52 protein-coding genes (1 of these 52 cut by a window edge) are annotated in these 57145 nt (G+C 58.6%); 25 read left to right on the forward strand and 27 right to left on the reverse strand.

Going from position 1 to position 57145, the window contains the following annotated elements:
- Positions 1-188 (reverse strand): hypothetical protein (locus PMI24_RS25730; RefSeq protein ID WP_007959315.1); only part of this gene is annotated, 188 nt, incomplete at its 3' end.
- Between the two features lie 79 nt (positions 189-267).
- Between PMI24_RS25730 and PMI24_RS25735 the strand changes: the two genes are divergently transcribed.
- The 7 genes from PMI24_RS25735 (at position 268) to PMI24_RS25765 (ending at position 4094) form a co-directional block, all read left to right on the forward strand.
- Positions 268-954 carry a spermidine synthase gene (locus tag PMI24_RS25735; RefSeq protein WP_007959316.1) on the forward strand — a complete coding sequence of 229 codons (687 nt, stop codon included), beginning with the start codon at positions 268-270 and terminating at the stop codon, positions 952-954.
- 49 nt (positions 955-1003) lie between these two features.
- Positions 1004-1375, forward strand: coding sequence for a YajD family HNH nuclease (locus tag PMI24_RS25740; protein WP_007944009.1), 372 nt, complete (start codon positions 1004-1006; stop codon positions 1373-1375).
- Positions 1376-1555: 180 nt separating this feature from the next.
- Entirely contained in the window at positions 1556-1864 is a 309-nt protein-coding gene (locus tag PMI24_RS25745; protein ID WP_045121903.1) for a DUF5629 family protein, read from the forward strand.
- Positions 1861-3036 (forward strand): lactonase family protein, encoded by a 1176-nt coding sequence (locus tag PMI24_RS25750; RefSeq protein WP_007959318.1) that lies wholly within the window; start codon positions 1861-1863, stop codon positions 3034-3036. Before PMI24_RS25745 ends, PMI24_RS25750 begins: the two co-directional genes overlap by 4 nt.
- A gap of 156 nt (positions 3037-3192) precedes the next feature.
- Positions 3193-3372: a hypothetical protein gene (locus PMI24_RS25755; protein WP_007941320.1), complete on the forward strand. Its 180-nt coding sequence runs from the start codon at positions 3193-3195 to the stop codon at positions 3370-3372.
- 255 nt (positions 3373-3627) lie between these two features.
- Positions 3628-3840: a hypothetical protein gene (locus tag PMI24_RS25760; protein WP_007959321.1), complete on the forward strand. Its 213-nt coding sequence runs from the start codon at positions 3628-3630 to the stop codon at positions 3838-3840.
- The gene (locus tag PMI24_RS25765; RefSeq protein WP_007959323.1) at positions 3837-4094 is read left to right on the forward strand and encodes a hypothetical protein; all 258 of its coding nucleotides are present in this window, start codon (positions 3837-3839) and stop codon (positions 4092-4094) included. Before PMI24_RS25760 ends, PMI24_RS25765 begins: the two co-directional genes overlap by 4 nt.
- Positions 4095-4099: 5 nt before the next feature.
- Here the strand turns inward: PMI24_RS25765 and PMI24_RS25770 are convergent, their stop codons facing one another.
- The 10 genes from PMI24_RS25770 to PMI24_RS25815 all read right to left on the reverse strand — a co-directional run bounded on the left by PMI24_RS25770 (position 4100) and on the right by PMI24_RS25815 (position 17138).
- Positions 4100-4684: a glutathione S-transferase gene (locus PMI24_RS25770; protein WP_007959325.1), complete on the reverse strand. Its 585-nt coding sequence runs from the start codon at positions 4682-4684 to the stop codon at positions 4100-4102.
- A complete protein-coding gene (locus PMI24_RS25775) occupies positions 4681-8322 on the reverse strand; it encodes an AAA family ATPase (protein WP_007959326.1) in 3642 nt (1213 codons plus the stop codon). Before PMI24_RS25775 ends, PMI24_RS25770 begins: the two co-directional genes overlap by 4 nt.
- Positions 8319-9563, reverse strand: coding sequence for an exonuclease SbcCD subunit D C-terminal domain-containing protein (locus tag PMI24_RS25780; protein ID WP_007959327.1), 1245 nt, complete (start codon positions 9561-9563; stop codon positions 8319-8321). The genes PMI24_RS25775 and PMI24_RS25780 overlap by 4 nt, the downstream gene beginning before the upstream one ends.
- A gap of 95 nt (positions 9564-9658) precedes the next feature.
- Positions 9659-11299, reverse strand: a complete 1641-nt coding sequence (locus PMI24_RS25785; RefSeq protein ID WP_007959328.1) for a BatD family protein — start codon at positions 11297-11299, stop codon at positions 9659-9661.
- Positions 11296-13032 carry a vWA domain-containing protein gene (locus tag PMI24_RS25790; RefSeq protein WP_007959329.1) on the reverse strand — a complete coding sequence of 579 codons (1737 nt, stop codon included), beginning with the start codon at positions 13030-13032 and terminating at the stop codon, positions 11296-11298. Before PMI24_RS25790 ends, PMI24_RS25785 begins: the two co-directional genes overlap by 4 nt.
- Complete coding sequence (locus tag PMI24_RS25795; protein ID WP_007959330.1) at positions 13029-14108, reverse strand: vWA domain-containing protein; 1080 nt, start codon at positions 14106-14108, stop codon at positions 13029-13031. The genes PMI24_RS25790 and PMI24_RS25795 overlap by 4 nt, the downstream gene beginning before the upstream one ends.
- On the reverse strand, positions 14101-14598 hold the full coding sequence (locus PMI24_RS25800) for a DUF4381 domain-containing protein (RefSeq protein ID WP_007959331.1): 498 nt from the start codon (positions 14596-14598) through the stop codon (positions 14101-14103). Before PMI24_RS25800 ends, PMI24_RS25795 begins: the two co-directional genes overlap by 8 nt.
- The gene (locus tag PMI24_RS25805; protein WP_007959332.1) at positions 14595-15539 is read right to left on the reverse strand and encodes a DUF58 domain-containing protein; all 945 of its coding nucleotides are present in this window, start codon (positions 15537-15539) and stop codon (positions 14595-14597) included. Before PMI24_RS25805 ends, PMI24_RS25800 begins: the two co-directional genes overlap by 4 nt.
- Positions 15540-15544: 5 nt before the next feature.
- Complete coding sequence (locus PMI24_RS25810) at positions 15545-16504, reverse strand: AAA family ATPase (RefSeq protein ID WP_007913915.1); 960 nt, start codon at positions 16502-16504, stop codon at positions 15545-15547.
- Between the two features lie 280 nt (positions 16505-16784).
- On the reverse strand, positions 16785-17138 hold the full coding sequence (locus PMI24_RS25815) for a hypothetical protein (RefSeq protein WP_007959333.1): 354 nt from the start codon (positions 17136-17138) through the stop codon (positions 16785-16787).
- Between the two features lie 516 nt (positions 17139-17654).
- Here PMI24_RS25815 and PMI24_RS25820 point away from each other — a divergent pair.
- Positions 17655-22541, forward strand: a complete 4887-nt coding sequence (locus PMI24_RS25820; protein ID WP_007959334.1) for an NAD-glutamate dehydrogenase — start codon at positions 17655-17657, stop codon at positions 22539-22541.
- Between the two features lie 84 nt (positions 22542-22625).
- On the opposite strand, the gene PMI24_RS25825 is transcribed toward PMI24_RS25820, so the two are convergent.
- From PMI24_RS25825 to pdxR, 5 genes are all read right to left on the reverse strand, one after another.
- Positions 22626-23171: a hypothetical protein gene (locus tag PMI24_RS25825; protein WP_007959335.1), complete on the reverse strand. Its 546-nt coding sequence runs from the start codon at positions 23169-23171 to the stop codon at positions 22626-22628.
- A 244-nt stretch (positions 23172-23415) separates the two neighbouring features.
- Positions 23416-24129, reverse strand: coding sequence for a hypothetical protein (locus tag PMI24_RS25830; protein ID WP_007959336.1), 714 nt, complete (start codon positions 24127-24129; stop codon positions 23416-23418).
- Positions 24130-24357: 228 nt separating this feature from the next.
- The gene (locus PMI24_RS25835) at positions 24358-24777 is read right to left on the reverse strand and encodes a cupin domain-containing protein (protein ID WP_007959337.1); all 420 of its coding nucleotides are present in this window, start codon (positions 24775-24777) and stop codon (positions 24358-24360) included.
- A gap of 204 nt (positions 24778-24981) precedes the next feature.
- Positions 24982-25275: a putative quinol monooxygenase gene (locus PMI24_RS25840; RefSeq protein WP_007959339.1), complete on the reverse strand. Its 294-nt coding sequence runs from the start codon at positions 25273-25275 to the stop codon at positions 24982-24984.
- 120 nt (positions 25276-25395) lie between these two features.
- A complete protein-coding gene (gene pdxR, locus PMI24_RS25845) occupies positions 25396-26832 on the reverse strand; it encodes a MocR-like pyridoxine biosynthesis transcription factor PdxR (RefSeq protein ID WP_007959340.1) in 1437 nt (478 codons plus the stop codon).
- A 250-nt stretch (positions 26833-27082) separates the two neighbouring features.
- On the opposite strand from pdxR, the gene PMI24_RS25850 reads away from it, so the two are divergent.
- Positions 27083-27523 (forward strand): carboxymuconolactone decarboxylase family protein, encoded by a 441-nt coding sequence (locus tag PMI24_RS25850; protein WP_007959341.1) that lies wholly within the window; start codon positions 27083-27085, stop codon positions 27521-27523.
- Here PMI24_RS25850 and PMI24_RS25855 read toward each other — a convergent pair whose 3' ends face one another.
- Complete coding sequence (locus PMI24_RS25855) at positions 27524-27868, reverse strand: hypothetical protein (RefSeq protein ID WP_007959342.1); 345 nt, start codon at positions 27866-27868, stop codon at positions 27524-27526.
- A 123-nt stretch (positions 27869-27991) separates the two neighbouring features.
- Between PMI24_RS25855 and PMI24_RS25860 the strand changes: the two genes are divergently transcribed.
- The 5 genes from PMI24_RS25860 to PMI24_RS25885 all read left to right on the forward strand — a co-directional run bounded on the left by PMI24_RS25860 (position 27992) and on the right by PMI24_RS25885 (position 34178).
- Positions 27992-28738, forward strand: coding sequence for an STN domain-containing protein (locus tag PMI24_RS25860; protein WP_443200803.1), 747 nt, complete (start codon positions 27992-27994; stop codon positions 28736-28738).
- Positions 28735-29286 carry an RNA polymerase sigma factor gene (locus PMI24_RS25865; protein ID WP_007959344.1) on the forward strand — a complete coding sequence of 184 codons (552 nt, stop codon included), beginning with the start codon at positions 28735-28737 and terminating at the stop codon, positions 29284-29286. Before PMI24_RS25860 ends, PMI24_RS25865 begins: the two co-directional genes overlap by 4 nt.
- A gap of 33 nt (positions 29287-29319) precedes the next feature.
- Positions 29320-30258, forward strand: a complete 939-nt coding sequence (locus tag PMI24_RS25870) for a FecR family protein (RefSeq protein WP_007959345.1) — start codon at positions 29320-29322, stop codon at positions 30256-30258.
- A 1051-nt stretch (positions 30259-31309) separates the two neighbouring features.
- Positions 31310-32893 (forward strand): TOPRIM nucleotidyl transferase/hydrolase domain-containing protein, encoded by a 1584-nt coding sequence (locus tag PMI24_RS29450; RefSeq protein WP_007959348.1) that lies wholly within the window; start codon positions 31310-31312, stop codon positions 32891-32893.
- A 226-nt stretch (positions 32894-33119) separates the two neighbouring features.
- Positions 33120-34178, forward strand: a complete 1059-nt coding sequence (locus PMI24_RS25885) for a hypothetical protein (protein ID WP_007959349.1) — start codon at positions 33120-33122, stop codon at positions 34176-34178.
- Positions 34179-34309: 131 nt separating this feature from the next.
- Here the strand turns inward: PMI24_RS25885 and PMI24_RS25890 are convergent, their stop codons facing one another.
- Both PMI24_RS25890 and gspH read right to left on the reverse strand, forming a co-directional pair.
- On the reverse strand, positions 34310-34918 hold the full coding sequence (locus PMI24_RS25890; RefSeq protein WP_007959351.1) for a prepilin-type N-terminal cleavage/methylation domain-containing protein: 609 nt from the start codon (positions 34916-34918) through the stop codon (positions 34310-34312).
- Positions 34915-35367, reverse strand: coding sequence for a type II secretion system minor pseudopilin GspH (gene gspH, locus PMI24_RS25895; protein WP_007959352.1), 453 nt, complete (start codon positions 35365-35367; stop codon positions 34915-34917). Before gspH ends, PMI24_RS25890 begins: the two co-directional genes overlap by 4 nt.
- Before the next feature lie 133 nt (positions 35368-35500).
- Between gspH and PMI24_RS25900 the strand changes: the two genes are divergently transcribed.
- Positions 35501-35932, forward strand: a complete 432-nt coding sequence (locus tag PMI24_RS25900) for a type II secretion system protein N (RefSeq protein ID WP_007959353.1) — start codon at positions 35501-35503, stop codon at positions 35930-35932.
- Between the two features lie 144 nt (positions 35933-36076).
- On the opposite strand, the gene PMI24_RS25905 is transcribed toward PMI24_RS25900, so the two are convergent.
- The 4 genes from PMI24_RS25905 to PMI24_RS29075 all read right to left on the reverse strand — a co-directional run bounded on the left by PMI24_RS25905 (position 36077) and on the right by PMI24_RS29075 (position 42118).
- Positions 36077-37207 carry a hypothetical protein gene (locus PMI24_RS25905; RefSeq protein ID WP_238553899.1) on the reverse strand — a complete coding sequence of 377 codons (1131 nt, stop codon included), beginning with the start codon at positions 37205-37207 and terminating at the stop codon, positions 36077-36079.
- Positions 37208-37292: 85 nt separating this feature from the next.
- A complete protein-coding gene (locus tag PMI24_RS25910; protein WP_007959355.1) occupies positions 37293-38045 on the reverse strand; it encodes a DUF2971 domain-containing protein in 753 nt (250 codons plus the stop codon).
- 282 nt (positions 38046-38327) lie between these two features.
- Positions 38328-40649, reverse strand: a complete 2322-nt coding sequence (locus tag PMI24_RS25915; RefSeq protein ID WP_007959358.1) for an ATP-binding protein — start codon at positions 40647-40649, stop codon at positions 38328-38330.
- A complete protein-coding gene (locus PMI24_RS29075; protein ID WP_007959360.1) occupies positions 40646-42118 on the reverse strand; it encodes a metallophosphoesterase family protein in 1473 nt (490 codons plus the stop codon). Before PMI24_RS29075 ends, PMI24_RS25915 begins: the two co-directional genes overlap by 4 nt.
- 478 nt (positions 42119-42596) lie before the next feature.
- Between PMI24_RS29075 and PMI24_RS29280 the strand changes: the two genes are divergently transcribed.
- The gene (locus tag PMI24_RS29280) at positions 42597-42899 is read left to right on the forward strand and encodes a hypothetical protein (protein ID WP_157222961.1); all 303 of its coding nucleotides are present in this window, start codon (positions 42597-42599) and stop codon (positions 42897-42899) included.
- Between the two features lie 339 nt (positions 42900-43238).
- Positions 43239-43598 (forward strand): DUF6124 family protein, encoded by a 360-nt coding sequence (locus PMI24_RS25925; protein ID WP_007959362.1) that lies wholly within the window; start codon positions 43239-43241, stop codon positions 43596-43598.
- A 176-nt stretch (positions 43599-43774) separates the two neighbouring features.
- On the opposite strand, the gene PMI24_RS25930 is transcribed toward PMI24_RS25925, so the two are convergent.
- From PMI24_RS25930 to PMI24_RS25940, 3 genes are all read right to left on the reverse strand, one after another.
- Complete coding sequence (locus tag PMI24_RS25930) at positions 43775-44344, reverse strand: LemA family protein (RefSeq protein ID WP_007959364.1); 570 nt, start codon at positions 44342-44344, stop codon at positions 43775-43777.
- Between the two features lie 3 nt (positions 44345-44347).
- Positions 44348-45457, reverse strand: a complete 1110-nt coding sequence (locus tag PMI24_RS25935; RefSeq protein ID WP_007959366.1) for a hypothetical protein — start codon at positions 45455-45457, stop codon at positions 44348-44350.
- 876 nt (positions 45458-46333) lie between these two features.
- Positions 46334-46696: a DUF6124 family protein gene (locus PMI24_RS25940; protein ID WP_007959368.1), complete on the reverse strand. Its 363-nt coding sequence runs from the start codon at positions 46694-46696 to the stop codon at positions 46334-46336.
- 770 nt (positions 46697-47466) lie between these two features.
- On the opposite strand from PMI24_RS25940, the gene PMI24_RS25945 reads away from it, so the two are divergent.
- A complete protein-coding gene (locus tag PMI24_RS25945; RefSeq protein WP_007959369.1) occupies positions 47467-48786 on the forward strand; it encodes a hypothetical protein in 1320 nt (439 codons plus the stop codon).
- A 54-nt stretch (positions 48787-48840) separates the two neighbouring features.
- On the opposite strand, the gene gspI is transcribed toward PMI24_RS25945, so the two are convergent.
- Entirely contained in the window at positions 48841-49218 is a 378-nt protein-coding gene (gene gspI / locus PMI24_RS25950) for a type II secretion system minor pseudopilin GspI (protein WP_007959370.1), read from the reverse strand.
- Positions 49219-49364: 146 nt separating this feature from the next.
- Here gspI and gspG point away from each other — a divergent pair, with 146 nt between their 5' ends.
- The 7 genes in view from gspG to gspF are tightly spaced (at most 8 nt apart) and all read left to right on the forward strand, a layout consistent with a single transcriptional unit that may run on beyond the window.
- Positions 49365-49823, forward strand: coding sequence for a type II secretion system major pseudopilin GspG (gspG, locus tag PMI24_RS25955; RefSeq protein WP_007959380.1), 459 nt, complete (start codon positions 49365-49367; stop codon positions 49821-49823).
- 8 nt (positions 49824-49831) lie between these two features.
- On the forward strand, positions 49832-50785 hold the full coding sequence (gspK, locus tag PMI24_RS25960) for a type II secretion system minor pseudopilin GspK (RefSeq protein WP_007959381.1): 954 nt from the start codon (positions 49832-49834) through the stop codon (positions 50783-50785).
- Positions 50782-51927 carry a type II secretion system protein GspL gene (gspL, locus tag PMI24_RS25965; protein ID WP_007959382.1) on the forward strand — a complete coding sequence of 382 codons (1146 nt, stop codon included), beginning with the start codon at positions 50782-50784 and terminating at the stop codon, positions 51925-51927. Before gspK ends, gspL begins: the two co-directional genes overlap by 4 nt.
- Positions 51920-52465 carry a type II secretion system protein GspM gene (gene gspM, locus PMI24_RS25970; RefSeq protein WP_007959383.1) on the forward strand — a complete coding sequence of 182 codons (546 nt, stop codon included), beginning with the start codon at positions 51920-51922 and terminating at the stop codon, positions 52463-52465. The genes gspL and gspM overlap by 8 nt, the downstream gene beginning before the upstream one ends.
- Positions 52462-54813 (forward strand): type II secretion system secretin GspD, encoded by a 2352-nt coding sequence (gspD, locus tag PMI24_RS25975; protein WP_007959384.1) that lies wholly within the window; start codon positions 52462-52464, stop codon positions 54811-54813. Before gspM ends, gspD begins: the two co-directional genes overlap by 4 nt.
- Positions 54810-56216 carry a type II secretion system ATPase GspE gene (gspE, locus tag PMI24_RS25980; RefSeq protein ID WP_007959393.1) on the forward strand — a complete coding sequence of 469 codons (1407 nt, stop codon included), beginning with the start codon at positions 54810-54812 and terminating at the stop codon, positions 56214-56216. The genes gspD and gspE overlap by 4 nt, the downstream gene beginning before the upstream one ends.
- Positions 56216-57145, forward strand: partial view of a type II secretion system inner membrane protein GspF gene (gene gspF, locus PMI24_RS25985; protein WP_007959395.1) — the 5' portion only. It continues 282 nt past the right edge of the window; only the first 930 of its 1212 coding nucleotides appear in the window; the start codon lies at positions 56216-56218; its stop codon lies off the right edge, out of view. Before gspE ends, gspF begins: the two co-directional genes overlap by 1 nt.

Consider the following 57145-nt stretch of genomic DNA (forward strand, 5'->3'; position numbering starts at 1 on the left):
GGCGGGCCGCCACTGCCGGGGCCGGCCTTGGGAATCGGCACCGGGCTGATCTGCGGATACGGGGTTGGCGTCGCCGTACCGGGCGAGCCCGGTTGCGGTGTCGGGCTGACGGGAATCGTCTGTTGCGCCTGTACGGCAGTTATCGAGAGCGCGGCCAGGGTAATGACCGTTAGAATGGTGCGCTTCATCAAGGGCTCCGTTGGCCTGAAGTCTGCCTTCAGGCTACTCCCAACGCGCCGGCTTGCCTTCCCCCCTGTAGAGATTTCCATGAAACGTTTCGTTCTGCTCGACACCACGCCGATCCCTGACAACGGCGGCGCCCTGTGCCTGTTCGAGTATGGCGAGGATTTCGTCATCAAGATCCAGGGCGGCGACGGCGGCCAATTGATGAACACCCGCATGCACGGTTCCGAAGACGCGCTGGCCGAGATTCCGTGCCGCAAGGTCGCCGGCCGGCCGAACTCGCGCGTGCTGATCGGCGGTCTGGGCATGGGCTTCACCCTCGCCTCCGCGCTCAAGCATCTGGGCCAGAGCGCCGAAGTGGTGGTCGCCGAACTGGTGCCCGGCGTGGTCGAGTGGAACCGCGGCCCGCTCGGTGAAAAATCCGGGCGCCCGCTGCTCGATCCGCGCACGGTGATCCGTCAGGAAGACGTGGCCAAGGTGCTGCAGAGCGAGCCCAACGGCTTCGACGCGATCATGCTCGACGTCGACAATGGCCCCGAAGGCCTGACCCAGAAGGCCAACAGCTGGCTGTATTCCGCCGCAGGCCTGGCCGCGTGCGCCAAGGCGATGCGCCCCAAAGGCGTGCTGGCGGTGTGGTCGGCCAGCGCCGACCGGCAGTTTTCCGACAAATTGAAGAAGGCCGGTTTCAAGGCCGAGGAAGTCCAGGTCTTCGCCCACGGCAACAAGGGCACGCGCCACACGATCTGGATTGCCGAGAAGCTCAAGGGCTGAGCTAAACTTGCCTCATAACCGTCATTAGTCTTTTTACAAAGGTGAACCCATGAGTTCGTCCACCCCGACCAACACTTCGAAGCTGGATCGCATCCTCGCCGACAACCAGCGCGACAAGGAAATGGGCTACCGCGACAAGGCCCTGAAGATGTACCCGCACGTGTGTGGCCGCTGCGCCCGTGAGTTTTCCGGCAAGCGCCTGAGCGAACTGACCGTGCACCACCGCGACCACAACCACGACAACAACCCGCAGGACGGTTCCAACTGGGAACTGCTGTGCCTGTACTGCCACGACAACGAACACTCGCGCTACACCGACCAGCAGTACTTCGGCGAAGGCTCGCTGAGCACGCCGAAAATCGCCAAGGCCACGCACAACCCGTTTGCTGCCCTGGCCGGCCTCATGAAAAAAGAAGACTGATCCCCCCACTCTGATCGTTCCCACGCTCTGCGTGGGAATGCCTCAAGGGACGCTCCGCGTTCCAGCTCTCGAATGGGACGCAGAGCGTCCCGGGCTGCATTCCCACGCGGAGCGTGGGAACGATCAAGAGCGGGGCTTTGAGCTATCATTGGCCCTTTCCCCCTGAAAGACATGATTGCCATGACTGCCGTAACCGACACCCTTCTCAACGCCCTCGAACACTGCGGTATGGTCGAAATCGACGGCCTGCACGCTTTCGAATTCGCCCTCGACGAAGACGACAACCTGCACATCGAATGCATCGATGGCCGGGCAGCCAAGCATTGGGAGTTCACCCCGGCGCAAGTCGCAGCGGCGACGTTTGATGAATATCTGCAGAGCTGGCTGATCGTCGGTTTTTCCAGCGACACCAAAACCGTTGGCGAACACCGTCTGGTGTGCCTCGGCGATGTACTCAGCAGCGCCGACGACGAGGATGAAACCGAATGAATATGCGTAAATTCTGGCCATTGCTGATGGCCGGCAGCGTCGGCGCGATGGGCCTTTCCAGTGCCTCGGCCGAAAGCTTCCAGTTGCTGGTCGGCTCCTACACCGCCGGCACCAGCGAAGGCATTTACCGGATGAACTTCGACAGCGCCACCGGCCAGATCGACGCCAAACCGCTGCAAGTGATCAAGAGCGAAAACCCGTCGTGGCTGACCCTGTCCAAGGATCAGCACCGGGTGTTCGTGGTCAACGAAAACGGCCCTGGCCAGAAAGATCCGGTCGGTCGTGTGAGCAGCTATTCCATCGATCCGAAGACCCACGCGCTGACCCTGATCAATCAGGTCCAGAGCCTGGGCAACGAGCCGACCCATTCGAGCCTCAGCGGCGACGCGAGCCATCTGTTCGTCAGCAACTACTCGGTGGTTGAAGACCCGGGCGGCACCCTCGCGGTATTGCCGGTCGGCAGTGACGGCAAGCTCAAACCGGTGGTGCAGATGAGCGCGCACCCGGCGAGCCGGGTCAATCCCGAGCGTCAGGCCTCGAACCACGTGCACTCGACGGTGTCCTCGCCGGACGGTCGTTATGTGTTCTCCAATGACCTGGGTGCGGACAAGGTCTTCATCTACCAGTTCGACCCGAAAGCCAACCCGGATCTGCCGCTGACCCCGGCGAAAACCGCGTCGGTGCAACTGCCAGCCGGCAGCGGCCCGCGTCATCTGCTGTTCAGCGCTGACGGCAAACGTGCCTGGCTGACCATGGAAATGAGCGCGCAGGTTGTAGTGTTCGACTACAAGGACGGCGTACTGACCCAGACGCAAATGGTCGATCTGGCTGCCGGCCAGCCGACGTCGGACAAAGCTGCCGCCGCATTGCACGCGTCCGCCGATGGCAAATTCCTCTACGTCAGCAACCGTGGCACCGCCAATCAGCTGCTGGTGTTCGCAATCGACCCGGCCAGCGGCCAGCTCAAGGAGCTGCAACGACGTTCGGTGGAAGGCGATCACCCGCGTGAGTTCAGCCTCGATCCAAGCGGCAAATTCCTGTTGATCGCCAACCAGAATAGCAACCAGATTGTCGTGGTCGAGCGCGACGGCAAGACCGGTCTGCTGGGCAAAACCGTGCAAAAACTGCCGATGGACGCCCCGAGCGACCTCAAGTTTATCGTGCGTCAATAAGCCGCAGGCCCCGGTCTACGGGGCCTGAAGCTTTGTATTAATCCTGCTGATAACAGGTAATGTTGCAAAGCATTTCAAGCGATCAACCCTCGAGCGTTAAGTTTGCTTCACGGCCCAACCGGGCAAGCAAGCCAACTGAACACGAGGGTTACCGCCATGAACTTCAATCTCTTCTCCGTGATTGCCGCTTCCGCCATCTCCGCCACCGTGGCTCTGCCAGCCAGTGCCAACGTTGAAATCAGCGACAAAAAATCCCACACCCAGAGCTACACCCAGAAATACCTGCAACAAAGCGCCAACTTCTACGCCGCGCTGGATCACAAAGCTCAACACTGAAATTTCCGTCACACCCTGGAACTGCCCAAGGCTGCGATCCTTTGATCTTGTTTATCAAAAAGCAAAATCAAAAGATCGCAGCCTTGGGCAGTTTTTTGCCTGCGTAATGACCGGCGATAGCTATTTTCAAACGGCGAGATAGACCGGCTAAATAATCAACGGAGCTGATGGTTACTATGGAAAACCCTGAGTGGTTACCCCGGCTTTTTTGATCGATTCTGTGGACCTCGAAACATTGTCCACGGAGCACACATCATGGCCAGTTCAATCATCACTTCCGCCAAACGCGGCGCCTACGTGGCCATCGGTCTGTACCTGGTCATGGTGCTGTTTGTCAGTCTGGCGTCGCAGTCGCAACACAGCTTCGAAGCACCGATCGACGTCGCCCATCCCGGCATCCAGTTCGAACTCCGTTCGCAAAACGCGGCGGTGGATTCAGCTGAACTCGCGGGAGTCGGCGGAGCATGAAAGGCTACAGACTCTGGGTCATCGCCGGACTGGCGTTCATGACCAATGGCTCATCCCTGTTGGGATTCGGCCAGGGCTCGGTCGGCGGACTGGCCCGGGCCATAGAGGCCAACCACAGCATCGCTCACAACATTGAACGGGCCAATGCGCTGGGGCTGCTGGCCGGCAATCCGCCGGTGAAAACCCCCAGCGGTTTTCTCGGCCCGTTCGAAGTGGATTGCTCGGCCATCGGCATGTGTGAAGTGCTGGCGTAACGCGCCTACTTTTTCATGATGCCGGTGAACAGCTCCGACTCAAGAAACCGCTGCAACCAGGCCTGCAAACGCACGTAAGGCGTCTGCGCAAACCAATCACGATCGACATGGGCGAACTGGCGAACGAACGGCAACAGCGCGATATCGGCCAGGCTCGGATGATTGGCCAGCAAGTAATCGCGACCCTCAAGCAATTCATCCAGTTTCTGCAAGAACAGAGCACCTTCGGCGCGATAAACCTCCATCGGCTGTTCCGGATAACGCTCGGCGTACTTGTAGCGATTCAAGTGAACCTTGAACACTTGGTCGTTGACTTCGATCAACTCGGCGATCCTTGAATCGCCACCCAGAAACCAGTCATCCGGATCATTCTGCGCCAGCGCCCAGCGCATGATCTCCAGGCTTTCATCGATCACCTGACCGCCCGCATCCAGCACCGGCACCGTGCCCTTGGGCGAGATCGCCAGCATCTCCGCCGGTTTGGCTTTCAGGCTGACTTCGACGATCTCCACCGGCACACCCGAATAACGCAGGGCCATCCGCGCCCGCATCGCGTACGGGCAGCGGCGGAAGGAATACAGCGTGTTCATTTCACCTCCAGTGTGCTCAAACCGTTGCCTTGGCGCTGTACCTGAATCTGCACCGGAATCCGCTCGTGCATTTCCTGCACGTGGGAAATCACCGCGACCTTGCGGCCCTGAGCCTGCAAGCCGTCGAGGGCGTCCATGGCCAGTTGCAGGGATTCCGGATCAAGGCTGCCGAAGCCTTCGTCGATGAACAGCGATTCGATCTTCAGCGTGCTCGACGCCATCGAGGCCAGACCCAGCGCGAGAGCCAGCGACACGAGGAAGGTTTCGCCACCGGACAGCGAATGCACCGAACGCAGTTCGTCGCCCATTTCGGTGTCCATCACCAACAGCCCGAGCATGCTGCCGCCACGCTTGAGGCGATAGCGCTTGACCAGTTGCCGCAGCTGCACGTTGGCGTGATGCACCAGCAGGTCGAGGTTGTAGGCCTGGGCGATCTTGCGGAAGGTGTCGCCGGTGGCCGAGCCGATCAGCGTATTGAGTCGCGCCCAGCGCAGATATTCGGCATAGGCGTCGGCGATCTGCTGCGCGAGCGCCTGATTGGCGTTCTGGCGGCGCTGGTCTTCGGCCTGCTCGGCGCGCAGTTCGGCGCATTGTTGTTCGCTGGCCGTGCACTGGTTTTGCAGGTCGGCGAGGGCGCCGGCGAGTTGTTCGGCATCCAGGTTGCCGTTGTGTTGGGCCTGATGGTCGAGCAGGCGCTGATCGCGTTCCTGCAACAACACCTTGGCCTGCTCGACGGCTTTTTCGTTGCGCTGCAAGCGTTGGCGCAGTTCATCGACTTGCGCGTCATCGACTCGCAGCAGGTCTTCGAGGCCGCCGTCATCCAGCTCCGGATGACGAGCGCGCCAGTCGGCGATCTTGCCGGCCAGATCGCGGTCTTCGCTTTCCAGCGCTTGCAGACGTTCCTGCTGCGCTTTCAACTCGGCGGCGATTTGCACCAGCTGCGTACGCGCTTCCTGCAGCGCCTGAGTCGTCGTGGATTCGGCGTTGCGCGCCTGTTCCACGGCCTGTTCCAGTTGCTGCTGCCAATGTTCGGCGCAGTTGTGATTGCCGAGTAATTGCGCCAGTTTTTCCTGGCTGGCCTGTTGTTGCCCGGTCAGCGCGTTGAGCTGCTGCTCAGCGTTTTGCAGCTGCTGCATACGGCCCTGTTGGCGATCCTGTTCTTTCTCGAGTGTCTGCTGGCGTTGTTGCTGTTCGGCCAGCTCTTCCTTCTGCTGATCGACTTGCGCCAGACGTTCGGCAATCTGCCGGTCAAGCTGCATGAAGGTCGCGGCCGGCTCGGCGCGCAAGGCGTCGAGGGTGTCGCTCGGTAGCAGTGTGGCGAAGGCCGCCAGTTCTTCGTCCAGACGCTGGCGGTCAGCGCTCAGCTCGCGCTGCTGATTGCTCAGGTGCTGCGACGCTTGCTGGTGCGCTGTCTCGGCCTGACGCAATTGCTGGGTCAGCCGCGCCGCATCCTGTTGCAGCGTGAGCAGGTCGGTCTGGCGCTGTTCGTCCTGAGTGATGCTCTGGTTCAGTTGTTCATTCTGGCGGGTGAGCCACGCAGCGCGTTTGTCACTGTCCTGATTCAGCAACGATGCCGCCAGCGGATGCGCCTCGATGCTTGGCGTCAGCGTTTGCTGTTGTGACGCCAGTTGTTCCTGCTGTTGCAGCAACTCTTTCTGTTGGGCAATCACGCCGCCGACACTGGCACGCAGCTCGGTCAGTTTTTCTTTCAACTGATCGACCGCTTGCTGCGCGCTGGCCTGCTCGCTTTCATCGTGACGGCCGAGGCTTTGCAGCAGCGCTTCCGGCTGGTGGTACGGGTGCTCGTTGCTGCCGCAGACCGGGCACGGCTGGTCGTCCTGCAATTGCGCGCGCAGTTCTTCGACACTGGCACTGCGGGCCAGACGCTGACGTTCGAGCAGTTCACGGGTGACGTTGAGGGTCTGCTCGGCGACAGTCAGCTCGGACTTGGTTTTCACCCCGTCCTGGGTCAGGCGCTCGCGCTCCTGTTGCGCATCGAGCTGACGCTGTTGCAGTTCGGCACTGCGCTTGTCCAGATCCTGCTGACTGGCCCACAGGCGCGTCATGTCTTCGATGGCGCGCAGTTGCTTGCGGTTGTCCTGCAACAGAGTGCCGAGGATGCCGATCTGCTCGGCGACGGCATCCGGCTCGGCGCCAGCCTCTTTGAACAATACTTCCAGCTGCTGCTTTTGCGTGGCGAGCGCTTCGCTGGCGCGAGCGGCGTTTTCTTCGAGGGAAGCGAGTTCGCCTTGGCCCTTGTTCAACCGATTGCCGATCAGCATCAGTTGCTGCAAGCGGTCGCGGTAAGCATTCCACGCTTCGCTCAACGGTGCCAGATGAGCGCTTTGCTCAAGATCGGCGGCAATGCGCTGCAAGCGATCGGCGACCTGTTTTTGCTGATCGAGCAGGGCCTGGATCGTGCTCTGGCCCTGAGTGCAGGCTTGCTCAGCGGCTTGCTTCGCTTCGGTGCCGGACGCGACATCCTTGGCGAGGCGGGCGAGGGTGCTTTGCTCCTCGAACGCCTGACGCAACAGCGGCGCGCTTTCGCTTTGCTGCGTTTGCGCCTGGGTCAGGGCGATCTGCGCTGTGGCGAGATCCTGTTCCAGTCGCGTCTGGCGCTCAGCCAGTTCGCCTTGTTGCCGGGTGTGCGCATTGATCTGTTCCGCCAGCGGCGTCAGCTGTGCATCCAGTTCGGTTTTGCGGGCGAACTGGTGCCGTTGCGGGGCGAGTTGTTCCAGGCGGGTGAGCTTCAGGCGCTCACGAGCCAGCGACTCCCGTTCGAGATCGGCGCTGCGCAATTGTTCGGCGGCGGCCTGTTGCGAGTCTTGCAGCCGCAGCAGTTCCTTGAGCCAGTCGTGCTGCTGCTCGATTTGCTTGAGCTGCGCCTGCTGCAACTTCAGTTGTTGCTGGGCGGCATTGAAGCGCTCGTCCAGCTCTGCGCGGGCCTCGGGGGCCAGTGGGGTCACACCGGTGGCCTGATCCTGCAACTGCTTGTGGGCTTCGCGGGCCTCTTTGGTCTTGTCGAACGCGCGGCGGCCGAGGCGTGTGTAGAGCGCGGTGTCGGTGAGTTTTTCCAGCAGCTCGCTGCGGTCGTTGTCGTCGGCCTTGAGGAAGGCGCTGAACTCGCTCTGGGCCAGCAACACGGCGCGGGTGAACTGTTCGAAGTTCAGGCCCAGCGCAGCTTCGAGCTGAGTCTTGTATTCGCCTTTCTGGCTGGCGAGCAGTTGGTCCTGATCGATGTCGCGCAGGCTCTGACGGCTGGCCTGCAACTTGCCGCCGGCCTTTTCCCGGGCGCGGTTGGCTTCCCAGCGCGCGCGATAGCGACGGCCATCGACGCCGACAAAATCCACTTCGGCAAAGCCTTCACCGGTGCCGCGACGCAGCAGGGTGCGCGGGTCGCCGGTGGCGATTTCGCCGTCGGCGTCCGGCACCTTGGCGTCACGTCCGGTGTTGTTCAGACGCGGCACGGCGCCGAACAGCGCCAGGCACAGCGCATCGAGCAAAGTACTTTTACCGGCGCCGGTCGGGCCAGTGATTGCGAACAGTCCGGCGCTGGCCAGCGGTTCGGCGGTGAAGTCGATCTCGAACGGGCCGGCCAGCGAAGCGAGGTTCTTCAAACGAATGGCGAGAATCTTCATGGCTGCTCGCCCTCCATCTGTACGTCTTGCAGCAGCTCGGCGAAGTCCTTGAGGGTTTGCTCGTCAACCTCGCTGCCGTAGTTATCGAGCCAGGCGCGGCTGAACAATTCCTGCGGTGTGAGCTGGTCCAGTTCGATCAGCGCGCTGCCGTCCTCGGCACCGTCAGCGCCACGGTTACCGGCGTATTCGGCGGCGATCCGCACCAGTCGCACAGCCTTGCCTTGCAGGGCACTTTCGACCTGATGGCGCAGATCCGGCTGAGGCTCGTCGAGGCGTACCCGCACTTCCAGCCACGGTTGGCGCTGGGTTTCGGCCAGCAGGTCGATGTTCGGCAGGTCCGCCAGTTGCAGCAGGATTTCCGCCAGCGGCGCAGGGCCGAGACGCTGCAGATTGACGGAGCGGGGGATCAGCATCGGCTCGACGCTGACCAGGGTTTCGCCGTCCAGAACGACGTCGAGCACCTGGTGCTGATAACTGATTTCCGAAAACGACAACGGGATCGGCGAACCGCTGTAGCGAATCCGTTCTTCGCCGTTGACCTTCTGCGGCTTGTGCAAATGGCCGAGCGCGACATAGCTGATGCTCGGCCCGAACAGGCTGGCAGGCAGGGCTTCGGCGTTGCCGATGATCAGGCTGCGCTCGGAGTCTTCCGACACCGAGCCGCCGGCCATGTGCGCGTGGCTGATGGCGACCAGTGCCTGGCCCGGCTGACGCTTGGCGTTGGCCGCTTCGATCAGCCATTCATGCACCTGACCGATGCCGCGCAGGTAGTTGTCACCCAGATGCGCGCCGGTCACTTCGGCAGGCCGCAGGAACGGCAACGCCAGGCACCACGCGGCGATCTCGCCGGACGCATTCGGCAGCGGCAACAAAAGACGTTCTGCATCCAGCTGCCCGTCATCCAGCCACAACACCCGGCCCAGCGCATGGGTGCGCAAACGCCGCATCAACGGCGCGGGCAGCTCGATCCGCGAGCCGGAATCGTGGTTGCCGGCGATCATCACGATGGTCAGCAACGGCTGCTGCTCGTGGGCGCTGACGATGAAGTCGTAGAGGCGTTCCTGGGCTTTGACCGGTGGATTGACCGTGTCGAAGATGTCGCCGGCGATCAGCAGCACGTCCGGCTGCGCCAGCTTCAATTGGCGCAGCAGCCACTCGAGAAAACAGGCGTGCTCGAAATCGCGCTCCTGGCCGTGCAGGTTCTGCCCAAGGTGCCAGTCGGAGGTGTGAAACAGACGCAAGGCTGACTCCGCAATATAAAGAGGTGATGGCCGCAGGAAAAAGGTGCGGCGAAAAAGAAGAGAGTTTACGGGCAAAAGCCTCGACCGGACTGCAACTACTTCGGATAAAGCGGCGGCAACCCACTATCCCCAACCGGATCCTGCACCCGCTCCGCCGTCGGAATCGTGCGGATCGCCCGCCACAGATCCTCACCCTGCCAATGCTGCCCGGTCTCGCTGTACAGCGCGCCGTTCAAGCCGTCGAGCGCATCCGACAGGGGGACAAACCGCGCCGCCATGTCCGCCAGGGTTTCCGGCTGTTGGCGGGCCCAGGCGTCGAGGGCCTGGCGGGTGGCGTGGGGGTCGTTGGCCTGGCTGGCGCGTTTGATGTCGTCGAGCAGGGTGCGCGGGCTCGGGCCGGTTTGTGCGGCGCGCAGGATTGCCGGTTGCCAGCGGGCACGCCACCAGAGGCCGAAGCCGAGCAGGGTGGTGCAGGCGAAAACGAAGGTGCTGAGTTTCCACCACCACAAGGCTTCGCTGTCGGCCGCGCTGAGCGGTTGCGCGCTGCCCGCCGGGGTGTCGACTTGCAGGCTCGGGTTGTTCGCCACTTGCAGGGTGCGCGCCGGCAGGCTGGTGTGTTCCAGGTGATCTTCGAAGGTGTTCCACCAGACCACGTCCACCGTTGGCAGCTCGATCGAGCCGCTGCGGCTCGGCACCAGCGCTTCGCGTTCTTCACGGCTGCCGATCAGGCCGCGGTCGCTGCTCTGGTTGTTCAGCACCGGTTGATCCGGATAGCGGCGCAGGCCGTTGGCTTCGGTGGCGGGCAGGGCGGGCAGTTGCGAGCTGGCCAGGCCTTCGACCTTGAGGGTCAGGCTGCGGGTCAGGGAGTCGCCGACCTGGGTGTGTTCCGGCTCCGGATTCCAGCTCTCGCTCAGGCTCAGGCTGCGGGCCGGCAACCACGGTGCGTCGCTGGGGTAGGTCATCGGTTTCGGTTTGACCGTCAGCGACGTGGCGCTGGAGCTGACGCGCATCAGTTTGCCGGGTTTGGGCCCCTGCGCCGTGGCGTCCTGCGAGGGCTGGGTGTCGACCAGTGTGGCGCTGAACGTCTGCGGGGCGATGCTCAGTAAACCGCTGTGCTGCGGATAGATCGCATAGCGCATCTCGATCACGCCATGGCGCACACCGTTGATGTCTTTTTCATAGGTGCGCATGTCGCCCAGTTGCTCGATGCGCGCGTCGGCGATCTGCAACGGCGTCAGGCTGCTGTCGTCGTACAGCGACACCGAATGGTAGATGCGCAACGTCAGGATGGCCTGGGCCTGCACATAGACGTTGGTCTGGTCGAGGCTGGCTTCGATGAACACCGGTTCGCGGGCATTGTTCTCTTCGCGGGTGTCGCTCTCGATCACTTGCACGGTGATCGGCTGGCTCTCGACGTCGCCCAGTTTCAGCGGCGGGATTTCAACGCTGCCGTTCTGCTTGGGCAGCAACGTGATGATCCAGCGAGTGGTGGCGCGGTTGTCACCGTTGAGCGTGTTCAACTGGTTGACCTGACGCGTGCCGCGCACTTCGAACAGCGGCTCCAGCGGGCTCAGATCCGGTTTGCCGAACTGCGTGACATCGTTGGATTCGAGGGTGAGTTCGACCGTCTCGCCGGAATTCAGGCGACTGCGATCCACGCTGGCCGTCAGCTCGGCCGCCTGAGCGGTGGCCGTGCAGATCAGCAGGGGCAGCAAGAGAGCGGTGAAACGGGTCATCGAATGTTTTCCTGATCCTGATGTTGTTGCTGTTCGTACCAGAATTTGCGTCGCAGCAGTTCGCCCGGATCATCCGGGATCTTGCCCAGCCATTGTTCCAGCGCCTGCTGTTGCTCGCCTTCGAGGTTGTCCTCATTGGGACGCAGCAGCGGCGGTGTGTTCTGTTCTTCGCCCGGTTCGCTTTCCGGCAGCTCGTTGGCACCCGGCAGCGGCGGGGTGGTCGGCGGCGGCTCGCTGGCGGACTCGCCGGTCTGCGGCTCGCTGTGGGTTTCGCTTTTGACCGCTGGCGGCGGAGCGGTCGCTGGCGGTGGTTCATCGCCCGGTATGTTTGGCTGCGCCGGTTTGTCTTGCGGTTCGGCCGGCGGCGGGGCGTTTTTCTGTTTCAGCAGGTTCTCCACCAGCGCCTTGTTGGTCAGCGCCGGACGCAGATCCGGCTGGCGTTCCAGGGCCTGCTCGTAGGCGTCCAGCGCTGCTTCCAGCTCGCCGCCTCTGGCCAGGGCGTTGCCACGATTGTAGTGGGCGTGGGCGTCATTGCCCTCGGCGAAACGCTGAGCGGCGCCACTGTAGTCGCCGGCCTCGTACAACGCCACCCCTTGCCATTGCGGATCTTCGAAATGCTTCGCCGCTTCGGCCGGACGCTTCTGTTTGAGCAGATGCAGGCCTTGCTGATCGGGGCGCAGCCACAGGTCTTCGAAGTCGAAGGCATAGCTCGGTTGCGGCAATGCCAGCAGCAACGGCAGGCAGAACAGCCAGCCACGCCGCCCGGCGCACGCGGCGAGCAACAACAGCGGCAGCAGCAGCCAGTAACCCTGATCGGCCCAGGTGTCGAGGCGCACGGTCTGGCCATCGTTTCGCAGGCTGCGTGGGCCGTCGAGCAGGCCGAGGTCGCCCAGATCGGATTCATCCAGCCGTGCGCTGCGGTACTCGCCGCCGACCGCGTTGAGAAATGCGCCGAGGCCCGGGCTGTCGAGTTGTGGCACCCGGATTGCGCCCTGGGCATCCTTGAGGAAACTGCCGTCCTCCTGCGCAATCGGCGCACCCTCGGCGGTGCCGACACCAAGCATCAACAACTGCGCCGATTGGCCGCTCAGCGCATGACGAATGCCTTGGCGTTCTTCTTCCGACAGTGAAGAACCAATCAGCAGAATCCGCCCCTGACCCAACGCACCCTGCTTGAGCAACGCCAACGCCTTGCTCACCGCCAGATCCGCGCGATGGCCGCTTTCCGGCATCAGCGAAGGCTTGAGCGCATCGAGCAGATTGCGACTGGTCGCCAGGTCATCCGACAGCGGCACCAGCGTATGGGCGCTGCCGGCGTAAACGACGATGGCGGTCTGGGCGTCACTGCGCACTTTCAGCAGGTCGAACAGCTTGCGCCGGGCCTGTTCCAGTCGCGTTGGCGGTGAATCGGTGGCGAGCATTTCCGGGGTCAGTTCCAGCACCACCACCAACGGGTCGGCGGGTTTCTGGCTGGTCTGTTCGACCCGTTCCCAGCTCGGCCCGAGCAACGCCAGAATCGTCAGCAGCCAGGCGACGCTCAGGGCGACCCACGGCAACTTGCTGTCACGACCGCTGCCGCCACTGAGCAGCGTGGCGTGGAAAGCCGGCGGCAGAATCATCTGCCAGCGACCGGCGCGTTTCTGCCGGTGCCAGAGCTGCCAGATCAGCCAGCCGAGCACCGGCAGCAGCAACAGCCACCAGGGACGGAACCAGTGCGGCCAGAGGGCGATCATCGGCGCCTCCGCAAACGAAGGCGCTTGAGGCGCTCGCGCCAGTCGGGCAGGGGGCTTTGCAGATACAGCTCCTTGGTGAACAGCCGTTGCAGCGGGTTGTCCGGCCACAACACACGGGCGACCAGCAAAATGCTCAGCAGCAGGGCGAACGCCAGCGGCCACTGATACAACACCTGCGCCGGACGGGCCTGGGTCGGTTGTTGGGTCACCGGCTCGAGCTGATCGAGGGTGTCCTTGATCGCTTGCAGTTGCTGGCCGTCGCGGGCGCGGAAGTATTGGCCGCCGGTGACCTCGGCGATGGCCTTGAGCGCCGGTTCGTCGAGATCGAGGGTCGGGTTGCCGCCAAGCAATGCCGTTGCGCCGCTTTCTTCAGGATCGGCGCCGATGCCGATCGGGTAGATTTTCACGCCTTCACTGGCGGCCAGTTTGGCGGCGGTCAGCGGGTCGATTTCGCCGCCATTGTTCGCACCGTCGGTGACCAGGATCAGCACCCGGCTCTGGGCCGGACGCATGCGCAGGCGCTTCAGGGCCAGACCGATGGCGTCACCAATCGCGGTGTTCTTGCCGGCGATGCCGATCCGCGCTTCATCGAGCCAGACCCGAACGGTGCGCCGGTCAAACGTCAGGGGGGCTTGCAGGTAGGCCTGGCTGCCAAACAGGATCAGGCCGACCCGGTCGCCATCGCGGCTTTCCAGAAAATCACCGAGCAAATGCTGAACCAGCGACAGACGACTGACGTCTTCGTCGTTCCATTGCATGTCCGGGAAATCCATCGAGCCGGACACGTCCACGGCTACCAGCAGATCACGACCGCTGGCGGCAATCGGCAGCGGTTCGCCGAGCCATTGCGGGCGGGCGGCGGCGATCAGCAGAAACAACCACAGCAGCATGAACGGCGCCTGCTGGCGCCACGCTGGCAGATTGGCCCGGGCGCGACGGCGAGCGAGGCCTTCCAAGTCACCGAGGAAACTCACTTTCAACGCCGGCTCGCCGCTGTCGGCCACCGGCAGCACGAGGCGCATCAGCCACGGCAGCGGCAACAGCAGGAAGATCCACGGCCAGGCGAACTCAAACATGTTTGCGGATCCAGGTGTCGACCGCCTGGGTCAGGCCAGCGATGGCTTTGTCGTCGAGTTTGCACTCGGGTTTGTAGGCGCCTTCGACAAGCACCATCCAGCGGGTCAGGCCGGCGGCGGGGCAACGGTTGTCGAGAAACGCCAGCCATTTGCGGCCGTTGAGGGTATGGCTCTGGCTGTAGGGATAGTGGTTGCGGCACAGGCGCTTGAGCAGGCCGTTGAGCTGCTGCAGCCAGGCCCCGGCCGGGGCGCCGTCGTAGGGTTTGGGCATCTGCGCCAGTTCGGCGAGTGCAGCGATGCGCACCGGGTCGAGCGGCAGTTCGGCGCGCACGATCGGTTTCTTTTTGATCGGAATGAAACGTCGCAGCCGCCAGATCGCGAAACCGATTACCGGCAACAGTAAAAGCAGCAGCCACCAGCCCGGCGCCGGCGGCCAGAAGGCAATCGGTGGCGGGGAGATCAGCGGTTGCAGTTGTTCGAGGCCGTTCATCGACCTTTCCCCGGACGCTGCGGGTTAAGGAATTCGCGCATCTGTTCGACCATTTCGCTCTGGGTGCTCAGCGGCATCAGCAGCACTCGCAGTTTCTGCGCGAGCAGTTCCCAGCGGGCGATCCGCGCTTCGGCCTGAGCGCGGTAGGTCTGGCGCAGGTCGAAATTCAGGGTGTCGAGTTCCAGTTGCGCGCCGCGCTCGGCGAATCTCAGCAGTCCGGCGGCGGGCAGGGCGTGATCCAGCGGATCGGACAGCGGCAGCATCAGCAAATCGCAATGCCGCGACAGCAGGCTCAATTGCTGCTCGGCGCTGTCGGACAGTGCGCGCTCATCGCAGATCACGATCACCAGACTGCCCGGTCGCAGCACTTCGCGGGCCCGGCGCAACGCCACGCCAAACGCATCGCGATCCGGCTCGCGCTCGCTGTGTAGCGACTGATTGACCTTCACCAGCCGGTTGAGCAATTGCAACAGGCTCTGCTTGCTACGGCGCGGTTTGATTTCGTAATGCTCGTTGTCGCCGAATACCAGCCCGCCCACCCGGTCGTTGTGACCCAGCGCGGCCCAGCCGATCAGCGCCGCCGCCTGCGCCGCGAGCACCGACTTGAACATCAGCCCGGAGCCGAAGAACAGCCGCGTGCTCTGCTCGACCATGATGAAAATCGGCCGTTCCCGTTCTTCATGGAACAGTTTGGTGTGCGGTTCCTGCGTCCGCGCAGTGACGCGCCAGTCGATGGTGCGCACGTCGTCGCCGGCCTGATAGACCCGCACCTGATCGAAGTCGACGCCGCGACCACGGAATTTCGAGTGGTGCAGGCCGATCAGCGGGCTGCGCTGGCTCGGCGTGGAAAACAGCTGCACTTCGCGCACGCGGTGACGCATCTCGATCAGCTCGGCGAGGCTGATACGGATGCCCGGTTCGGACGGCAGAGAGGCGTTCATCGGGGTCAAGCGACGGCTACGACGTCGAGAATCCGTTGCACCACCCGATCCTGGTCGATGCCGGCGGCTTCGGCCTCGAACGACAGAATGATGCGGTGACGCAACACGTCGAACAGCACAGCCTGGATGTCTTCCGGGCTGACGAAGTCGCGACCGGCCAGCCAGGCGTGAGCGCGGGCGCAGCGGTCGAGGGCGATCGAGCCGCGCGGGCTGGCGCCGTAGGCGATCCACTCGGCCATTTCCGGGTCGAACTTGGCCGGGTTGCGCGTGGCCATGACCAGTTGCACGAGGTATTCCTCCACGGCGTCCGCCATGTACAGGCCGAGGATTTCCTTGCGCGCGGCGAAGATCGCCTGCTGGCTGACCCGGCGTTCAGGCTTGGTTTCGCCGTTCAGGGCTTCGCCCCGGGCCTGTTGCAGGATGCGGCGTTCGACGGCGGCGTCCGGAAAACCGATTTTCACGTGCATCAGGAAACGGTCGAGCTGGGCTTCGGGCAGCGGATAGGTGCCTTCCTGCTCGATCGGGTTCTGCGTGGCCATCACCAAAAACAGCGGCGACAGCTCGTAAGTGCTGCGCCCGACACTGACCTGACGCTCGGCCATGGCTTCAAGCAGCGCCGATTGTACCTTGGCCGGGGCACGGTTGATTTCGTCCGCCAGCACCAGGTTGTGGAAGATCGGGCCTTGCTGGAACACGAAACTGCCGGTTTCCGGGCGATAGATCTCGGTGCCGGTGATGTCGGCGGGCAGCAGGTCCGGGGTGAACTGGATGCGATGGAACTGGGCTTCGATGCCCTCGGCGAGCTCTTTGATCGCTTTGGTCTTGGCCAGACCCGGAGCGCCCTCGACCAGCATGTGGCCGTCGGCGAGCAGGGCGATGAGCAAGCGCTCGATAAGTTTTTCCTGGCCGAGAATCTGCGTTGAAAGAAAGGTTCGCAGCGCCAGCAGCGCTTCACGATGTTCCATCGATGACTGTTCCTGGAAAGGGTGGCCACAGGCGTTCGGATAACGCCGGGGCTGGGGGCGTTACTTTAATCCATCGCAGGGGGTGGCGACTAACGGCATTTTGCGCAAAGTGCGGGAAATGACCGGGGCAATTGTTGGAATTTTGTAGGGCGGGGGAGGTGAGCTGTACTCGAGGGCCCTTTCGCGAGCAAGCCCGCTCCCACAATGGACCGTGTCTTACTGACAGAACGCGGTCAATGTGGGAGCGAGCTTGCTCGCGAAGGCGCCAGTTCAGACACCATCAAATCTGGCTGATAAAGGTGCCAGTACCATCAAGAATGTTCTTCAGGGTTTCCTCGACCTCGGCCAGATCCACCATATCCGGATTGAAGGTGATTTCCAGCACATCATCCCCATTCAACGCATCGGCATCCGCCGCGGCGATTTCGATCTTCAGCAAGGTCTTGGTGAGGGTGACTTTCACGCCATCAAGGGTCGACGGCTCGCCATCCAGCGTGATCTCCAACTCATCCTCGTCCGGGTAGCGGCTCATCAGGAACATGTCGCCCTTGTCGCTGTGGCAGCAGAGCATGGCCATGTTGTCTTCTTCGTCGTCGCACGGGTTGACGATCAAAAGGGCGGTGGTCATTTGCATGGGGAATTCCTGCCTCGGCGGGCTTGTTGGTCGCAATTGGGCGCGATTCTGCCAGCCCCCGGGAATTTCTGCATGTGAGAGTGTCAGAGGATGTGTCGTGAACGCGACACAGGTCAATGGTCATTCCTGGCACGCCTGTACCGTAAAAACGGGCATTCAGACCGGCGTTCCGCCCCATGAATGCTAGTGTTTACCGATGCGCAGGCCTTGGTTTACGTGCCAATGACCGAATATGTCGCAGCACCGCAAGCAGACACATTGTCGCACCCATTAAGCTGCGCAACGGATGAGCACCCGTAAAGGCATTGCCAGGGCCCCACGAGCGGCGCCGGGCAGTCGTTTTTGCAGATGCCCATTCATGGAAGGTGAATGTGACCTGAGTGTCTCGTCCAGCTTCACCCACCTGTCACCCTGTTTCCTCTGCCCGAGAATCAGGAACAGGGCGACGGAACGCCCCGAAAGGGGTTTTGTACGCGACGCTTTCCATCAATAACAAGCCCAAGCGGAGTACCACAGATGGCGTTCTTCACCGCAGCCAGCAAAGCCGACTTCCAGCACCAACTGCAAGCGGCACTGGCGCAGCACATCAGTGAACAGGCACTGCCACAAGTGGCGCTGTTCGCTGAACAATTCTTCGGCATCATTTCCCTGGACGAGCTGACCCAACGTCGCCTCTCCGACCTCGCTGGCTGTACTCTTTCTGCGTGGCGCCTGCTTGAGCGCTTCGATCACGCGCAACCACAAGTGCGCGTCTACAACCCCGATTACGAACGTCACGGCTGGCAGTCGACCCACACCGCGGTCGAAGTGCTGCACCATGACTTGCCGTTCCTGGTGGACTCGGTGCGTACCGAGCTGAACCGTCGCGGCTACAGCATCCACACCCTGCAGACCACCGTGCTGAGCGTGCGTCGTGGCAGCAAGGGCGAGTTGCTGGAAATCCTGCCAAAAGGTTCGACCGGCGAAGGCGTGCTGCACGAGTCGCTGATGTATCTGGAAATCGACCGCTGCGCCAACGCGGCCGAACTGAATGTGCTGACCAAGGAACTGGAGCAGGTTCTGGGTGAAGTCCGCGTCGCGGTCGCCGATTTCGAGCCGATGAAGGCCAAGGTGCAGGAAATCCTCACCAAGCTCGATAACAGCGCATTCGCCGTCGATGCCGACGAAAAGAACGAAATCAAGAGCTTCCTGGAATGGCTGGTGGGCAACCACTTCACCTTCCTCGGCTACGAAGAATTCACCGTCACCGATGAGCCGGATGGCGGCCACATCAAGTACGACCAGAATTCCTTCCTCGGCCTGACCAAACTGCTGCGCACCGGCATGACCTATGACGAGCTGCGCATCGAAGACTACGCCGTGAATTACCTGCGCGAACCGACGCTGCTGTCGTTCGCCAAAGCCGCGCACCCGAGCCGCGTACACCGTCCGGCCTACCCGGACTACGTGTCGATCCGCGAACTCGACGCCGACGGCAAAGTGATCAAGGAACACCGCTTCATGGGCCTGTACACCTCGTCGGTGTATGGCGAAAGCGTGCGTGTCATCCCGTTCATCCGCCGCAAGGTCGAGGAAATCGAGCGTCGCTCGGGCTTCCAGGCCAAGGCTCACTTGGGCAAGGAACTGGCGCAGGTTCTGGAAGTGCTGCCGCGTGACGACCTGTTCCAGACCCCGGTCGACGAACTGTTCAGCACCGTGATGTCGATCGTGCAGATCCAGGAACGCAACAAGATCCGCGTGTTCCTGCGCAAAGACCCGTACGGTCGTTTCTGCTACTGCCTGGCCTACGTGCCGCGCGACATCTACTCCACCGAAGTTCGCCAGAAAATCCAGCAAGTGCTGATGGAGCGCCTGAAGGCTTCCGACTGCGAATTCTGGACCTTCTTCTCCGAGTCCGTGCTGGCTCGCGTGCAACTGATCCTGCGCGTCGACCCGAAAAACCGCATCGACATCGACCCGCTGCAACTGGAAAACGAAGTGATCCAGGCCTGCCGCAGCTGGCAGGACGACTACGCCGCCCTGACCGTCGAAACCTTCGGCGAAGCCAACGGCACCAACGTGCTGGCCGACTTCCCGAAAGGCTTCCCGGCCGGTTACCGCGAGCGTTTCGCAGCGCATTCGGCCGTGGTCGACATGCAGCACCTGCTCAACCTGAGCGAGAAGAAGCCGCTGGCCATGAGCTTCTACCAGCCGCTGGCTTCCGGCCCGCGCGAGCTGCACTGCAAGCTGTATCACGCCGATACCCCGCTGGCACTGTCCGACGTACTGCCGATCCTGGAAAACCTCGGTCTGCGCGTGCTGGGTGAATTCCCGTACCGTCTGCGTCACACCAACGGCCGCGAGTTCTGGATCCACGACTTCGCGTTCACCGCCGCCGAAGGCCTGGACCTGGACATCCAGCAACTCAACGACACCCTGCAGGACGCGTTCGTCCACATCGTCCGTGGCGATGCCGAGAACGATGCGTTCAACCGTCTGGTGCTGACCGCCGGCCTGCCATGGCGCGACGTTGCGCTGCTGCGTGCCTACGCCCGCTACCTGAAGCAGATCCGCCTGGGCTTCGACCTCGGCTACATTGCCAGCACCCTGAACAACCACACCGACATCGCTCGCGAACTGACCCGGTTGTTCAAGACCCGTTTCTACCTGGCCCGCAAGCTCGGCAGCGATGATCTGGACGACAAGCAACAACGTCTGGAACAGGCGATCCTGACCGCGCTGGACGACGTTCAAGTTCTCAACGAAGACCGCATCCTGCGTCGTTATCTGGACCTGATCAAAGCGACCCTGCGGACCAACTTCTATCAGACCGACGCCAACGGCCAGAACAAGTCGTACTTCAGCTTCAAGTTCAACCCGCACTTGATCCCTGAGCTGCCGAAACCGGTTCCGAAGTTCGAAATTTTCGTTTACTCGCCACGCGTCGAAGGCGTGCACCTGCGCTTCGGCAACGTCGCTCGCGGCGGCCTGCGCTGGTCCGACCGTGAAGAAGACTTCCGTACCGAAGTCCTCGGCCTGGTAAAAGCCCAGCAAGTGAAGAACTCGGTCATCGTGCCAGTGGGCGCGAAGGGCGGCTTCCTGCCGCGTCGCCTGCCACTGGGCGGCAGCCGTGACGAGATCGCGGCCGAGGGCATCGCCTGCTACCGCATCTTCATCTCGGGCCTGCTGGACATCACCGACAACCTGAAGGACGGCAAACTGGTACCGCCGGCCAACGTCGTGCGTCATGACGACGATGACCCGTACCTGGTGGTCGCGGCGGACAAGGGCACTGCAACCTTCTCCGACATCGCCAACGGCATCGCCATCGACTACGGCTTCTGGCTGGGTGACGCGTTCGCGTCCGGTGGTTCGGCCGGTTACGACCACAAGAAAATGGGCATCACCGCCAAGGGCGCGTGGGTTGGCGTTCAGCGCCACTTCCGCGAGCGCGGCATCAATGTCCAGGAAGACAGCATCACGGTGGTCGGCGTGGGCGACATGGCCGGTGACGTGTTCGGTAACGGCCTGTTGATGTCCGACAAGCTGCAACTGGTTGCCGCGTTCAACCACCTGCACATCTTCATCGACCCGAACCCGAACCCTGCCACCAGCTTCGTCGAGCGTCAGCGCATGTTCGACCTGCCGCGTTCGGCGTGGTCCGACTACGACACCAGCATCATGTCCGAAGGCGGCGGCATCTTCTCGCGCAGCGCGAAGAGCATCGCCATCTCGCCACAGATGAAAGAGCGCTTCGACATCCAGGCCGACAAGCTGACCCCGACCGAACTGCTGAACGCCTTGCTCAAGGCGCCGGTGGATCTGCTGTGGAACGGCGGTATCGGTACTTACGTCAAAGCCAGCACCGAAAGCCACGCCGATGTCGGCGACAAGGCCAACGATGCACTGCGCGTGAACGGCAACGAACTGCGCTGCAAAGTGGTGGGCGAGGGCGGTAACCTCGGCATGACCCAACTGGGTCGTGTGGAATTCGGTCTCAATGGCGGCGGTTCCAACACCGACTTCATCGACAACGCCGGTGGCGTGGACTGCTCCGACCACGAAGTGAACATCAAGATCCTGCTGAACGAAGTGGTTCAGGCCGGCGACATGACCGACAAGCAACGCAACCAGTTGCTGGCGAGCATGACCGACGAAGTCGGTGGTCTGGTGCTGGGCAACAACTACAAGCAGACTCAGGCCCTGTCTCTGGCGGCCCGCCGCGCTTATGCGCGCATCGCCGAGTACAAACGTCTGATGGGAGACCTGGAAGGCCGTGGCAAGCTGGATCGCGCCATCGAGTTCCTGCCGACCGAAGAGCAACTGGCCGAACGCGTTGCCGAAGGCCATGGCCTGACCCGTCCAGAGCTGTCGGTGCTGATCTCGTACAGCAAGATCGACCTCAAGGAGCAGCTGCTGGGCTCCCTGGTGCCGGACGACGACTACCTGACCCGCGACATGGAAACGGCGTTCCCGCCGACCCTGGTCAGCAAATTCTCCGAAGCCATGCGTCGTCACCGCCTGAAGCGCGAGATCGTCAGCACCCAGATCGCCAACGATCTGGTCAACCACATGGGCATCACCTTCGTTCAGCGACTCAAAGAGTCCACCGGCATGACCCCGGCGAACGTGGCGGGCGCTTATGTGATCGTGCGCGACATCTTCCACCTCCCGCACTGGTTCCGTCAGATCGAAGCGCTGGACTATCAGGTTTCCGCTGACGTGCAACTGGAGCTGATGGACGAGCTGATGCGTCTGGGCCGTCGCGCCACGCGCTGGTTCCTGCGTGCCCGCCGCAACGAGCAGAACGCTGCCCGTGACGTCGCGCATTTCGGTCCGCACCTGAAGGAGCTGGGCCTGAAGCTGGACGAGCTGCTGAGCGGCGAAATCCGCGAAAACTGGCAAGAGCGTTATCAGGCGTACGTCGCCGCCGGTGTTCCGGAATTGCTGGCGCGTATGGTGGCAGGCACTACCCACCTCTACACGCTGCTGCCGATCATCGAAGCGGCCGACGTGACCGGTCAGGACCCAGCCGAAGTGGCCAAGGCATACTTCGCCGTGGGCAGCGCGCTGGACATCACCTGGTACATTTCGCAGATCAGCGCCTTGCCGGTTGAAAACAACTGGCAAGCCCTGGCCCGCGAAGCGTTCCGCGACGACGTCGACTGGCAGCAACGCGCGATCACCATCGCCGTGCTGCAAGCGGGCGGCGGTGATTCGGACGTGGAAACCCGTCTGGCACTGTGGATGAAGCAGAACGACGCCATGATCGAACGCTGGCGCGCCATGCTGGTGGAAATCCGTGCCGCCAGCGGCACCGACTACGCCATGTACGCGGTGGCCAACCGCGAGCTGAACGACGTGGCGCTGAGCGGTCAGGCAGTTGTGCCTGCTGCAGCGACTGCGGAGCTTGAGCTTGCTTGAGTAGCCGTTGAATGAAAAAGCCCCGCTCTCGAAAGAGGCGGGGCTTTTTATTTATGGCGGGTTTATGCGCGGGTCTGCGAGATATCAATCCTCGTCAATCAAATCCTCGTACGTGTCCGGCGTAGCGCCGGGGTAATCAACATTCCTTTGCAGGATTTCGAGGTTGAACTTCAGGGTTGTACCTGCGCGCTCACTGAAATATTGAGCGTTGCTATTGGACTGGATGATTCCGGCATTTCGGGCTTTCAGGTAAATATTTGCGCTGTTTGTGCCCAGGTCATCAAGTGTGATGATTCTTTTGTTGTCATCCAGCAAGTTGAAGGAGGTTGTTTTTCCGCCAGCACCCGGCATGGCGCTGAGCTTCCCGGTAGCGCCTTTGCTGATGTAGTGAGCAAAGTAACCATGACCGCGAATCTCGATGTTGTAGTAATCCTCGTAACATGCGAAGTAGGCAATGAACTTGGGGTAGGTTCGTGTCGGTCCAGCCGGGTGGCGCGGTTGGGACGGCAGCGTGGTGAGGACATTGGCTTCGCTGGCAGGGTAGCTTTCATTCAGCAGATTCCGGAAAGTCAAACGGCTGCCGTTATATTCCAGGTGTGCGTAAAACGATCTTTTTTGATTCAGGCTCATAATGATCTTCCATGATGTCGAGTGGGTCTTGCGTGGTGTGGCGACTAATCTAATTGAGGTTTTTTCAGATGGAAGTCTACAAGCGTTGCGAGGTATTGCTGTGTGAGGGACATGACGGCTGAGGGCAGTTTTAAAGCGGGTTTGAATGTTGTTTTATACTTCTATTTTAATATGTGTATTTCGAAGTAATACCTCTCCCTGGCGATCTCCTTTCCGGGAGATGCCAGGGATCAAAGGGGGGCTGTCAGTGCAGGTTTTGCCCCTGCTCGTGATCAAGCATCGACACGTTACCTGCCGACCTGGTCAATAAATTACTGAGCGACTGGTCAAATTTCTGCAGCGCCCGAACTTGTACGTTCTGCTGTTCATTGATATCCGCCACGATATCTTCCGAACGTTTGTAATCCGCCCACAACGGACTCAGCGCTCTGGCGTCCGTCCCTTGGGCCGTGCCGATATAGTTGAACTTCCCGTCATAAAAGTCCGCACTCACATCCGCCTTGACGTCCGAACTGCGCGACGTAATCAACTGGCTGTGAGTGTCGACGATCGCCACCACATCCGGACTGGCCGCCCGCAGGCTCTGCATGTCCGGGTACACCGTCACCGAGCCGAACTGACGTTGCAGCGAAGCTTTCACCCAATCCACCGCCATGTCCGGTTTCGAGGTGGCGACGTAGGCATCGTGGATCGGCTGCACCAGCAGGCTCTGGCCGAAACCGGTGCCGGCGTTGGCCTGGTAGTTGCGCAGGTAGTCGCGGTTGGTCTGGGTGCTCGGGCTGTAAATCACGCCCAGCGACACGCCAGGGCCAGCCTTGACGGTGGTCATATGGCTGCGGCCAACCGGGTGGGGCAGCAAGGTGTCGAGCGACGATACCGCTTTGGGCGCGGTGGGGACCGAGCAGGCCGTCAGTGTCAGCAGTGAAAGGAACAGAGTGCTGGCGAACGCAGGTTTCATGGTGTTTCTCCCGTGAAACAACTTCAGTCGGAAAGTTTAAGTTGCCACTCTTCGCGGCAGTTGAATCAGACTAAACCTGTGGCGGTTTTATGAAACGACCAATCAGTGAAGTTATCAGGAGACCAATAGTTTGATTTGCTGTAAGCCGCGCAGGTTAATTGCGACCAGTATTAAAAACGCCCAAATCGACGATTTGAGCGTTTTTATTTATGGCTGACGTAACAGCAATCAGTTTTCCAGAGGGATCAACACTTTCTCATCGGGCGACAGCACCATGAATACCAGTAACTTGGCCGGTTTGCTCTTGCTGGCGTTTTTCGAGATCAAATGCTCGGAACCGGCCGGCTCGTACCAGTATTGGCCCTTCTTGTAGGTGACCGGTTGTTCACCTTTGACCTGGGAAACGATCTCGCCTTCGAGCACGTAGGCCATGGCCGTGCCGTCGTGTTTGTGGGCGATCGAGGACTGGCCGGGTTTGTAATCGACTTCGATCATCATGGCTTTTTTGCCGGGGACGTTTTTCAGCATCTGATCCTGCAGCACCGAGATTTTCTCGGACGGGGAATCGGTGCCGTGGGCCAGTGCCGAAGCGCTGATGGTAAGGGCCAGAGCGGCGAACGGGGCGGCAAGCAAGTGCAGGACTTTCATGGTGATCACCTGATCAAGTGGGGGAGTCGGTAATCACAGTAGTCCGCGTGCCGGGGTATTCAAACGGCCAATATTCGGGAAGTTCGGGTGACCAATCTGGGGGATTTCAGCGCATTCAAATACGCCATCGCGAGCAGGCTCGCTCCCACATTCAACCGTATTCAAATGTGGGAGCGAGCCTGCTCGCGATGGGGGTCTTTAAGGTCAAACGATCGGAAAGGAGTTGAAATCCACGCTATTGGCCAGACGACTGTCGATCAAGTCAATAAACCCCTGAGCTTCCGGGCGATTGAAATGCGCCTGCATCGCCGCTTCCGACTGCCAGCGGGCGCTGACCGTCCAGCGGTGGCTGTCCTCGGGGCAGCGGTCGACCATGTAGGAATCGCAGCCCGGCGTTTCGCGCAGGGTTTCGACGATCTTCTGCAACTGCTTGCCCAGCTCCTCCGATCGGCCGGCTGCAGCCTGCACCTGTACGGTGTTGATCACTTCGTTGGACATTGCTCACACTCCTGAATCAGGCCGGACGAATCCTGCTCATTGAGGGATAACGCTTGTGCAGGATAGGCCTGCACCCCCGGATCACCAATAACCAATCGGCGGTTAATCGTTTAGTCCAATCTAACCAACAACCTGTTGCAGAATGTCGCGCAGGCGGTCGAGCGCAATGTCGATGTCCAGCGTCTCGATGGCGCCGAAACCGAAGTACATCCCGCTTTTGGCCGGCTGCTGGTAATAGAAGCCGTCGATGGCGTACAGCCCGACTTCGACCTTTTTCGCCAGTTCGATCACCAGCGGCAAATCGATCGGCACCTTGCAGAACACCGCCATGTGAAACCCCGCGCTGGGCGGAACGGCCTCCAGCCACGGCGACAGATCGGTGGCCATGCGCGCCAGGATCCGCTCGCGGCGCTGGGCATAAATGGTGTGGCAGCGGCGGATGTGCTTGAGCAGGCAACCCTCGGCGATGAACTTGGCCAGCGCCCATTGAGGCAGGGTGGAAGCGTGCAGATCGGTGAGCTGCTTGGCGCGGATCACCGCTTCAAGGATCGCCGGCGGCAGGATCGCGTAGCCGAGCCGCAGCTCCGGCAGCAGGGTTTTCGAGAAGGTGCCGACGTAGGCGACGATGCCGCGCTGATCGAGCTTGTGCAGCGAATCGGTCGGGCGGCCCTCGTAGCGGAACTCGCTGTCATAGTCGTCCTCGATGATGATCGCGCCCAGCTCATGGGCCCGTTCGAGCAGGGCTTCGCGCCGCGCCTGGCTCATCGGCATGCCCAGCGGAAACTGGTGTGATGGCGTCACGTAGATCAGCCGCGTGCCCTCGGGAATCCGCTCGACCTGAATGCCCTCGGCATCCACCGGCACGCCGACCACCGTCGCCCCGTGAGTGCCGAACAGCAGCCGCGCCGGCGGGTAACCGGGATCTTCCATCGCCACCAGACTGCCGGGGCGAATCAGAACCCGGGTGATCAAATCCAGCGCCTGTTGCGCGCCGTTGCACACCACGATGTCCTCGTCCTGACAATTCACGCCACGGGAAAACGCGATGTGCCGGGCAATCGCATTGCGCAGCGCCGGCAGGCCCTCCGGCACGCTGTAGAAACCTTTGGAATTGGCCATCTGCCGCAGCGCATGAGAGACGCAGCGGCGCCAGTCATCCTGGGGAAACTGGCCCTTGCTGGTGGCGCCGCCGATGAAGTCATAGCGCAGCGAACCCTCGAGCGTCGGATGCCGCAGGAACACCGGCAGATTGCGCCAGCTCTCGATGACCTCGGAACTGGCCAGTTCGGAATGGCTTTGCTTGCGCTGCACCGGCGTCGAGCGGGCGTTGACGTACGTGCCTTTGCCGATCACGCCAGTGAGGAAATTCTCGTAGGTGAGCTGCGCGTAAGTGTCGGAAATGGTCTTGCGCGAAATGCCCAGTTGCTCGGCGAGCAAACGGCTGGGCGGCAACTGCGTGCCGGCGGCCAGACGCCCGGATTCAATGGCGCCGCGCAGTTGCTGGTACAACTGACCGGCCAGGTCCTTGCGGCCGTTGATCACGACATGAAGTTCCATACCGAGGGGGCTCTCCGGGCGATTGAGTGTGCCGGCCAGATTACTCCCGAATGCGGTATCGGCAGAAGTTGCGTAGTGCAAATCCCCCGAATTGGTCACTTACCCTTGTGGGAGCGAGCAAGCCCGCTCCCACAGTTATTGTGTTTGGCGCGGGACTAGTGGTCTGCCGTTTTTTCGTGGAATTGGGGCTGTAACGTTGCCGCACCAGCGCTTACCGTGAAATCACTCTTCTGCTGCCCGAGGCCCGCCCATGTCCCCGCGTCTGGATTACTACAGCGCTTCACCCAAAGCCATGAAAGCGATGATTGCCCTGGAAGCGCTGACCAGCAGCCTGAGCATTGAGCCGCCGCTGCTGCACCTGATCAAGATCCGCGCCTCGCAACTCAACGGCTGCGCGTTCTGCACCGACATGCATTCGGTGGAAGCGCGGCGGGCAGGGGAAACGGATCGACGGCTGTACGCCATCGCGGTCTGGCGCGACAGCGGCTTCTTCAACCTGCGCGAGCGTGCGGCGCTGGCCTGGACCGAGGCCGTGACGCTGCTGGCGGATAGCCGGGTGCCCGACGATGTTTACCAGCAGGCGCGGGAGCAGTTCAACGAGACGGAACTGGTGGACCTGACCATGGCCGTCAGCACCATCAACAGCTGGAATCGCCTGGCAGTGAGCTTCCGCCAAATCCCCAGCGACTGATCACTTGCCCAGCAGCGGTGAAGCGCCGGTATTCACCGGCGGCCGTTGCGGTTTCACCGACGTGCCAAACTTGTTGCCCATCCGCGTTGCGGTGGCCGCCGGCGTCGCCAGCCCCACTTGATTCGGCGGGCGCTTGTTGACCGGCACATTCATCGCTCCCTGATTCTTCTGCGCAGCCGCCGCGCCGTCGGGGTTGTTACCCATCTGCTGGCTCAGGCAATCGTAATTCGGCGCCTTGTAGCCACCCACCGTCACCTCGATGCAGCCCAGCGGTTCCTCCGCGTGCGCACCGCCCAACACCGTCAGCAACAACCCGCCGAAGACGACTTTCCAGACTGATTTCATGCCTGCCTCCTGGCCGGCCCGAAGGGGCCGCTCTAGCTCAAGAGTCTAGTGCAACGGCGGCGTCGATCCCGTGATGGTTTTTTTGCAGTGGCCGTCACACCAGATTCATAAACAGCCCTCAGGATGACGGTTTTCAGGGATACATCAGCCGTGCAGCGAGGCCGTGCCAGGGAGGATGTTGTGCGCTCAGCGCTCGTGCGCCAGCTCTGTCTGGGGCTGCTGCTTGGCTTGTTTCTGAGCCGTGCCGGCGCCGACCCGATGCCGGCGACGATGCGCATGACGCTGCACATCCCGGCCCAGGAACTGGCCCGCGCCCTCGATCAGTTCAGCCGCGCCACCGGCATGGCGGTGCTGGTCGACAGCCAGTTGAGTCGCGGTCGACGCTCGTTGGCGGTGGATGGCGAATTCACCGCCGCCGAAGCGTTGCGCCGGATGCTCGGCGGCAGCGGGTTGATGGCCAAGTACAGCCGCGACGACGCGTTCACCTTGCAAGTGGCGCAGGTCGAGGAAGTGCCGTTGCCGGCGGAGAAACCCACCCCCGCCAGCGCAGCCGTCAACCGCAGTTACGCCACGGCAGTGCAGGCCGCGATTGAACGCAACCTGTGCCGTTCGCCGCTGACCCGGCCCGGCAGTTTTCGCGCGGTGTTGCAGTTGTGGATCGGCCGCGACGGCGTGGTGCAGCACAACCGGTTGCTCACCTCGACCGGCGATGTTCGGCGCGATGCCGCGCTGGTGGACAGTTTTCACACGCTCAAGATCGACCGGCCCACACCCGGCGCATTGCGCCAGCCAGTCACGTTGCTGTTGTTACCCGAATCGTCAGGAAAGCGCATGGAATGCACACAATGGGAAGGAGTTTCCGGGGGATGAAAGACGCCGGACAAAGTTCGATGGTCCAGCTGTTCCTGACGTCCTATGAGGACTTTCGGGTGCGCCTGCGACGCCGTCTCGGCTCGGAGGACCTGGCCAACGACGTGCTGCACGAAACCTACCTGCGGGTCGACCGCATGGAAGCACCGCCGAACCTGCTGCGGCCCAACGCCTACCTCTATCGCATGGCCCTCAACATTGCCGCCGACCGCCGTCAGGCCGATGCGCGACTGCTCACCGGCAGCGAAGTCGAAGAACTGCTGCAAGTCAGCGACGAAACGCTGGACCCGATGCGCGTGGTCGGCGGCCAAAAGGAAATCCAGTCCCTGCTCAGCGCCCTCTACGAACTGCCGGCCCGGCGCCGCCGGATCTTCATCGCCGCACGCCTGGAAGAAGCGCCACACCTGGAAATCTCCCAGCGTTTCGGCATCTCCACGCGCATGGTCGAGAAGGAAATCAAGGCTGCCCTCGGACACTGCGCGGCCAAACTGGAAAGAAAAGTGTTTCAACGGTTCGGTCGCGGGGCCGGAAAACCGTCTAGTGAATGAAGCTCCCGATCAACCCGTCGAGTACCTGCGCGTTTGAACATCTTCCGTCTGACACCTGCCGAGCCCACGCCTGCCGAGCGTCTGCAAAGCGAAGCCCGCGACTGGCTGATCCTGCTGACCTCCGGCCGCGCCACGGTTGCCGACGCCCGAGCGCTGCGCCAGTGGTGCGCCCAAAGCCCCGAACACGCGCGCGCCTTTGAAGAGTGCAAGGCCTTGTGGCACCTGCTGCAACCGGCGGCCGAAGCGACTCAGGCGCCACGACGGTTTGGACGCCGGGCGTTTCTCGGCGGCGCGATTGCCGCGTCGGCGGCGTTCCTGCTGGTGCGCGGCACGATCCCGGGCGGGTTCTCCGGGCTTGGCGCCGATTACATCACCGAAGTCGGCCAGCAACGTCGGGTCGAACCGGCCGATGGCTTGAGCCTTGAACTGAACACCCAGACCCGCATCAATCAGCGTTCGGTGGACGAGGGCGTGCAAGGCTTTGAACTGGTCAGCGGCGAAGTCGAAGTGCAGACCGCGCGGTTGCCAATGGCGATGCAGGCCGGTGGTGGTTGGTTGCGGGCGAGCAGGGCGTGGTTCAACCTGCGTAACCTCGATCAACAGGTGTGCGTGACGTGCCTGGATGGCGCGGTGGATGTGGAAGTTGAAGGCCGCAGCCTGCGCCTGGAACCAGGGCAGCAATTGACCTACGACGCGCAACAGGTTGGCACCGTGCAAAGCGTCGACACGGCGGCGGTCACCAACTGGCGCCAACAGGTCCTGGTGTTCAACGGCACGACCCTCAGCCAGATGATCGACGAGATCAACCGCTACCGCCCAGGCATGTTGCTGTTGCTCAACCGCGAACTCGGCCAACGCCGCGTACAGGCGCGTTTCTCCCTCGACCAACTGGCCGGCGTAGGCGCGCTGATCCGCGATGCCTACGGCGTCAAATGCACCGAGTTGCCGGGCGGTGTAGTCGTTCTCAGCTAATGTAAATACCAACTCCCCGTGGAAGCGGGCTTGCTCGCGAAGGCTTTTATACACTCATACCATCATCAGCGATCCCCCCTTTTTTCGGGCAGGTGAACTCACCTAATAGACTCGTGGTTGTGGTGCAGCAGGTTACATCTCGAGGGAGGCAGTGCTGAGCCAGGGGGCTTCCGTATGTCCATCACCCGGGCGGGGAAATGAGGTCAACAGCGCACTGGTCGCTGGTTTGAAGATGATCGTCAGATTCTAACCCGGCGTATAAAGAAGCCCGGCTTAGTGTCGGGCTTCTTTACACGGCTATAAGGTTATTTCAAGACAGCTTCAGAGCAGCGAATTGAAAGAGAAAAGTAACGGCCAGGCTTGTAAATACAAGGGCTCTATCCCAGAAGGACTTCGCAGATCTAGCCGAAAGCGTGCATAAAAAAATCCCCAAGATGGCCCCAATGCTGCCGAGCGCCAGGGCACGGTCAGCGTACTTAGCGATTACAATGCAACTCAGTAATGAAAAAACTCCGAGAATGAAGAGGACTTTGTTACTGAAAAATCTGGTGAGCTGGTCGGAATCCTTGTCCATGTTTTGGCCTGCTGTGAACGATGAGCGAATGAGAACTCAGGCTGGTGTAGCCTGATTGTGACTGATGACAAATTATCAGCTGCTGCCTATGATGTCACTATGATGTTATTTCTGTCTAGGTTTGAAGCGTGAGTTGTGTGAGTAAAGGCAGGGATACAACGTCCGAGCGTGCGAGCCGCAGTATCTGGGGGCCACATATACCAGATGGGCCAGGATTGATCGCTACGAGGTTATCCGCGAATTCGCTTAAGACTTCAGTCTAGGATTTCTCGAGTCCTCTGCAATCATCTAGCATGACCTCGGCATTATCAAGGTCAGGTTATTGCTTATCTCTGCAAGCCCGGGGCGTACTTTTAGCGCATTTGAGTGCTAAAGATGACTGAGCTTTAAATTCCATTTTGTCGCGGTTGGTAGTGAATCGCTAACTTTTGGTGTGGTAACGTGGGCTGGTTTTGAATATTTTATAAGGACGAAATTATGGGTGTTAGGTTAGATGAAAGGGATTTGGATGCTTTATCAGATTTCATGCCATTAGAGGGTATTCTAAATACTATCGAGAAGACTCTGAAGTGTTTGAATATGCATAGTTTTGATCATCTTATGGACTCGATGATGCAATTTGGGTCGATGGTAGATGATGCGCCTATAAATCTTGTTCCGACAGATAAATTTCTAGTCTATAAAAGACTTTGGTCTCAGATACTGCGTCGACTGTATGAAAAATATCTTCCGGGCGTAGAGTATGAGTTTGTTTGGAAGTTAGAAGTTACTCCATATTCTTTAATGCTTTGTGCTATTGCGGAAGATAATGTAGCGGCGAGTGCGTTTGGTGCTATTGAAGAATATTTGAATGTTTCCTACTCTGATATTGAAAGTAATTACGAGCTTGTGTTGGAGTATCTCAATTTCGATAGAATTGGTCTCGCAGGTGGGCTTAAGGGAATTCTGCCGACTGAATTGACTCCGGCAACTCGAACAGAGCAACTAAATTTAATTTTTCGTTTAATGAATTTTCCACCTGTAGACGAGTTGGCGGTATTCTTGCAGTTGTACAGGGCGGTCTCGATACAGCAATTAGGCGAAGTGAGCTCAGCATTCACTAATCGCAAAATCACACCAGATGCTGTTCGGCTTGACTTAAATGGCGCTCTCTCTCAAACATATTATTGCCTGGACCACGGCATATTTCGAGAACTCGGTTTAGAAGGATTGGAGAAAAAGCTAAATGACGATCGCTTTACTAAGGATTTTGCATATATTCGAGAGCAGGCTAAGTTGTATCCTCATCATTTAGTTGATTCTTTTATTTGCCCCTGCTGTGGGGTTGATCAGGAAATGAGGCTTCCAGAAGAAATTGCTCAATATATGTTGCTTTTGCAAAAGCGGGAGCTAGTCAGAAAGCTGGGGCTGCTATTTTTTGATAAGTATTTCACCAGTTATAAGCAAAGATTAGTAGAGGGTATCGGTAAATTTGTTACAGATCTAAACTCGGTGAAAAGTCCTCGTTGTTTGATATTGGTTGAGGGTGATACTGAAGAAATATCGATCCCAATAATTGCGTTGCGACTTGGTATTATTTTCGCCGAGCATGGAATTAAGGTTTATAACTCAACCACAAAGCAAAAATTGTCTGCTGACTTTTTCAGTAATATGCGGAAATTTCCACATATGAAGCTGGTCTGTCTTTTGGACTCAGATGCAAAAAAAGAACGGGAAGAAATTGCTCGAAAAGTCAAGGGAAACAAAAATAAGTACCACTTGACTTACATAGGTCGTGGCGCTTTTGAGGATTTATTTGACTTCAAGTCTTCAATAAAGGTCCTCAATGAAATCTACCCGGAAGGAGAAGAAATATTTCTAGATGATTTTGATCCATCTAAAACATTTGATAAAAATGCTGATCGTATTCTTCATGAAAAAAAGAAGGCGAAATTTAATAAGGTGGAGTTTGCCAGCAAAATATCTTTCTCGATAGAGAAGGATAATATCCCTAGTGAGATTATAGAGGTGATTGAGTCTGCTGTTAGGCTAGCTAAAAAGAAAAACTTCCTAGATGAGTAGCAATTTATAAAGGGCATTCTATGGAGTGCCTCGGCGGCTGAGTTGTTAATACCAAGGAACTGTTCGTAATATAACGTGCGCTCATTTTGGCGAAGTGCCCCAGCGTTACATATGTTAATTGCTCTCTAGACATGGCGGTGTGTCAAAGTGCTACCATTGCGACATTTGGGGGGCATTGATTCTTTCGAAGATCTGGTGGCCCCCTAGGCGAACGAGGGAGAGAGTGGTGCAGGTCATTACAGTGAACGCTCGGCTTCGTAAAGGCATTCGATCTTTTCAAAGGGTTCTGATCGATCAGGCAGAGCCTCGCGGGAAAGAAGTGTGGGCGTTTCCGAGTGGAGATAGAGCACCTTGCCTTACCTATGCTTTGGAAACCGATCTCGGGGAAATGCTGTTCGCTATTCCTCCGCCTTGGGATGGGAGACAAGCACACCTGTTCAAGTTGGGTTTTCAGGGCGGCACACTTTCTCCCGATGCTGAGATCAACATTCCTGACGGCCTCAACCGCAAAGTTTCAGGGGTTTTGATAGCTGCTTCTGACGGCGAAACTCTAATCGGTCATCGCGGCACCTTCACGGCATTCCGTGGCCGGGTGCCACGCACCGATGCGTTCGAGCACTTTCAGGATTGGTTGATAGAGGTAGCAGACGACGGTCGGAACGCAGACGTAATCGCTGTGTCCTCAACAAACTCCCCGAGTATCGCGAATGACATTGCTGAGTTCCTATTCAAGGTGAAGCGGCTCAAGGAGCAAAGAAAGGCGGAGCTTGGATATTATGCCGAGAACTCCGATCCGGCCCCTGACGACGAAGAATTGGACGCTAAGTGGCGGGAGCAGAAAGAGTTTGAGGGCAGCAAGTCCTATACTCCTGGCCAAGACAAATGCGAATACCAGTATCTACACGGACCTCTCTGTAATGCCCTCCATCGCAAGCTGGATGACCTCGTTAAGGAAAATTCCGATCTCAAAGTTGGCAAGAACCGTGTCGATTTGGCGCTTGTTAGCAGAGCTACAGAAAAGGCCAAAGTGATTTTTGAGGTCAAAACCAGCAGCGCCATGTCAGCACAGCTCTACGCTGGATTTGGCCAGCTTGCCTACTACCGGCATCGTTTCGGAGATGCTGATACCAAGCTCATCCTCGTGCTGCCGGCGAGCACAGCATCAGATTTTGCAGAAGCGGATTTCTTCAAACAGGCCAACATTCAGGTGTTGTTTGGTGAGGGCGGTCTTTTTCAGAATTCTGACGGTCAAAGCTTGGAAGAAGTGCTGGGCGGCATCCTGTAATCGCCTGCGACGCTGGTCAGTCCATGAAGGTCAGCTCGGTCTGCATCTCCCCGTCAGCGCAATGACATCTCCAAGTCTAAGGGCGTGAGGGATCCAAGCCCGCCAACACGGGGTTGTGCGGTGATACTGGTTTATTGCAGTGGACCAATCACTTGACGGTATTTCTCGGGCCCCTGGAGTGTTTGGCGGGTAAGGCATATCTCCAACCCCAACGGATCCTCCCGCCGATTCCCGCTCAACTGCCGCCACCCCTTGTCCATCTCCCAAACCCGCACCTGCAAATCACTCACCTCACCCAAAACCGCCACCCCAGCCGTAGGCGCCGGCAACGGATACCGACTACGCGCCGGCGCCACCGCGCGATACAACGTGTCCCCCTTGAGCCACCAGCGCACCCGCTGCAAAGCCCCCGGCTGATCCGCCGCGCTACGAATGATGTCCAACCGGAACCCCTTGCTGTCGCTGCTGCGCACCGTAAGCGCAGGCGGGGCCGTCGCCGGTTCATCCTCCGTGCCGACCTTCTTCGGCTCCGTCAGCTCGACCCCCGCGCGCATCTCCACATCCCGCTGCATCTGATTCAACGCCCGCAACAGGCTGTCGCTTTGCTCACCACTGGCCTGCAAATGGCTGTCGGCGCGGGTGACACTGTCCAGCCCCTTCCAGGCAATCAGACTGACCACCGCCATCAACAGAATTGCGACCATCACCTCGATCAGCGTAAAACCTTGTTGTCTGTTCATTGCACGCTAATCCGGCCCGAAGCATCGCGCAGCACACTCAACCGATTGAGCCCGTCAGACAGCGTCAACTGCAGCGGCGGATTGATCCACTCCGCGTTGAGCACCACCTTCTGCTTCGGCTCCACCCGCACCTCCAGCTTCGGACTCTGCCAGGGACGCGGCCGCAACTGCGGGTCCCGATCGAAATGATCAAAGCCCTTGCCACTGTCACTGCGCCGACTGAACCGAAACCCCTTGCCATCGCTCAACCACGCAATCGGCCGGCCATCGGCGCGGGCCTCGGCCTGAGCAATCTGCAGCAACTGCGCCACGCGCTCGGCGTCCTTGCGCAGCAACTGCAACGGATCGGGCTTGATACTCAGACTGATCGCCGCACTGGCGATGCCGATGATCACCAGCACCACCATCAACTCGATCAGCGTAAAACCCTGCTGCCTGCTCCGGTTCATCGAATGCGCACTCCCTTGCGTCCAGCCCCGTCCCAAAAAACCATCCTGCACGGCCAACATGTAAGGCGTGTGAAATAAAACCGTGAGAATTGCCGCGTAGTCTGGTCACCGGGACTAAAAGGAGATTCAGCCCATGAGATTCACCGCACGCTTTTCACCCCCCCAAATCATCCAGGCCGCCGCACTGCTGGCCGCCCTGGTCGGCATCGCCACCTGGTCATCCCTGCTCCTGACCACCGCCGAATCCCACACCCCAGCGGCCACCCCGCAATTGCTCGCGGCGCGCAGCGATAATCCGGCGTTGCAGTGGTTTTCCAACCGCACGGCGCCGGTGGAGATCAAGGTCAGCGGCGTGATGGCGGGGAGTCGGGGGGCGGTGGCGATACTCAGCCTCAACGACGGGCCGCCGAGGAGTTTTTTGCAGGGGGAGCGGGTGAGTCCTGGGGTGAAGTTGGTGGCGGTGGAGGGGGATGGGGTGGTGATTGAGCAGGGTGGGGAGAGGGTGAGGTTGGGGGTGGAGAAGTTGGGGGAGGGGGTGGAGATGCCTAGGTTGGTTAGGCCGTGATTTTGTGGGAAGGGGGAGGTAGTTATTTCGCGTTTCAGCCGGGTCGGAGCCCACTCCTCATTAACCGTTTTTGATCCAAACAAGCATTCATTAATGTCCATGTCTAAGGGGAGTATCCAAGTTCTTAGCAGGCTAATTATTGGGTTATTTAATACGTGAGTAGTACTTGCCACTCAGTACGTCCCGTACCTGTCTGTAATTCGCACCGACCAGATTTGCAATGAGATCTGGATCGAATCCCCATTCGTTCCCGTATTGGCGGATAGAAAGAATTTGATCCCGGTTCAAGGTGTTACTACGCTTGAATATAATCTGCTCGTAAAATTGATCATCAGCCCACCTATCTTTTACCCATGGAGCGAGGCGTGGGCGAGATTCGCCAAGCAGATATTTCGACGTAGCTTTGTCCCGTTCGTCGATGGAAGATTCTGTTCGGTTAAGAAGGCCAAGCTTGTGAAGAAACTGAAATCCTGCAAATCCGCCCGGAATCATGTTTAGGCCTTTTGGGTAAAGAGTGCGCTCGACCATTTTTTCCTCGATCTGCATAGCTTCCTCGTAGGAGAGATTTACATACTGCAACTCAGATAGAAGGATGGCACCTTTTCTCACTAACTCAAAATTTCCCAACCCGGATTGCAAAAGACTGTCGCAGTTGAAAACTTTGCGAAGGGAAGTGTGAAATATTAGTTCGCTACCGGTTAGTGCATCGCGCTGATGTTCTTTGTATCTGGTTTGCCAGTTTCGAGAAGTAAGACCTATGTAGCTGGCTGGCTCGAACTGTAGCTCTGCGAAATCCATGGCCGAAATATTGTGCTCATAAATCATATGGCCACTTTCAACATTGCCCCAGCCCTTCAACACGCACTGTATTGGTACAGAGAAAATACGCCGCGATTGAACATATGCACCCGGCGTTGAACCGTCCCCGTTTTCAGGTGGTTTACCTGAAATCCTCTCGAAATAGCACATTAGCGTGGGTGCTTGCGGCGTGCCGTGCGTGCTTGCTTCCCACGAGTAGAAACACTGGTCTGGTTCTACCTGCTCATCGAAAATTATCAATCGGAATATGATTAATAGATCCTGTTTTCTACCAGCTTTCAAACGCTCCCAGGACTTTTGGCCGTGCCGAGTTCGTTTGTTTATTTTTATTAGTTCGGTTAGGCAGTTTTTTGTTCCGCCATGCATGCCAGCGTTGATCTCCCCAAGTGAAGCTTCAAGTTGGAGAAGACTTGTGCTTGGAATGGGAAGTAGTGCCAGTATGTTTTTTTTTGTCAAGGCATCTACGAATCAAAAAAACACCGTTAGCTGACTCTTTAAAGTTAGGGGGACGTGCTACGTCCGCCGCCAGAAGGTGCGAAACTCATTTGCTTGATGTTTTCTTCGCTTGTATTTCGAATGTCAAGTTTTCTGGTAACCGGTATAGCAAAGATCGCTTGATTTCTCCTTGGAACGCTGTTTGTTGGCGAATATTGTGTTCAATAATTTTGAATGCCTCATGTGGAACTCTGGGGTCTATCATGATCTGAGTGATAAAATTATGAGGCTCGATGTCATACTTAAATAATTCGATATTTCCGGCGCCCTCCGACCAATCGCAAAACATCAGTCGAATTTCATTTTCATGTCTGAAGGCTCGCCGCTTTAGCAGGAGAGAGTTAAAAAGCTTGCCAAATGTTATTTCACCATGCTGGGTGAAAGAGTCTTTTGCTCTTTTGACAAGTTCTGCTTCTCTTAGATATTCAACTTTGCCAATGCAGTGTTCGCAATTTTTTCTATCGATAGTAGCTATGCAAAGGCTGTCCAGTAGCTTGTCAATGGTGGTTCGAATTCTGACGCCATCTTTTTGTGAAGAGTAAATTCTCCACATGGCATCGGATGAATTCTCTAATGTCCAACATTGTCCATATATGCGATTGTGGATGTCATACTTGATTTGTCGCCCCGCTTCATCTTTCAGTGTTGATTTTAAAACAAAATTTTCGAAGGTGTCCTCCCAGAGGGAGGGCTTAACTAAAGTGTTTTTTCTTGTTGAAAATAATTCTATAAGTCGATCGTATGAAATGGTCCGGTAAATGTACTGCTTCAATTCTGTATCGTCTAAGTTAAGGTGCATTTCAAATCCCTTTGGTGAGCATTATTTTACTATGTGACAATCAGTACTGTGTTTTGTATCGCCGAAGTCTTTCTTAGTAAGTTATCGCCTATTTTGTATGTTGCTACCATTTAACAGTAGGTCTATTGCAGCCATTCTTGCAGTCAGTAGGTGCTCTTTTGTTGTTAGTGGCTGACCGAGAGGCAAAATCGAATATTGGTTATTAAAGAAGTGAGTACGCTAAAGGCGGAGAGCAAATGAAGATAGCCGCCCAGCGAAAGCTGGGCGCAGGAAGTCTTGCGTCTATTTTCCATCTACGCGAAGGAGATCACATCTCACCTCGAAGCGTTTTCTCTCACCTCCTGTCGGAATAAAGCTGCTTTCAATTTCCTCAGGAACCGGAATGTATATCGCGTTTTTCAATACCATCGTCGATGTTTGATAAGCTTTGCCGCCGGAGTGTTGGGAGATTGAGTCGCGTGTCTGCAGGTCATAATACAAACCGAACTCACCAGAATGATGTAGAAAAATAAAGAGGACTTTTTGACCGCCCCAAACTATCGATGTTTTGTGCGGCTGCCAGAAGAAATCACCCATCTCGCTCCTTGCCTTTTCAGTAAGCGCTATGAAACAACGGTATCCACGAAACGCTGGTTGATCACTAGGTATCGTAAGTAATTTCATAGAACTCGAAACGTCGGTTCGCATGATGGCTGGCAGTGCGTCTAGAGAGGCACTATCGTCCTCGCTGGTATTGCGCGTGGCCTCTTCGTTTCGAACTACGTCTGGCACAACATCTGTAACGTTGCCGGCAGTTCCAGAGTCGACAACTTGTACCGAACTACGAACGGCGGACTTGGAGCGAGTCACCGCTTCGCTAAGCGAAATTCTTCCCTCTGCGTAATCGCTCCAGATAACCGACAAATTTGATGTGTCGGTTTCTTCATATTCGAAAATTTCTCGTGGTTTACGTATAGCTCTCAGAAACGCTTCAGCCCCTTGTCGAGTACTGCTTGGCACCTTGTCTGCAACTTTTGGGAAAATAGCGTTGCGAACAAAATCTTTAACCATACTTCCGAATGCGCCATACTCAGTGTTGTAAAGTCCAAGAATGGTAGCCATAGCTGCGCCGGAAGGATCTAGCACAATATTTGTGATCTCTGGCTTAGACTCCACAAGTATTGTCAGTCCATGAGAAATTGTTCCGAAGGTGACATGAGGGTTATGTAGAAAGTAGTCGGTTTCCATAATTGTCTGAATGCGAAATGCTAATGCACTCTGGGCATTGCTCCACTCTTTTTCCGAGATGGTTTTATCAACCCTCGGTGCATTATCGACAGCATGCACTTTGCAATGTAGCTTTAAGTAATTTAACTCACATTGCTTACGTGGGTTATTCCTCGCGAGAATCAGCAGTGGTCTGTCTTCCGATGAGTAGCTTGCTATGATTGTTTGGTCTGCACCATCATACATTGGCATAGGAACGCTAGCGGTCCGTGCTTTAATCTCTTCTAGTGGCGCGCGCTCTCCTGGCTGCATTGAGATTTTTAGCTGTCCGCAAAGTTCATATCGTTTGTGCGCGCACACCCATTGCATGAACGGAGTGCTGGAATCCGCCTCTGGCCGGGTCGACATCAGGAGGGAGATGTACTGATCAAGATCCGAAATGACATTCTGCAACAACTGCATACTGTCTGTAGTGAGCGCTTCCCGCCCTGCGGTAGGTTGGAAGCTCTGCATATCTGCTACCCCACCAAATTGGTAACTGGAGCCGACAGAAACTGTAGCGAGTCCAAAGCCACTACGAAAAGTTCTGATAGTAGCTACACCGCTACGTAACATGAGTCGCCCCATGAGTGGCATGCCATTCCACTTCAAGTTAGTTACATAAAGACCAATGTCAGCGTTGTTTGAAAGCTTGATCGAAATGTCAGCGGAAAATCGCGAGCTAATGGATTCTTTGGTTCGATCATCTGACCAAGCTATGCTAACAGGTGGAACTAAATCGCTCAGTTGCTGACCGCTCAGGCACTCGCCGTTCACCTTGACCGGTGTATCTAAAAGTGAGACGAATTCGGCAACGTATGCCTTTACCTTGTTGACGTCCAGCGGAGTGCCCGGGAGGATGCTCGCAATAATTTCAGTGCCAGGCTGACCGGTTGGAGGAAGTTGTTCTGTTGCGATGCAGTCTTGATTGAACACGAGCTCGTCACGCTTTGCGATGCATTTTGTTCGTTCCCCGGTTATTGCGCTTTCAGTTGTAACTTCTAGGGTGTCGGCAATACCAAAATTTGCCATTGCGCCAATGCCGAACGTTCCAACTACACCTGCTTGACGAGCTTCTTCTGTGTTTTTGCTGCTACTACCGGCTTGCCAAAAATGACGCTCAAGGTCTCCCTGAGTCATTCCGATACCGTTGTCGCGGACAACCACGCGTTGCGGGGTAACTTCAATTTCGATGAGTGGTTGATAATCTGAGTCTCGGTGCTTGCGAAGTAACGTTGCATCAAACGCGTTTTGTGTATTTTCACGCAATAGAGCAAGCGGAGACTGGTAAATCTGCTTGGCGAGAAGTTCTAATACACGCGACGTATCGACCGCGAACGGGATGAATGCCGTGCTCATTTGCTTTTCCCCATCATTTTTTGAAAATTCAGTTTCACCCAGAGACTCTCTAGGATGCTCCCATCAACTTCAAACTCAGCAGCCCCAGTCAATAACTCCTCTGCATCTTTTAGCCTACCCCCTAAGAGAAACGCACCAAACAACTCAACGAACTCGCCAACACTTTTAGGAGGGGACAAGAGAGGTATCAGCTTATCGGTTTGAGAGCTTACCCTCGCTGCCTCAATGAACAACGTTCTTGCGTGGCCGGTGATATCCCGTCCAAGAGACTCCAAAAGCTGAACAGCCTCAACTGCATTTCCGCTGTAGAGCCCTTCCTCTGCTCTAAGTATTATTGAGTCCACAAATTTTCGGTTATCAAGCGGTTCCGCTCCCGCTCGACCTGCCGGCAAGAGCCAATGCAACTCGGAAAAACCGTCAACGCGAAAAGCACCTCGACCACATCTCCCAAAATGGTTTCCTTGAGTCATTTCCCGAACATGAATGCGCGCGCTGGTGTAAGCATCGTCAATCACAACAACGTTATATTCGCGGTTCGTTCCGCGAGGAAGCTCATTAGCGCCGGCGCAAAGTGATCCTGTGCTGGAAATTGCCATTGAAAGCTCTTCCGGGAGGTGGATCGAATATGCGGCAGCGTCCGCTTGATGCTGATGGCCATGAAATCCTAACCGAAATCCGTTTCCGACCATTTCTTGAACTGTTTCGATATCCATATAGTCGTCACCATGCGGTGGTCCCTGAAAACTATGATGCCAAGCAGCAAGACGCAAAATTGGCTGTTGCGGCAAGTCTCTTATGGCTAGCGAGCATGCCCCTAACACACTACGTTCAATAGCTCCTTGTCGGCAAAAGCAATCGTTTCCATGCACTGATTCGAGGGCCGCCACGACGATTCGCCCGCCGTCGAGTTCAAATAGGTTATAGCCACGCCTACGATCAATTGGATATTTTAGATTTGCACCGGAATAGAACCTATCCACAAACTGCCAGTAGGCGTCAAGACGACCTTGGTAGCTACCCGGATCCGAAATTTTGAAAATTGTTCTAGTCTTCCAGTCCCAACGTAGATTGCTCGAAGCACGAAATAACTCTGCGTGTGCTGCGACCGGTGGGTCTTCAGGTACAAGCTGCGTCATTGCATCGCGAGCAGTGTTCCAGCAAACATCGTGGTTGCCTGGAACAATCACAATGCGGCTACGATCTCCATCGAAGAAGCGTTCGGCCAGCGCGCAGAGGAAATCGTAGGCAACAGCGTACTGCCTCGCTAGTTCATTTGCATAGTCCGGTGTACCAAGCTTGACACCTTGAATAATGTCCCCACTGACAATCGCTGCGTCAGGTTTGGGTACCATTGGTGTTTCGATAAGATATCGGTCTTGATCCGCCAACAACGCCCCTAGAAGGGATGAGTTTTCAATTGGATCATGCGATGACCTATGCAGGTCAGAAATGTGAAGGAGAGTGAACAAGCTATCCTCGAAAATTTCAGGGCCGATTAGTCGATCTGGCTAATAATTTTTGTCGACTAAGACGGTGACAAAAAATGCTCGGCTCCTATTGGATTCCGATTTCCAGTGTTATGACAGCAGTGGCGCGGCACACAGGTGTGTACCTTTGTAAGTTGCTATAGGTCAAGCTCGCGACCGAAACCTACCACCGAAGCGGACCATTCAATCTACCGCTGTCCAGTCCGCACCGCAAACTGAAAGGGTAAGCTATGAGCAAATCCGTTAGTTATCCCTTACGGAAGCTCGGCTGAATGGCAGTGCATGAATACTAGCTGTGTCCGGCAAAGGCTTCTTGTTTAAAGTCGTATCAAGAGAAAAAGGGTACTGATTCTGAGAAAATCCAGCTTTTTCTTAAAACAAATCAAGAAGTTGGCAATTGAAGATACCTGCATGGGGGCGACAGCTTGTATTGCACCACACAAAACAAGATCACGCTCCCATGCAGGCCATCCGATTCTTACACAGCGCGCTCACCCAAGTACTTCCCTCCGTCGATTCTCGTCGTCTGAAAACGTTGATATGTGGTGTCAGCGCATTACTTCGAGGACGTCGGCTCATTCTGACAGGGCTTGGTCAATTTATGCCCAGCAACGCCTACCCCAGGAAAAAGCAGGAAAAACAGAAAAAAGAGATTGATTTATTTCCAGATTTATTACCAGAAAATAAATCTGAGAATCATCTGGCCGGCCTCCCCACCTCATGGAGGTGCCGCTGTAAGGTCTCGATAAACGCCGGCGTTTAAAAAGACATCTCCAGACACTCTCTCAGGCTACATATCCTTGCGCCGTTGCCTACAGCTACGCCAGAATCCGCCGGCTTGTGCGCTTTGTACCTGGTCTTTATCGTCTATGGGTCGCTGGCAACCCAGCGACCGGGTTTAGCGACCCGACCAGGTATAAGTTCAACGACGCTCCCGTTTGTCGCAGACATTTGCGATGACGATATGGTGGCTGTGCGTGGGAGACCTTCGGGTCTGCCGGGTCTTATACCTCTCGGTTCGCTAACCCGCGTACAGCTGCCACCCCTACTTGTTTAGCGACAGGTGTTGGTGGTTCCACCAGGTATAAAAATGGAGCTTCACATGATCAAACCAACACCCAACCCGCCCGAAACCGAATCGGTTTCCCCCTACGAATCCATCGATTCCAAAAAACTCCACGAAGCCGCTGACCGCGCGCTCGATCATTACCTCTGTCCGCCCGGCTCCACGCCGCCTCCACGCAGAACCCGCGGGATGTATGCCGTGACTGCGGACAATAAAAACGAAGAACTGCTGATTGATGCCAGTGAAACTCTCGCTTCGGCCCATACCATTGCCCAAAATGTCGCCAGTCTGGTGCCGGCTTCGCAGCGCCGGGCTTTGTTGGGGATTGCGCAGTTGATCATGCTCGGGGAATTGGCGGTGAATCGAGCGTTGGATAATTTGCAATTGCCGGAGTGATGCGGGGCAGGGCTGGCGGCGATGGCGCATGCGCTGTTTCTGTTGCCTGATGTTCCGCTATCGCCAGCAGGCTGGCTCCCACAAGGTTATGGGTTGGGCACTGACATCGTGTTCGGCCAAGGAGCGAGGTGGTCGACCATAACCCTCACGGGTAATGGTCTGGAGCGCCACGGGTGTTAGATATTCGGGGTGTAGGAGAAGCCTTGCGAAGCTTCGGTATCGGTGAACGGTGTTACGCGGGTTTTCTTGTTGAACAGGCCATTGACGATTGAGGCTGGGAACATTTCGATGGCGTTGTTGAACAGTTCGACGTTGCGGTTGTAGATGGTGATGGCCGCGCCGACGTTTTCTTGTTGTTCGGCAATTTCACGCATCATGTTGTTGGCTGCTTCGGATGCTTTCAGGTCTGGGTATGCCTCGAAAGCGATGTGCAAACCACCCATCACCTCCCTCGACGCGGTTTCAACGTTGCTGAGTGCGTTGCCGTTCGCGCCAGCAGGAAGGGCGTAGACGGCGCTGCGCAGGCCGGTGATTTTTTCGAGGAGGCTGGACTCAAAAATCATGAAGTCTGCGAGCACTTTTTGCAGTTGATCGAGAACTTTTGTCTTCTGGCGTTCGTAAACCAGGACGTCCGACCAGGCACGTTGTACCCCGTTATGTCGGGCAATGATGTTGTTGTAGATGCCCAACCCCACCAAGATGATGATTACAGCGATAACAGCGGAGAGTATGAGTGCAATGTCCATGGCTTACTTCTCTTTGCATTTGTTTGGGGGAGAGGCGGTAAAGGTAAAGTTGTCATCGTGCAGCTCAGAGAGTGCGTAGCTCCATTGGAGCACAGACTTCAGGCGCGGTAGTTTGACACCCGCAGCAATTTCTGCGTAAAACTCGTTGGGTGAAGCCAGCGAGTATTCTGTGCTGAACGCGAGCAGGTCGCTGCTCGCGAAGCTGAGGCAGAACAAGCCATCGTCGGAGAACTCCAGGTTCGGACGATCGAGGATTTCAAATAGCTTCAACAAATGCAGCACTGTCGAAGGTTTGATGAATTTCGCGCAGAGTATCTCGCTCTGCCCTGTCAAACAGAACGATTTATTGAAGTCCGGAGAAGCCGTGTCCATCGGCCATGAATAGTCGTTCTCTGATTGGTTATCGGATCTGACCGATATCCCGGTGATCCAGGGAAAGTCGAAAACCAGACTGTACCGGTCGTAGTGGTCATACACCACTCGAGTCTCCGTTCTGGTTTTGCCATCTTTGTCGGTCACCGTGACTTGCTCCGTCCGTTTGTTGACGTAGTGCAGATGGCGGTAGTGATAAGGGAGATCGCGCAGCTTGCCGGTAAACACGCCCTCTAACGACTCAACCAACTCGCGGCTGTAGTTGCCCCGCCTGTAGTCACCAAATTGCGTATCCAGTTCGTTGAGGGTGCAGTGCGAGTTTTCTTCCAGGAACATCAACCTGTTGTGGAAGTAGGAGGACAGTGCAGCAATTTTGCGGCTGAGCGATGGCAAGCGATCAGCCTTGGATTTCATCCATTTCATGCTCCCAATGGCGAACCCGATGCCTAGCACACCAGTGACAGCGCCGACCAAGCCAGGCTCAATTTGCAGACGGCGAAAAAAAGAAACCACTTGATAGGTGTCGATATAGCAAAAAAGGGCTACAGCGCCCGCTATCAATAGCAGGCCAGTACCAAAAAACCACCATGCGCGTGTGCAATTGAATTTGAGCGGGCCATCGTACGAGGCGAACTCGTAAATCACCTTCAATAGGTCGGCTGTGGATTCGGCGCTGTCAGTACTGGCTTCGTTTACAGCCAGCAACTCGCTAAATCTCGCGTTCTGCGACGTGTTGGGCATGTCAGGTATCCATTGATTCAGCGATGCCCGGTGCGGTAGCAACGGCCTGGATTGAGGATTCAACGATATTCATGAACTGTCAGAAATTTGAAAAAGGAGGGGACGATACCATTTTCATGGCAATGATGGCTTCTGGCCTCTGCTTGAGAGAGATCGTGTGTGACGTTGAAACCGGGGGGGGGGATTTGGGCGGGTAGCGATGGCTTTGCTACCTGACACTTAGCTATTGCTCGTAAGGGAAGAGGGGACTGATTCATTTCAATCGATCCCCTTTTTGTTGCTTAACCCGCGTCACCGCTATCTGGCTATGAAGGCGCATCCGGCAGCTCGATAACCGCTTTGCGTCAGTGCCAGTCTCGAAAACAATGCATGCATTGGCGCGCACACCAAGTCCTCAACTGCCCTGCGCAGTCTGGGCAGTGGGCAAGCTTTTGCTCGCACTGAGTTGCCATTCGATGGCGGAAGTACTCCCAAACGACATCCGGATTAACATTTTCTCGACGGACGATCTCATCTACTACGGCTTGATCACCCTTCTCGTGGAAGACCCCAATGATCGCTAGCGTTTCAACCGATGGGCAGTAAGCCGTAATGAGCTCGCTGCATCGATTACAAACACGTTGACCATGGCCATTAATCATAAATTCGCTTCAGTATCGGGAATTGGATAATCCGTTTTACTAGACGCTTGGAGCAGAGACAACGGACGCTAATGGCCAAAAGCAGTCGATCGTGAATGGCAGAAATGGGTGATGTCTCAATATGTCGTTGAAGTGTGCCGGAAAAAATCTCACCGTCCCTTTGGCGGAGCCTGTCAGTTGCACCTGACAAGCTCCGCGGTTTCTTTCCGCCTATTGAGTTATAGCGGTCAACCGCTTACGCCTTCACCTCAACATGATCCAGCGCCTGATTCACCGCCAGTTCGCTCAACATCACCAGCTGCGCAATCCCGATCGCAGTTTTGCGATGGGCAGGCTCGAGCGTGGCGGCGAAGTTGTTGAGCATTTCGCTGGCCGATCCCAGTGATTCGCTGGCGTTGGCCAGGAGGGATTCGGTGTTGTAGGCCGGGTTGGCCAGGTACATGGGGTCGTGTTTGTGATGGCTGCCCATGATGCGTTGTTGTGGGGTGAGGTAGTGGTCGAGGGCGCGTTCGGCTGCTTCGTTGAGGGTTCGGGAGTCGGGGAATTTGTAGGGTGAAACCGGATCGGTTTCGGGGGGATTGGGTGTCGGTTTGAACATAGATGAAACTCCTCATGCTTCAAAAAGGGAGGCCATCCAATTTCGCTACCAAACGAAGGTGGCGGCCATGCTCAGGTTGGTAGACCGGCACATGAGGAACCCGGCGCACCCGAAGGTGCCCTGTGCATGACCACCATAAAGCCGAGACGAAACGTCGCCGCGAATGGTGATGCTGTGCAGAACTCATGTGCGGGCTACCAAACCCGATCACTGTTTTTCAGTGACCCGGAAACGATAAGACCCGCACCCTGGACGCACAAGCCGGCGGATTCTGGCGTAGTCGTAGGCAATGACGCAAGGCGTTGTAGCCTTGAGGAAGTAACGGTGGGTGTCTTTAAACAGCGTTCATGCAGTCGGTTAAACGGTCGGATCAAAAGCGGCCCTCGCCCTGGCCCTCCCGATACGTCGGACCGCCCGGAGGGAGAGGGGACTGACCGGGTTGGCTGGCGCCATGCATCGACCTGAACGTCCAAGGCAGCTATGGATTCAGAGGCAAGCGCTCTAGTCGTTGGATCGCGCTTCCTCCCATCGGCCATCGGCCATCGGCGTCGTGGAGTGATCGAAACGCATATGCACAAATGCATTGATCAAATATGCACAGATGCATTGATTAAATATGCGCCAATGCATATTCTCACCTCCAGCCGGCTCCACGGGCCGGCTAAAAACGAATCTCTCCAACCCCACCGCAACCCGTCCTCAACGCCTCAGGTTGCCAACGAGGCCCGCCAGGCACGGGAGCTTTCCCCACGCAAAAGGATTTATGCCCAATGACAGAAAACACCACAAACCTAGTCGCCCAGATTGACTGCATCACGGTCAATACCCTCGCTGATTTGCGCACCGTGAATTCGGCCACGTACAAGAAGGTTTCAACGCTTGGTTTTTATGCTCGCGGTGATGGAGGGCATGCCGAGTACGTTTTGGACACAACAGGCACGACGGCCAATGAGGCAAGCCCGATGGTTATCGTCGCGACCGATGGTGGCCGTTGGAAGTTGATGCACGACGGTAATGTCACCGCCGAGCAGTGTGGCTTCAAGCGCGATGGCTCGGTGAATACCCAAAGTGTCTTGAATCTGGCGAACGCTGCAGTGACGGCAGCAGGCGCGAGAATCGTGTGGGGTTACGGCACTTACGTCTGCGAGTACATCCAGATCATTCCGAACATGTCCTGGGTCGGCAAAGGGCAGTTCTTTACCATTCTCAAGGCCAGGAATGGCCTGAACACGGATTTCCTTTCTTCGAACTTCAACGTCAACACCAACAACGTTTCGATTGTCGGTATGCAGTTCGACGGCAACCGCGCCAACAACACCAGCGGGAACACCTTTGCACTCAAAGGCGCCAAGCAGAATTTGCGTCAAGTCACGATTACGCAGTCTGCCTTCCATGGTCTGATCACTGATTTCGACATCGTCGATGGTGAGCGCAAGTTGGGTTTTGAAAGTACGTATGAAGACATTCTGATCGATACGACAGGTCAGCATGGCTGGGTCTACAACGGGCCGACTGACTCGGCGATGACCAACGTGACGCTGCTGGACTGCGGCGTATCGGCGGATAACGCCTGGTTCGGGCTATATGCGAGCAGGAACTTCAGGGCCGATAACCTGCACCCGTGGAACCGCGCTTCTACCAGTAACGTTCCAGCGGCATCTGTTTATATCGAGAACACTGCACCCGGCTGTACGGCCGTCAACTCTCACTTTGAGGGGGGCCATTGCCCGCTGAAGATTCTCAGCAACCAGAACGCTTTCAGTGACTGTGATTACTACGCGCCGCGTGGTGCCTATTGCATCGAAAACTATGGTGCCGCGAACAAGATCAGTGGTGTGCTTGGCGCGACAGCGGCTTCGATGAACCCTAATTACAAAGGGATTCTGATGCATGGCGTCGGCAACATGATCGATCTCACCGACGGTGGATGTGTGAACGGTGCAATCGATTTCAATGGCAGTCAGGGCGGCAACCTTGTGCGGATTTCCGGCTATCGGAATTCGGGTGTTCCTTATGTCGGAACGCCTAATCCTGCGGATGTCGTGCTTCTGGTTATTCTCGGTGCGGGAGGCGGGGTACTGAAACCCTGATTGACTTGATTCATCTCGCCGAGGTTGTCAGCTATGTCTGGTGACCTCGGCCATTCAGTCTTGGGGCCGGTTCAACAACGTCTCCAGCCTCGCCAACGGCGGCGCTTCTCGGCTGCGATCGAAGACTTGCACACCAACCTTGAGCAACCGCCCATTCTCCACCCCCCCAATCACCTGCTCACACCGCAACAACAACCTCCCTTGATCACACTCAACCGCCTTAACCCCCATCGGCAACCGCCCCTCAAGCCTCAATTCCGCCATCCGACTCTGCGCCGCAATCATCGCAATCGAACGATCCCGCAAAACCCCGCTGCTCTGCGTCATCAACCCCGCCACGCGCACGGCGGCGGACATGGCCACGGCGATGATGGCCAGCGCGACGAGCACTTCAATCAGGGTGAATCCGGCTTGCGAGGAGGGGGTGCGCATCGGGGTCTCGGGCGGTCGGGCAGCCCTTGACGCTAACGCCCGTGCTTGACGGCTTGACGACGAAAACACCCGAGGATTTTCAACATCCCTGACATATCTTCTTGCAACACTGCGCGTCGAATCGAATCAAGCCAGGGAATGACGAGATGGATATCGCGCAATTCAAACAGCCCAATCGACCGAGCCGGATGCCCCGTGGGCAGCAGGGTTTCACGCTGATCGAGATCATGGTGGTCGTGGTGATTCTCGGGATTCTGGCGGCGATGGTGGTGCCCAAGGTGCTCGACCGGCCGGATCAGGCGCGGGCCACGGCGGCGAAGCAGGACATTGGCGGGTTGATGCAGGCGCTGAAGCTGTATCGCCTCGATCACGGCACTTATCCGAGCCAGAGCCAGGGCCTGAAGGTGCTGGTGGAGCGGCCGGCCGATGCGAAGAACACCAACTGGCGCTCTTACCTGGAGCGCCTGCCGAATGACCCGTGGGGTCGTCCTTATCAGTACCTCAATCCCGGTGCCAATGGCGAGATCGACATCTTTTCCCTCGGCGCCGACGGCCAGCCTGACGGCGACGGCGTGAATGCCGACATCGGTTCCTGGCAGTTGTAAGGCCGGCCATGAACAGCCAATCGAACCAGCAGGGGATGGCGATCATCAGTGCGCTGCTGATTGCGGCGGTGGTCGCGGTGATTGCTGCCGGCATGCTGACGCGCCAGAGCGTTTCGACCCGGGCGCTGGAAGCCGAACAACTGCGGGTGCAGGGCCGTTGGCTGTTGCACGGCGGGTTGGAGATCAGCCGGCAATTGTTGTGGGACGCCCGCCAGCGCGATCCGCTGACCCGACTCGATCAACCGTGGGCGCAGCGGTTGAACACCCAGGGTTTCGAGGGGCGGCTGGAGGACGAGCAGGGCAAGTTCAACCTGCGCAATCTGGTGGCCAACGAGCGGATCGATGACGCGCAGGTGCAGGCGTTCGAGCGTTTGTGCGAATTGATCGGTGTCAGCAGCGGCTTGAGCCGGCGCATCAGTCAGCGGGTGATCGGCTCTTATCCGCACCTGCTGAATGCCCAAGTGGTGGACAAGCCTGTGGCGAAAAACACGTTCGATAGCGGGCGCGCGACGTCGCCGTCCGCTTCGCGCAAACCGCAATCGCCGACCTTGCCGATGCTGCGCACGCTTGAGGATTTGCGCAGTGTCGACGGGGTCAACGATGCGCTGCTGGCGAAACTCGCGCCGTACCTGACGGTGATTCCGGCGACTACCTGGCTCAACGGCAACACGGCCACGGCGCCGGTGCTGGCGGCTTATGTGCCGGGGCTGTCGCTGGAGCGGGCGCAGGCGTTGATCAATGAGCGTGACGCCGGGCGCTGGTTTATCAATCGCGGGGATTTCGTCAATCGCCTGCGACTGCCGCAACTGGAGATCACCAGCGTCAAGGTTGGTATCACCAGCGACTGGTTCCGGCTGCGCGGGCAGGCGCGGCGCGATCAGCGGCGGGTCAGCCTCGATGCATTGCTGCATCGCAGTCAGGATCGTCTGCCGCAAGTGATCTGGTCGCGGGTGGGCGTATGAGCCAGTTGCGCGTGAGTTTGCCGCCGCTGGCGGAGCTGAGTCTCGACAGTGACGTGGATTGTGCGTGGCTGGATCGTCAGGGGCAGGTCGTTCGCCAGGAACGCGTGCGGCTCGGCGCGCTGCCGAAGCAGCCGCTGGTGTGTTTTCTGCATCCGTCGGACAGCCTGATGGCGAGTATCGATCTGCCGCCGTTGCCCGCGAACAAAACCGCTGCGGCGGTGCAATGTGCGGCGCAGGCCTTGATGCTCGGTGACAGCGCGGAGATGCACATCGCCCACAGCACTCGCAATGAAAGCGGCCAGGTGCAGATTGCCTGGGTAGCACGCAAGGATTTACAGCACCTCGGGCAATTCGGTTTGAACCTCAAAGGCCTGTACCCGGCGGCCTACAGTTTGCCGGTGATGGCGGGCGGCGTTGGCTGTCTGCACGACGAGCATCTGTTGCTGCGCCACGGCCCGAATGCGGCGCAGGTGCAGCCGATGATCGACGAAGCGTGGCTGCTGGAAACCGGCCTGCCGGCGCACTGGATCGGTGACGGCGCGCCGGAAGCGGTGCAATCGACATTGGCCGACACACAGCGAAACGCCGGCCCGTTGCCGAACTGGGGCCTGCACGGCGGCCTTCAGCAACCGGGCACCGAGCATCGTGGCTGGGGCAGGGCGCTCGGTTGCTGTGCGCTGGCGCTGGCGGTGTGGGTGATCGGTTTGAACCTGTACGCCGCCCGCGAGGCCGGGCTGGGCCAGCAGCTCAAGGCGCAGATGGCGCAGCGGGTGAAGCAGGCGTTCCCCGAGTTGCCGGTGATCCTCAATCCGCTGCAACAGGCCCGTCAGCAAATCGCTGCTCGCCAGCAAGGCGCGGTGGATGCACCGGGGCAGGATTTCACGCGGCTGGTATCGCAGGCCGGCAGTGGCATGCCGTCCATGGCCGGCACGGTGCAGCGTCTGGAGTTTGTCGACGGTGCGTTGCAATTGAGTCTGCTGCCCGAGGCGCGGCGTTCGGGCAACGACAAGGATTGGCAAGGCACGCTGGCCCAGGCCGGCATCAGCATCAGCCCGAATGACGACGGCTGGGTCTTGCGCCCGGCCGGCGAGGCGACCGCCGCCACCGACAACGACGACAGCAGCGGAGCCGAAGATGAATAGCCCCTCGCGTGCGAAATACCGCGCCAGCTGGCAGCGCTTCAATGCTCAGTTGCAGGCCCGGTGGCAGCCGTTGGCGCTGCGGGAAAAACGCATGGTCGGCGGGATGGCGGCGCTGTTGCTGGGGCTGTTTGTGTGGGTGGCGTTGATTCAGCCGCCGCTGAAGAAGATCGCCGCCTCGCAAGTCGAAACCCCGAAATTGCGCGCCCAGGCCGAAGCGCTGGAAGTGCTGTTGCGCGACGTCAGCGTGCGCCCGGACGGGCAAAACCTGGAGCAGTCGATGCAACAGACCTTGCAGGCCAGCGGACTGGGCGGCCATTACCAATTGGCGGCCGCGTCCGCCGGCTGGCAGTTGACCTTCGACGCGGCACCGGCCGACGCCGTGCTCGACTGGCTGCTGAGCCAACCCCGGAATTTTTCACTGCAAGTGGTCGAGGCTCGTCTGCAACGCGCAGACGACACCGCGACCGATGACACGGCCGGCACTCTGTCGGGCACCGTACGCATGGATCAGGCGCTGGGCGCTAAGGAAGCTTCATGAAGGGGTCAGGGTCCAAACGCATGGCGTTGCCGATGCTGTTGATGGCATTGAGCGCGTGTAGCAACACCACGCCACCGAATCAACCGCCGCTGCTGGTGGACAGCGAACTCGGCCGGCCGCTGGCCAACACCCAGCGCAGTGGCGACGCGGTGCTCGACCGCGAGCGCGCGCAGGCTCAGGTCAAACCTGCGCCGAAGCAATTGCACAACATCACCGAACGCGCCCGCAGTGGTGGTTCGGCGCGGGGCACGACGTTGCCGGCCAATCCGTTGGGCGATCAACCGGTGACGCTGAATTTTGTCGATGCGGATATTCAAGCGGTGGTGCGGGCGTTGTCGCGTTCTACTGGTCAGCAGTTTCTGGTCGACCCTCGGGTCAAGGGCAACCTGACGCTGGTCTCCGAAGGCCAGGTGCCTGCGCATCAGGCGTACGACATGCTGCTGGCGGCGTTGCGCATGCAGGGCTTCAGCGTGGTGGATGTCGGCGGCGTGGCGCAGGTGGTGCCGGAGGCCGACGCCAAATTGCTCGGCGGGCCGATCTACAGCGCTGACAAGCCGGCCGGCAACGGCATGTTGACCCGCACGTTCCGCCTGCAATACGAGAACGCGGTAAACCTGATCCCGGTGCTGCGCCCGATCGTCTCGCCGAACAACCCGATCAACGCCTATCCGGGCAACAACACCATCGTCGTCACCGATTACGCCGAGAACCTCACGCGGGTCGCCCAGTTGATCCAGACCATCGACACCCCGACCGCCATCGACACCGACGTGGTGCAGATCCAGAACGGCATCGCCGCCGACATCGCGCCGATGGTCGCCGACCTGCTCGACGCACCGGGCAATGATCCAACGCAAAAAATCGCTGTGATCGGCGACCCGCGTTCCAACACCATCATCATCCGCGCCGGCAGCCCCGAGCGCACGGAGCTGGCGCGCAACCTGATCTACAAACTCGACAACGCCCAGAGCAACCCGAGCAATCTGCACGTGGTGTATCTGCGCAACGCTCAGGCCGGCAAACTGGCGCAAGCGCTGCGCGGATTGCTCACCGGCGAGAGCGACAGCGGCACCAGCGACAGTGCGCGTTCGGTACTCAGCGCCATGGGCAGCTCGACCAATTCGGGCGGCGGGCAGAACGGCCAGAGCGGTACGCAAACCACGGGCGGCACCTTGACCACCAACAGCGGCAGCACCGGCGGCAGCTACGCCCAGGGCAGCAGCGCCACCAGTGGCAGCGGCAATGCGCAAAGCAGCGAACAGAACGTGGCCTTCAGCGCTGGTGGCGTGACCATTCAGGCGGACGCGACCACCAACACCTTGCTGATTTCTGCGCCGGAGCCGCTGTACCGCAACCTGCGCGAAGTCATCGATCTGCTCGACCAGCGCCGTGCCCAAGTGGTGATCGAAAGCCTGATCGTCGAAGTCGGCGAAGACGACGCCAGCGAATTCGGCGTGCAATGGCAGACCGGCAACCTCGGCGGTAACGGCGTGATCGGTGGCGCGAACCTTGGCGGTTCCGGGATTAATGTCAACGGCAAGACCAGCATCGACGTATTGCCACAAGGCCTGAACCTCGGCTACGTCAACGGCACCGTCGACATCCCCGGCATCGGCAAGATTCTCGACCTGAAAGTGCTGGCCCGGGCCCTGAAGAGCAAGGGCGGCACCAACGTGCTGTCGACGCCGAACCTGCTGACCCTGGACAACGAAGCGGCGAGCATTTTCGTCGGCCAGACCATCCCGTTTGTCAGCGGCAGTTACGTCACCGGCGGCGGGGGCACCAGCAACAACCCGTTCCAGACCGTGACACGTGAAGAGGTCGGTTTGAAGCTCAACGTGCGGCCGCAGATTTCCGAGGGCGGCACGGTCAAGCTCGACATCTATCAGGAAGTCAGCAGCATCGACGAACGCGCCTCGGCGGCGGCCAATTCGGCGGGGATCGTCACCAGCAAACGCGCGCTCGACACCAGCATCCTGCTCGACGACGGGCAGATCATGGTGCTCGGCGGTCTGCTGCAGGACGGCTACAGCCAGAGCAATGACGCGGTGCCATGGCTGTCGAGCATTCCGGGGATCGGCGCACTGTTTCGCAATGAACGCCGCTCGATCACCAAGACCAACCTGATGGTGTTCCTGCGCCCGTACATCATCCGCGACAGCGCGGCGGGGCGCAGCATCACGCTCAACCGTTACGACTTCATGCGCCGTGCCCAGGGCGGTCTGCAACCGGAGCGCAGTTGGGCGATGCCGGACATGCAGGCGCCGCAGTTGCCGGCCACTGCCCAAGGTGTGCCGGCGCCGGTGTCCGGCCCGCGCGCGACGATCAAAGCGGTGCCGCTGCAATGAGCGCATTGCCTTACGCCTGGGCCAAGGCGCAGCGGATTTTGCTGCGCGACGGCGTGCTGACGGTGTGCCCGTCGACGCCGGGCTGGTCGATCAGCGAAGTGCGCCGGCAGTTCGGCGCGGCCAGGCTTGAGCGGGTGCGCGATGACGAACTCGACGGCCTGCTCGCCACTGCCTACGCCGACACCGGCAGTGCGGCGGCGGTGGTTGGCGCGGCGGAAAACGAAGTCGACCTCGACCGCCTGATGCAGGACATGCCGGAAATCACCGACCTGCTCGACACCCAGGACGGCGCGCCGGTGATCCGCATGATCAACGCCTTGCTCACCCAGGCGGCGCGGGACGAGGCCAGCGACATTCACATCGAACCGTTCGAAACCCATTCGGTGGTGCGCTACCGGGTCGACGGCACTCTGCGCGACGTGGTCTCGCCGCGCAAGGCTTTGCACGGTGCGTTGGTGTCGCGGATCAAGATCATGGCGCAGCTCGATATCGCCGAAAAACGCCTGCCTCAGGACGGGCGCATTGCCTTGCGCGTAGCCGGGCGGCCGATCGACATTCGTGTTTCCACCGTGCCCACCGGTCATGGCGAGCGGGTGGTGATGCGTCTGCTGGACAAGCAGACCGGGCGTCTGCATCTGGAAACCCTGGGCATGGACGCGCAGGTACTGGCCAAACTCGATCACTTGATCCGCCAACCCCATGGCATTGTGCTGGTCACCGGCCCGACCGGTAGCGGCAAGACGACGAGTTTGTATGCGGCGCTGGCGCGGCTCGATGCGAGCACCAGCAACATCCTCACCGTGGAAGACCCGGTGGAATACGACCTGCCGGGCATCAGCCAGATTCAGGTCAACGCCAAGATCGACATGACGTTTGCCCTGGCCTTGCGGGCGATACTGCGGCAAGACCCGGACATCATCATGATCGGCGAAATCCGCGACCTCGAAACCGCGCAGATCGCGGTGCAGGCTTCGCTGACCGGTCACCTGGTGCTCGCGACGTTGCACACCAACGACGCGGTGTCGGCGGTCAACCGCTTGGTCGACATGGGCGTCGAGCCGTTTCTGCTGGCCTCGTCGATGCTCGGCGTGTTGGCCCAGCGCTTGGTGCGACGGCTGTGCAACCAGTGCAAACAGGAAGACCCGGTGACGCCCGGCACCTGGCGCCCGGTGGGTTGTGCGGCGTGCAATCACACCGGTTACAGCGGCCGAACCGGCATTCACGAATTGTTCTGCATCGATGACGACATCCGCACCCTGATTCACCAAGGGGCAGGGGAGCAGGCGTTGCGTGCAGCGGCGAGCAAGGCCGGGATGTTCAGCCTGCGCGAGGACGGCGAGCGCTGGATTCGCAGCGGTGCCACGGCGCCGGAGGAAATCCTTCGTGTGACACGGGACGCCTGATGAATCGCTATCGTTTTGAAGCCGCCGATGCCAGCGGCAAGATCGAATCCGGGCATCTTGAAGCGGAGAGTCAGGGCGCTGCGTTTGGCGTGTTGCGCGGTCGTGGTTTGACGGCGTTGTCGGTGGAGAAGGAAAGCAACGTCTCTCAGCACGGCGGCGGTGGAATGTTCAGTGCCAGGCTGTCGGATAACGATCTGGCCTGGGCGACGCGGCAACTGTCGAGCCTGCTCGGCGCCAGTCTGCCGCTGGAGGCTGCGCTGAGTGCCACGGTCGAACAGGCCGAGAAAAAGCACATCGCCCACACCCTCAGCGCCGTGCGCGCAGACGTGCGCAGCGGCATGCGCCTGGCCGAAGCACTGGCGGCGCGGCCTCGGGATTTCCCGGAGATTTATAGGGCGCTTATTGCGGCGGGAGAGGAGTCCGGCGATCTGGCGCAGGTGATGGAACGGCTGGCGGATTACATAGAAGAACGCAACAACCTGCGCGGCAAGATTCTCACGGCGTTCATCTATCCGGGCGTGGTCGGGCTGGTGTCGATCGGCATCGTGATTTTCCTGCTGAGTTATGTGGTGCCGCAGGTGGTCAGTGCGTTTTCCCAGGCGCGGCAGGATCTGCCGGGGCTGACATTGGCGATGCTCAATGCCAGTGATTTCATCCGGGCCTGGGGCTGGTTGTGCGCGGGCGTCATGGCCGGTGCGTTCTGGAGCTGGCGCCTGTATCTGCGCAACCCGGCGGCGCGCTTGAGTTGGCATCATCGGGTGCTGAAGTTGCCGCTGATCGGGCGGTTTGTGCTGGGGCTGAACACCGCACGGTTTGCCTCGACGCTGGCGATTCTCGGCGGCGCCGGGGTGCCATTGTTGCGGGCACTGGAGGCGGCGCGGCAGACCTTGTCCAATGATCGTCTGAGCCTGAGCGTCAATGAGGCCACC

Origin of the sequence: Pseudomonas sp. GM25 (assembly GCF_000282255.1) — a bacterium.
GTDB classification, from domain to species: domain Bacteria; phylum Pseudomonadota; class Gammaproteobacteria; order Pseudomonadales; family Pseudomonadaceae; genus Aquipseudomonas; species Aquipseudomonas aphyarum.

What these genes read in the sequence shown, in the direction of transcription:
- PMI24_RS25735 (WP_007959316.1), top strand. Translation starts at nt 268, where the DNA reads ATGAAACGTTTCGTTCTGCTCGACACCACGCCGATCCCTGACAACGGC.
- PMI24_RS25740 (WP_007944009.1), top strand. Translation starts at nt 1,004, where the DNA reads ATGAGTTCGTCCACCCCGACCAACACTTCGAAGCTGGATCGCATCCTC.
- PMI24_RS25745 (WP_045121903.1), top strand. Translation starts at nt 1,556, where the DNA reads ATGACTGCCGTAACCGACACCCTTCTCAACGCCCTCGAACACTGCGGT.
- PMI24_RS25750 (WP_007959318.1), top strand. Translation starts at nt 1,861, where the DNA reads ATGAATATGCGTAAATTCTGGCCATTGCTGATGGCCGGCAGCGTCGGC.
- PMI24_RS25755 (WP_007941320.1), top strand. Translation starts at nt 3,193, where the DNA reads ATGAACTTCAATCTCTTCTCCGTGATTGCCGCTTCCGCCATCTCCGCC.
- PMI24_RS25760 (WP_007959321.1), top strand. Translation starts at nt 3,628, where the DNA reads ATGGCCAGTTCAATCATCACTTCCGCCAAACGCGGCGCCTACGTGGCC.
- PMI24_RS25765 (WP_007959323.1), top strand. Translation starts at nt 3,837, where the DNA reads ATGAAAGGCTACAGACTCTGGGTCATCGCCGGACTGGCGTTCATGACC.
- PMI24_RS25770 (WP_007959325.1), bottom strand. Translation starts at nt 4,684, where the DNA reads ATGAACACGCTGTATTCCTTCCGCCGCTGCCCGTACGCGATGCGGGCG.
- PMI24_RS25775 (WP_007959326.1), bottom strand. Translation starts at nt 8,322, where the DNA reads ATGAAGATTCTCGCCATTCGTTTGAAGAACCTCGCTTCGCTGGCCGGC.
- PMI24_RS25785 (WP_007959328.1), bottom strand. Translation starts at nt 11,299, where the DNA reads ATGACCCGTTTCACCGCTCTCTTGCTGCCCCTGCTGATCTGCACGGCC.
- PMI24_RS25790 (WP_007959329.1), bottom strand. Translation starts at nt 13,032, where the DNA reads ATGATCGCCCTCTGGCCGCACTGGTTCCGTCCCTGGTGGCTGTTGCTG.
- PMI24_RS25795 (WP_007959330.1), bottom strand. Translation starts at nt 14,108, where the DNA reads ATGTTTGAGTTCGCCTGGCCGTGGATCTTCCTGCTGTTGCCGCTGCCG.
- PMI24_RS25800 (WP_007959331.1), bottom strand. Translation starts at nt 14,598, where the DNA reads ATGAACGGCCTCGAACAACTGCAACCGCTGATCTCCCCGCCACCGATT.
- PMI24_RS25805 (WP_007959332.1), bottom strand. Translation starts at nt 15,539, where the DNA reads ATGAACGCCTCTCTGCCGTCCGAACCGGGCATCCGTATCAGCCTCGCC.
- PMI24_RS25810 (WP_007913915.1), bottom strand. Translation starts at nt 16,504, where the DNA reads ATGGAACATCGTGAAGCGCTGCTGGCGCTGCGAACCTTTCTTTCAACG.
- PMI24_RS25815 (WP_007959333.1), bottom strand. Translation starts at nt 17,138, where the DNA reads ATGCAAATGACCACCGCCCTTTTGATCGTCAACCCGTGCGACGACGAA.
- PMI24_RS25820 (WP_007959334.1), top strand. Translation starts at nt 17,655, where the DNA reads ATGGCGTTCTTCACCGCAGCCAGCAAAGCCGACTTCCAGCACCAACTG.
- PMI24_RS25825 (WP_007959335.1), bottom strand. Translation starts at nt 23,171, where the DNA reads ATGAGCCTGAATCAAAAAAGATCGTTTTACGCACACCTGGAATATAAC.
- PMI24_RS25830 (WP_007959336.1), bottom strand. Translation starts at nt 24,129, where the DNA reads ATGAAACCTGCGTTCGCCAGCACTCTGTTCCTTTCACTGCTGACACTG.
- PMI24_RS25835 (WP_007959337.1), bottom strand. Translation starts at nt 24,777, where the DNA reads ATGAAAGTCCTGCACTTGCTTGCCGCCCCGTTCGCCGCTCTGGCCCTT.
- PMI24_RS25840 (WP_007959339.1), bottom strand. Translation starts at nt 25,275, where the DNA reads ATGTCCAACGAAGTGATCAACACCGTACAGGTGCAGGCTGCAGCCGGC.
- pdxR (WP_007959340.1), bottom strand. Translation starts at nt 26,832, where the DNA reads ATGGAACTTCATGTCGTGATCAACGGCCGCAAGGACCTGGCCGGTCAG.
- PMI24_RS25850 (WP_007959341.1), top strand. Translation starts at nt 27,083, where the DNA reads ATGTCCCCGCGTCTGGATTACTACAGCGCTTCACCCAAAGCCATGAAA.
- PMI24_RS25855 (WP_007959342.1), bottom strand. Translation starts at nt 27,868, where the DNA reads ATGAAATCAGTCTGGAAAGTCGTCTTCGGCGGGTTGTTGCTGACGGTG.
- PMI24_RS25860 (WP_443200803.1), top strand. Translation starts at nt 27,992, where the DNA reads ATGACGGTTTTCAGGGATACATCAGCCGTGCAGCGAGGCCGTGCCAGG.
- PMI24_RS25865 (WP_007959344.1), top strand. Translation starts at nt 28,735, where the DNA reads ATGAAAGACGCCGGACAAAGTTCGATGGTCCAGCTGTTCCTGACGTCC.
- PMI24_RS29450 (WP_007959348.1), top strand. Translation starts at nt 31,310, where the DNA reads ATGGGTGTTAGGTTAGATGAAAGGGATTTGGATGCTTTATCAGATTTC.
- PMI24_RS25890 (WP_007959351.1), bottom strand. Translation starts at nt 34,918, where the DNA reads ATGAACAGACAACAAGGTTTTACGCTGATCGAGGTGATGGTCGCAATT.
- gspH (WP_007959352.1), bottom strand. Translation starts at nt 35,367, where the DNA reads ATGAACCGGAGCAGGCAGCAGGGTTTTACGCTGATCGAGTTGATGGTG.
- PMI24_RS25900 (WP_007959353.1), top strand. Translation starts at nt 35,501, where the DNA reads ATGAGATTCACCGCACGCTTTTCACCCCCCCAAATCATCCAGGCCGCC.
- PMI24_RS25910 (WP_007959355.1), bottom strand. Translation starts at nt 38,045, where the DNA reads ATGCACCTTAACTTAGACGATACAGAATTGAAGCAGTACATTTACCGG.
- PMI24_RS25915 (WP_007959358.1), bottom strand. Translation starts at nt 40,649, where the DNA reads ATGAGCACGGCATTCATCCCGTTCGCGGTCGATACGTCGCGTGTATTA.
- PMI24_RS29280 (WP_157222961.1), top strand. Translation starts at nt 42,597, where the DNA reads ATGCAGGCCATCCGATTCTTACACAGCGCGCTCACCCAAGTACTTCCC.
- PMI24_RS25925 (WP_007959362.1), top strand. Translation starts at nt 43,239, where the DNA reads ATGATCAAACCAACACCCAACCCGCCCGAAACCGAATCGGTTTCCCCC.
- PMI24_RS25930 (WP_007959364.1), bottom strand. Translation starts at nt 44,344, where the DNA reads ATGGACATTGCACTCATACTCTCCGCTGTTATCGCTGTAATCATCATC.
- PMI24_RS25935 (WP_007959366.1), bottom strand. Translation starts at nt 45,457, where the DNA reads ATGCCCAACACGTCGCAGAACGCGAGATTTAGCGAGTTGCTGGCTGTA.
- PMI24_RS25940 (WP_007959368.1), bottom strand. Translation starts at nt 46,696, where the DNA reads ATGTTCAAACCGACACCCAATCCCCCCGAAACCGATCCGGTTTCACCC.
- PMI24_RS25945 (WP_007959369.1), top strand. Translation starts at nt 47,467, where the DNA reads ATGACAGAAAACACCACAAACCTAGTCGCCCAGATTGACTGCATCACG.
- gspI (WP_007959370.1), bottom strand. Translation starts at nt 49,218, where the DNA reads ATGCGCACCCCCTCCTCGCAAGCCGGATTCACCCTGATTGAAGTGCTC.
- gspG (WP_007959380.1), top strand. Translation starts at nt 49,365, where the DNA reads ATGGATATCGCGCAATTCAAACAGCCCAATCGACCGAGCCGGATGCCC.
- gspK (WP_007959381.1), top strand. Translation starts at nt 49,832, where the DNA reads ATGAACAGCCAATCGAACCAGCAGGGGATGGCGATCATCAGTGCGCTG.
- gspL (WP_007959382.1), top strand. Translation starts at nt 50,782, where the DNA reads ATGAGCCAGTTGCGCGTGAGTTTGCCGCCGCTGGCGGAGCTGAGTCTC.
- gspM (WP_007959383.1), top strand. Translation starts at nt 51,920, where the DNA reads ATGAATAGCCCCTCGCGTGCGAAATACCGCGCCAGCTGGCAGCGCTTC.
- gspD (WP_007959384.1), top strand. Translation starts at nt 52,462, where the DNA reads ATGAAGGGGTCAGGGTCCAAACGCATGGCGTTGCCGATGCTGTTGATG.
- gspE (WP_007959393.1), top strand. Translation starts at nt 54,810, where the DNA reads ATGAGCGCATTGCCTTACGCCTGGGCCAAGGCGCAGCGGATTTTGCTG.